61 protein-coding genes (1 of these 61 cut by a window edge) are annotated in these 56182 nt (G+C 47.2%); 22 read left to right on the top strand and 39 right to left on the bottom strand.

Going from position 1 to position 56182, the window contains the following annotated elements:
• The 10 genes from ACSHX2_RS08560 to ACSHX2_RS08515 form a co-directional block, all read right to left on the bottom strand.
• Nucleotides 1-803, bottom strand: partial view of a DegT/DnrJ/EryC1/StrS family aminotransferase gene (locus ACSHX2_RS08560; protein ID WP_435692507.1) — the 5' portion only. 379 nt of this gene lie to the left of the window's left edge; the window shows 803 of its 1182 coding nt (coding positions 1-803); its start codon is at nt 801-803; its stop codon lies off the left edge, out of view.
• 20 nt (nt 804-823) lie between these two features.
• Entirely contained in the window at nt 824-1402 is a 579-nt protein-coding gene (locus tag ACSHX2_RS08555; RefSeq protein ID WP_435692505.1) for a PEP-CTERM sorting domain-containing protein, read from the bottom strand.
• A gap of 120 nt (nt 1403-1522) precedes the next feature.
• Nucleotides 1523-2767: a sulfate adenylyltransferase subunit CysN gene (gene cysN / locus ACSHX2_RS08550; RefSeq protein WP_435692503.1), complete on the bottom strand. Its 1245-nt coding sequence runs from the start codon at nt 2765-2767 to the stop codon at nt 1523-1525.
• A 49-nt stretch (nt 2768-2816) separates the two neighbouring features.
• Nucleotides 2817-3722, bottom strand: a complete 906-nt coding sequence (cysD, locus tag ACSHX2_RS08545) for a sulfate adenylyltransferase subunit CysD (protein ID WP_435692501.1) — start codon at nt 3720-3722, stop codon at nt 2817-2819.
• A gap of 5 nt (nt 3723-3727) precedes the next feature.
• On the bottom strand, nt 3728-4324 hold the full coding sequence (cysC, locus tag ACSHX2_RS08540; protein ID WP_435692499.1) for an adenylyl-sulfate kinase: 597 nt from the start codon (nt 4322-4324) through the stop codon (nt 3728-3730).
• Nucleotides 4321-4530 (bottom strand): DUF2061 domain-containing protein, encoded by a 210-nt coding sequence (locus ACSHX2_RS08535; RefSeq protein ID WP_435692497.1) that lies wholly within the window; start codon nt 4528-4530, stop codon nt 4321-4323. Before ACSHX2_RS08535 ends, cysC begins: the two co-directional genes overlap by 4 nt.
• 304 nt (nt 4531-4834) lie before the next feature.
• The gene (gene nusG, locus ACSHX2_RS08530; RefSeq protein ID WP_435692666.1) at nt 4835-5350 is read right to left on the bottom strand and encodes a transcription termination/antitermination protein NusG; all 516 of its coding nucleotides are present in this window, start codon (nt 5348-5350) and stop codon (nt 4835-4837) included.
• Between the two features lie 14 nt (nt 5351-5364).
• Entirely contained in the window at nt 5365-5841 is a 477-nt protein-coding gene (locus tag ACSHX2_RS08525) for a GbsR/MarR family transcriptional regulator (protein ID WP_435692495.1), read from the bottom strand.
• A 58-nt stretch (nt 5842-5899) separates the two neighbouring features.
• On the bottom strand, nt 5900-6049 hold the full coding sequence (locus ACSHX2_RS08520; protein WP_435692493.1) for a hypothetical protein: 150 nt from the start codon (nt 6047-6049) through the stop codon (nt 5900-5902).
• A 107-nt stretch (nt 6050-6156) separates the two neighbouring features.
• Nucleotides 6157-6279: a hypothetical protein gene (locus ACSHX2_RS08515; protein WP_435692491.1), complete on the bottom strand. Its 123-nt coding sequence runs from the start codon at nt 6277-6279 to the stop codon at nt 6157-6159.
• 571 nt (nt 6280-6850) lie between these two features.
• Between ACSHX2_RS08515 and ACSHX2_RS08510 the strand changes: the two genes are divergently transcribed.
• The 3 genes from ACSHX2_RS08510 (at nt 6851) to ACSHX2_RS08500 (ending at nt 9342) form a co-directional block, all read left to right on the top strand.
• Complete coding sequence (locus ACSHX2_RS08510) at nt 6851-7852, top strand: aspartate-semialdehyde dehydrogenase (protein ID WP_435692489.1); 1002 nt, start codon at nt 6851-6853, stop codon at nt 7850-7852.
• 89 nt (nt 7853-7941) lie between these two features.
• Nucleotides 7942-8826 carry a polyprenyl synthetase family protein gene (locus tag ACSHX2_RS08505; RefSeq protein WP_435692487.1) on the top strand — a complete coding sequence of 295 codons (885 nt, stop codon included), beginning with the start codon at nt 7942-7944 and terminating at the stop codon, nt 8824-8826.
• A gap of 42 nt (nt 8827-8868) precedes the next feature.
• Nucleotides 8869-9342 (top strand): hypothetical protein, encoded by a 474-nt coding sequence (locus tag ACSHX2_RS08500; protein WP_435692485.1) that lies wholly within the window; start codon nt 8869-8871, stop codon nt 9340-9342.
• Here ACSHX2_RS08500 and ACSHX2_RS08495 read toward each other — a convergent pair whose 3' ends face one another.
• On the bottom strand, nt 9343-9957 hold the full coding sequence (locus ACSHX2_RS08495; protein WP_435692483.1) for a YdcF family protein: 615 nt from the start codon (nt 9955-9957) through the stop codon (nt 9343-9345).
• 48 nt (nt 9958-10005) lie between these two features.
• A complete protein-coding gene (pabB, locus tag ACSHX2_RS08490) occupies nt 10006-11244 on the bottom strand; it encodes an aminodeoxychorismate synthase component I (protein ID WP_435692481.1) in 1239 nt (412 codons plus the stop codon).
• A gap of 125 nt (nt 11245-11369) precedes the next feature.
• On the opposite strand from pabB, the gene ACSHX2_RS08485 reads away from it, so the two are divergent.
• The 4 genes from ACSHX2_RS08485 to ACSHX2_RS08470 all read left to right on the top strand — a co-directional run bounded on the left by ACSHX2_RS08485 (nt 11370) and on the right by ACSHX2_RS08470 (nt 16075).
• A complete protein-coding gene (locus ACSHX2_RS08485; protein ID WP_435692479.1) occupies nt 11370-12530 on the top strand; it encodes a hypothetical protein in 1161 nt (386 codons plus the stop codon).
• An 8-nt stretch (nt 12531-12538) separates the two neighbouring features.
• Nucleotides 12539-14065, top strand: coding sequence for an SUMF1/EgtB/PvdO family nonheme iron enzyme (locus ACSHX2_RS08480; RefSeq protein WP_435692478.1), 1527 nt, complete (start codon nt 12539-12541; stop codon nt 14063-14065).
• Between the two features lie 28 nt (nt 14066-14093).
• Nucleotides 14094-14960 carry a hypothetical protein gene (locus ACSHX2_RS08475; protein WP_435692476.1) on the top strand — a complete coding sequence of 289 codons (867 nt, stop codon included), beginning with the start codon at nt 14094-14096 and terminating at the stop codon, nt 14958-14960.
• A gap of 62 nt (nt 14961-15022) precedes the next feature.
• The gene (locus ACSHX2_RS08470) at nt 15023-16075 is read left to right on the top strand and encodes a nucleoid-associated protein (protein WP_435692474.1); all 1053 of its coding nucleotides are present in this window, start codon (nt 15023-15025) and stop codon (nt 16073-16075) included.
• A 251-nt stretch (nt 16076-16326) separates the two neighbouring features.
• Here ACSHX2_RS08470 and ACSHX2_RS08465 read toward each other — a convergent pair whose 3' ends face one another.
• From ACSHX2_RS08465 to ACSHX2_RS08410, 12 genes are all read right to left on the bottom strand, one after another.
• Nucleotides 16327-17052, bottom strand: coding sequence for a sialate O-acetylesterase (locus ACSHX2_RS08465; RefSeq protein WP_435692472.1), 726 nt, complete (start codon nt 17050-17052; stop codon nt 16327-16329).
• A 116-nt stretch (nt 17053-17168) separates the two neighbouring features.
• Nucleotides 17169-17798, bottom strand: a complete 630-nt coding sequence (locus tag ACSHX2_RS08460; RefSeq protein WP_435692470.1) for a PEP-CTERM sorting domain-containing protein — start codon at nt 17796-17798, stop codon at nt 17169-17171.
• Between the two features lie 76 nt (nt 17799-17874).
• Entirely contained in the window at nt 17875-18321 is a 447-nt protein-coding gene (locus ACSHX2_RS08455; protein WP_435692468.1) for an AAA family ATPase, read from the bottom strand.
• Between the two features lie 123 nt (nt 18322-18444).
• Nucleotides 18445-18855 carry an ATP synthase F1 subunit epsilon gene (gene atpC, locus ACSHX2_RS08450; RefSeq protein ID WP_435692467.1) on the bottom strand — a complete coding sequence of 137 codons (411 nt, stop codon included), beginning with the start codon at nt 18853-18855 and terminating at the stop codon, nt 18445-18447.
• A gap of 62 nt (nt 18856-18917) precedes the next feature.
• On the bottom strand, nt 18918-20384 hold the full coding sequence (gene atpD / locus ACSHX2_RS08445; RefSeq protein WP_435692465.1) for a F0F1 ATP synthase subunit beta: 1467 nt from the start codon (nt 20382-20384) through the stop codon (nt 18918-18920).
• Between the two features lie 65 nt (nt 20385-20449).
• Nucleotides 20450-21346: an ATP synthase F1 subunit gamma gene (gene atpG, locus ACSHX2_RS08440; RefSeq protein WP_435692463.1), complete on the bottom strand. Its 897-nt coding sequence runs from the start codon at nt 21344-21346 to the stop codon at nt 20450-20452.
• Between the two features lie 73 nt (nt 21347-21419).
• Complete coding sequence (atpA, locus tag ACSHX2_RS08435) at nt 21420-22952, bottom strand: F0F1 ATP synthase subunit alpha (protein ID WP_435692461.1); 1533 nt, start codon at nt 22950-22952, stop codon at nt 21420-21422.
• A gap of 60 nt (nt 22953-23012) precedes the next feature.
• Nucleotides 23013-23405, bottom strand: a complete 393-nt coding sequence (locus ACSHX2_RS08430; protein ID WP_435692459.1) for a F0F1 ATP synthase subunit delta — start codon at nt 23403-23405, stop codon at nt 23013-23015.
• Between the two features lie 47 nt (nt 23406-23452).
• Complete coding sequence (atpF, locus tag ACSHX2_RS08425; RefSeq protein ID WP_435692457.1) at nt 23453-23998, bottom strand: F0F1 ATP synthase subunit B; 546 nt, start codon at nt 23996-23998, stop codon at nt 23453-23455.
• A gap of 90 nt (nt 23999-24088) precedes the next feature.
• Nucleotides 24089-24283, bottom strand: a complete 195-nt coding sequence (locus ACSHX2_RS08420) for an ATPase (protein ID WP_435692455.1) — start codon at nt 24281-24283, stop codon at nt 24089-24091.
• 96 nt (nt 24284-24379) lie between these two features.
• Complete coding sequence (locus ACSHX2_RS08415; RefSeq protein ID WP_435692453.1) at nt 24380-25321, bottom strand: F0F1 ATP synthase subunit A; 942 nt, start codon at nt 25319-25321, stop codon at nt 24380-24382.
• A gap of 243 nt (nt 25322-25564) precedes the next feature.
• A complete protein-coding gene (locus ACSHX2_RS08410; protein WP_435692451.1) occupies nt 25565-26902 on the bottom strand; it encodes a YiiX/YebB-like N1pC/P60 family cysteine hydrolase in 1338 nt (445 codons plus the stop codon).
• A 235-nt stretch (nt 26903-27137) separates the two neighbouring features.
• Between ACSHX2_RS08410 and ACSHX2_RS08405 the strand changes: the two genes are divergently transcribed.
• The gene (locus ACSHX2_RS08405) at nt 27138-27413 is read left to right on the top strand and encodes an HU family DNA-binding protein (RefSeq protein WP_435692449.1); all 276 of its coding nucleotides are present in this window, start codon (nt 27138-27140) and stop codon (nt 27411-27413) included.
• Nucleotides 27414-27474: 61 nt separating this feature from the next.
• On the opposite strand, the gene ACSHX2_RS08400 is transcribed toward ACSHX2_RS08405, so the two are convergent.
• From ACSHX2_RS08400 to ACSHX2_RS08360, 9 genes are all read right to left on the bottom strand, one after another.
• Nucleotides 27475-29322 carry a tetratricopeptide repeat protein gene (locus ACSHX2_RS08400; protein WP_435692447.1) on the bottom strand — a complete coding sequence of 616 codons (1848 nt, stop codon included), beginning with the start codon at nt 29320-29322 and terminating at the stop codon, nt 27475-27477.
• 81 nt (nt 29323-29403) lie between these two features.
• Nucleotides 29404-30453, bottom strand: coding sequence for a hypothetical protein (locus ACSHX2_RS08395; RefSeq protein ID WP_435692445.1), 1050 nt, complete (start codon nt 30451-30453; stop codon nt 29404-29406).
• Between the two features lie 24 nt (nt 30454-30477).
• Nucleotides 30478-33531, bottom strand: coding sequence for a tetratricopeptide repeat protein (locus ACSHX2_RS08390; RefSeq protein WP_435692443.1), 3054 nt, complete (start codon nt 33529-33531; stop codon nt 30478-30480).
• A gap of 126 nt (nt 33532-33657) precedes the next feature.
• Complete coding sequence (locus ACSHX2_RS08385; protein WP_435692441.1) at nt 33658-34116, bottom strand: ExbD/TolR family protein; 459 nt, start codon at nt 34114-34116, stop codon at nt 33658-33660.
• An 11-nt stretch (nt 34117-34127) separates the two neighbouring features.
• Entirely contained in the window at nt 34128-34580 is a 453-nt protein-coding gene (locus ACSHX2_RS08380) for an ExbD/TolR family protein (RefSeq protein ID WP_435692439.1), read from the bottom strand.
• Nucleotides 34581-34656: 76 nt separating this feature from the next.
• Nucleotides 34657-35433: a MotA/TolQ/ExbB proton channel family protein gene (locus ACSHX2_RS08375; RefSeq protein ID WP_435692437.1), complete on the bottom strand. Its 777-nt coding sequence runs from the start codon at nt 35431-35433 to the stop codon at nt 34657-34659.
• A gap of 286 nt (nt 35434-35719) precedes the next feature.
• The gene (nth, locus tag ACSHX2_RS08370; RefSeq protein WP_435692435.1) at nt 35720-36370 is read right to left on the bottom strand and encodes an endonuclease III; all 651 of its coding nucleotides are present in this window, start codon (nt 36368-36370) and stop codon (nt 35720-35722) included.
• A gap of 92 nt (nt 36371-36462) precedes the next feature.
• Nucleotides 36463-37110, bottom strand: a complete 648-nt coding sequence (locus ACSHX2_RS08365) for a 3D domain-containing protein (RefSeq protein ID WP_435692433.1) — start codon at nt 37108-37110, stop codon at nt 36463-36465.
• 321 nt (nt 37111-37431) lie between these two features.
• Nucleotides 37432-38394, bottom strand: coding sequence for a L,D-transpeptidase family protein (locus ACSHX2_RS08360; RefSeq protein WP_435692431.1), 963 nt, complete (start codon nt 38392-38394; stop codon nt 37432-37434).
• 388 nt (nt 38395-38782) lie between these two features.
• Between ACSHX2_RS08360 and ACSHX2_RS08355 the strand changes: the two genes are divergently transcribed.
• The gene (locus ACSHX2_RS08355) at nt 38783-39277 is read left to right on the top strand and encodes a hypothetical protein (RefSeq protein ID WP_435692429.1); all 495 of its coding nucleotides are present in this window, start codon (nt 38783-38785) and stop codon (nt 39275-39277) included.
• A 241-nt stretch (nt 39278-39518) separates the two neighbouring features.
• On the opposite strand, the gene ACSHX2_RS08350 is transcribed toward ACSHX2_RS08355, so the two are convergent.
• Both ACSHX2_RS08350 and ACSHX2_RS08345 read right to left on the bottom strand, forming a co-directional pair.
• The gene (locus tag ACSHX2_RS08350) at nt 39519-40550 is read right to left on the bottom strand and encodes a DUF4105 domain-containing protein (RefSeq protein ID WP_435692428.1); all 1032 of its coding nucleotides are present in this window, start codon (nt 40548-40550) and stop codon (nt 39519-39521) included.
• Between the two features lie 2 nt (nt 40551-40552).
• Nucleotides 40553-42235, bottom strand: coding sequence for an esterase/lipase family protein (locus ACSHX2_RS08345; protein ID WP_435692426.1), 1683 nt, complete (start codon nt 42233-42235; stop codon nt 40553-40555).
• Between the two features lie 98 nt (nt 42236-42333).
• Between ACSHX2_RS08345 and ACSHX2_RS08340 the strand changes: the two genes are divergently transcribed.
• The 4 genes from ACSHX2_RS08340 (at nt 42334) to ACSHX2_RS08325 (ending at nt 43896) form a co-directional block, all read left to right on the top strand.
• Nucleotides 42334-42537 (top strand): hypothetical protein, encoded by a 204-nt coding sequence (locus ACSHX2_RS08340; RefSeq protein ID WP_435692424.1) that lies wholly within the window; start codon nt 42334-42336, stop codon nt 42535-42537.
• Nucleotides 42538-42561: 24 nt separating this feature from the next.
• A complete protein-coding gene (locus ACSHX2_RS08335; RefSeq protein ID WP_435692422.1) occupies nt 42562-42747 on the top strand; it encodes a hypothetical protein in 186 nt (61 codons plus the stop codon).
• A 6-nt stretch (nt 42748-42753) separates the two neighbouring features.
• Complete coding sequence (locus ACSHX2_RS08330; protein ID WP_435692420.1) at nt 42754-43077, top strand: hypothetical protein; 324 nt, start codon at nt 42754-42756, stop codon at nt 43075-43077.
• Nucleotides 43078-43248: 171 nt separating this feature from the next.
• Nucleotides 43249-43896 (top strand): YceI family protein, encoded by a 648-nt coding sequence (locus ACSHX2_RS08325; protein WP_435692418.1) that lies wholly within the window; start codon nt 43249-43251, stop codon nt 43894-43896.
• A gap of 173 nt (nt 43897-44069) precedes the next feature.
• Here the strand turns inward: ACSHX2_RS08325 and ACSHX2_RS08320 are convergent, their stop codons facing one another.
• The 3 genes from ACSHX2_RS08320 to ACSHX2_RS08310 form a co-directional block, all read right to left on the bottom strand.
• The gene (locus ACSHX2_RS08320; protein WP_435692416.1) at nt 44070-44318 is read right to left on the bottom strand and encodes a PLDc N-terminal domain-containing protein; all 249 of its coding nucleotides are present in this window, start codon (nt 44316-44318) and stop codon (nt 44070-44072) included.
• Between the two features lie 11 nt (nt 44319-44329).
• Nucleotides 44330-45163, bottom strand: a complete 834-nt coding sequence (locus ACSHX2_RS08315) for a CvfB family protein (protein WP_435692414.1) — start codon at nt 45161-45163, stop codon at nt 44330-44332.
• Between the two features lie 62 nt (nt 45164-45225).
• The gene (locus ACSHX2_RS08310) at nt 45226-46131 is read right to left on the bottom strand and encodes a serine/threonine protein kinase (RefSeq protein ID WP_435692412.1); all 906 of its coding nucleotides are present in this window, start codon (nt 46129-46131) and stop codon (nt 45226-45228) included.
• Nucleotides 46132-46605: 474 nt separating this feature from the next.
• On the opposite strand from ACSHX2_RS08310, the gene accB reads away from it, so the two are divergent.
• Nucleotides 46606-47061 carry an acetyl-CoA carboxylase biotin carboxyl carrier protein gene (gene accB, locus ACSHX2_RS08305; RefSeq protein WP_435692410.1) on the top strand — a complete coding sequence of 152 codons (456 nt, stop codon included), beginning with the start codon at nt 46606-46608 and terminating at the stop codon, nt 47059-47061.
• 65 nt (nt 47062-47126) lie between these two features.
• Nucleotides 47127-48491 carry an acetyl-CoA carboxylase biotin carboxylase subunit gene (accC, locus tag ACSHX2_RS08300; protein WP_435692408.1) on the top strand — a complete coding sequence of 455 codons (1365 nt, stop codon included), beginning with the start codon at nt 47127-47129 and terminating at the stop codon, nt 48489-48491.
• Between the two features lie 280 nt (nt 48492-48771).
• Here the strand turns inward: accC and tadA are convergent, their stop codons facing one another.
• Nucleotides 48772-49335 (bottom strand): tRNA adenosine(34) deaminase TadA, encoded by a 564-nt coding sequence (gene tadA / locus ACSHX2_RS08295; protein ID WP_435692406.1) that lies wholly within the window; start codon nt 49333-49335, stop codon nt 48772-48774.
• 71 nt (nt 49336-49406) lie between these two features.
• On the opposite strand from tadA, the gene rpe reads away from it, so the two are divergent.
• From rpe to ACSHX2_RS08260, 7 genes are all read left to right on the top strand, one after another.
• Nucleotides 49407-50075, top strand: a complete 669-nt coding sequence (rpe, locus tag ACSHX2_RS08290; protein WP_435692404.1) for a ribulose-phosphate 3-epimerase — start codon at nt 49407-49409, stop codon at nt 50073-50075.
• 183 nt (nt 50076-50258) lie between these two features.
• On the top strand, nt 50259-51638 hold the full coding sequence (gene lpdA / locus ACSHX2_RS08285; RefSeq protein WP_435692402.1) for a dihydrolipoyl dehydrogenase: 1380 nt from the start codon (nt 50259-50261) through the stop codon (nt 51636-51638).
• Nucleotides 51639-51820: 182 nt separating this feature from the next.
• Nucleotides 51821-52750, top strand: a complete 930-nt coding sequence (locus tag ACSHX2_RS08280; protein WP_435692400.1) for a PEP-CTERM sorting domain-containing protein — start codon at nt 51821-51823, stop codon at nt 52748-52750.
• A gap of 137 nt (nt 52751-52887) precedes the next feature.
• Nucleotides 52888-53913, top strand: coding sequence for a GYF domain-containing protein (locus ACSHX2_RS08275; protein WP_435692398.1), 1026 nt, complete (start codon nt 52888-52890; stop codon nt 53911-53913).
• A 12-nt stretch (nt 53914-53925) separates the two neighbouring features.
• Nucleotides 53926-54876 (top strand): GYF domain-containing protein, encoded by a 951-nt coding sequence (locus ACSHX2_RS08270; RefSeq protein WP_435692396.1) that lies wholly within the window; start codon nt 53926-53928, stop codon nt 54874-54876.
• A 17-nt stretch (nt 54877-54893) separates the two neighbouring features.
• Nucleotides 54894-55805 carry an oxygen-dependent coproporphyrinogen oxidase gene (gene hemF / locus ACSHX2_RS08265; RefSeq protein ID WP_435692394.1) on the top strand — a complete coding sequence of 304 codons (912 nt, stop codon included), beginning with the start codon at nt 54894-54896 and terminating at the stop codon, nt 55803-55805.
• Between the two features lie 17 nt (nt 55806-55822).
• Entirely contained in the window at nt 55823-56065 is a 243-nt protein-coding gene (locus ACSHX2_RS08260) for a lipopolysaccharide assembly protein LapA domain-containing protein (protein WP_435692392.1), read from the top strand.
• Nucleotides 56066-56182: the final 117 nt, after the last annotated feature.

Below are 56182 nucleotides of genomic sequence, written 5' to 3'. Positions count from 1 at the left end.
TCAAGCAGCGAAAGCTTCTCCACGTAATACTTCGCATTCGCTTGGCGCTTCTCTGTGTAACTATCGTATTCACGTAATTTCACGCGCAACAGAGCAGCTTGCAGTGCATCGCAGCGGAAATTACCTCCCAAGTACTTATGATAGTACTTCGGGTTCATTCCGTGATTCCGTAGCATAAGTGCCATTTCAGCGAGCGCATCATCATTAGTGACCAACATTCCCGCATCACCAAAACCTCCTAGGTTTTTTGATGGGAAGAAGGAATACGCGCCAAAGTCGCCGATAGAACCGACTCCCTTGCCTTTGTATTTTGCGCCAATTGCTTGAGCGCCATCTTCGATAACTTTCAATGCATTTCCAGAGGCAAAACTCATTACCGCATCCATGTCAGCAGCTTGTCCAAAAAGATGCACAGGCATGATAGCCTTCGTCTTCGCCGTAAGCTTTTTCGCCGCGTCAGTGAGATCGATATTGAAACATACTGGACAACTATCAACGAATACTGGAGTCGCACCCGTACGCGCAATACAGCCAGCTGTTGCAAAAAATGTAAAGGAAGGGCAAAGCACTTCATCTCCCTCACCAATACCTAAAGCCATCAAGGCTAACAGAATAGCATCTGTACCAGATGAAACCGAGATAGCATGCTTCACGCCTACCATTTCCGCCACTTCTCGCTCGAAGGCTTCCATTTCTTCACCCATGATGAAGCGACCAGATTGCAAGACGCGATCAAAGGTTGCTCTTAGCTCATCTTGAAGCGGGAGGTTCTGTGCATTTACATCGAGAAGTGGTACTGGCATGAAAATTGAATTATTGTGAACTACATCTTAGGAATACTCCTAATCCGTTGCGTTCTTTTACGACGAGATAGGAGGGCAAGTCCACCCATACCTAATAAAATCGTAGAGGTGGGCTCTGGTACTGATGTTATCGAAATGGAATCGAAGCTCATACCATTACCGGAAACATATTCCAGCTTGAATACATCAGACGAGGTGAACGCGATGCTTGGCGAAACTGTGTTTGCTGAATAATCAACAGCTCCACCTCCATTTTTAGTTAAGCGAATATAGTCTGAGCCACCAACTGAGGAAAACGTTAGCTGATCTAGCAATCCTGTAGCATTAAAGCTAAAGCTCAAACTCTCAGCGCCAGCCACACCATCGATTTCAGCGGTTAAATCACCTGAGTCAAAATGATTCACACCAAACGCGTTCGCGGTTTGGTTAAGTGAACCTTCTGTTGAGGTCATAGTTAAAATCACGCCATCCACCTCATACAAGCCAGCCTCAATACTGGTTGTTCCAGTAAGATCGCGAAGATTAAAAAGAACTATTGCAGCTTGAGCATTCGCCCACAAAACTGCACCGACAACGAACACACAATAAGTCGTTTTCATTGTAAGTTTTTCTAGCAAATATCTCCGCTTTGGCTAGAACATTCTGTTAGAAAAACTACTCTCGGATATTTGAGAGCAGAGATAAAGCCCGTTAGATATACTCTAACGGGCTTGTATAAATTACACAACCATACCAGCAGCAACGGTCTCGTTGGTGCTCGCATCGACAAGAATGAAGGAACCTGTGTGACGGTTCTTAGTATACGAATCAATATGAAGCGCTTTCGCAGTGCGAAGCTTAATACGACCGATGTCGTTCATACTGAGAGTCTGCACATCTTCCTTCTTATGGAAATTATTCACGTCCACTTGGTAGTCTAATGACTGAACTACAGCCTTTGTCTCCTGCTCCGTGTGGCGGATAATGTACTTGCCGCGTACCGCAAGTGGGCGCTCAGAGAACCAACAAACCATCGCTTCTACGTCCTGAGTCGAGGTTGGTGGATTGTTCGCCTTAACGATCATATCGCCACGGGAGATGTCAATTTCATCATCGAGAGTGATCGTAACTGACTGAGGAGCGAAAGCTTCCTCTAGCTCTCCGTCTGCTGTGTGGATAGACTTGATGGTACTCTTGAATCCAGATGGAAGCGCAAGCACTTCATCACCAGGCTTGAACACCCCACCAGCTACACGCCCCGCAAAACCACGGAAATCATGCCACTCGTTTGAGTGAGGGCGGATGACCCACTGTACAGGGAAACGCGCTTCGACGTGATTCTCACCACCACCGACGTAAACGTTTTCAAGATGGTAAAGAAGGCTTCCACCTTCATACCAAGGCATATTTTCAGATTTATCTACCACATTATCACCACGGAGTGCGGAGATAGGAATCGTAGTAATTTCAACAAGGTTACCGAGGCGGCTAGCTAGCTCACGATACTCTGCAATAATCTCTTCGTAACGCTCTTCTGAGAAGTCAACGAGGTCCATCTTATTCACCGCAACAACAATGTGCTGGATTCGAAGAAGGTTCGCTATGAATGTGTGACGCTTAGTCTGCTCGATCACACCTTTGCGGGCATCGATAAGAATAATTGCCATGTCCGCTGTAGACGCGCCAGTCACCATGTTACGGGTGTACTGAATATGACCAGGAGTATCAGCTATGATGAACTTGCGCTTAGGTGTCGCGAAGTAGCGGTAGGCTACATCGATAGTGATACCTTGCTCACGCTCGGCCTTGAGACCATCTGTCAGAAGGGCTAGATTCACTTCCTCGTCACCGCGCTTCTTTGAGCTGGTTCTGACAGCTTCAAGCTGGTCTTCGAAAATTGATTTTGAATCATAGAGCAAGCGCCCGATGAGTGTTGACTTACCGTCATCAACGGAACCTGCTGTGGTAAAACGTAAAAGATCCATGGGAAATTTGTGATTTAAGAATTAAAAAATTAAAAATTGAACTAGAGGCCTAAAAGTAGCCTTCCTTCTTACGATCTTCCATGGAGGTCTCGGAGCGCTTATCATCTGCGCGATTACCACGCTCAGTCTGACGAGCTGCTGCCACTTCCTCAATGATACCGTCGAACTCAGTAGCTACGGACTCTACCGCGCCGGTGATTGTAGCATCACCCATAGTACGGAAGCGAATGCTCTTTTTTTCGACCACTTCTCCATCACGAGGAGAAACGAACTCAGAAATGGCCAGGATTGTACCGTTACGAGTGATACACTCGCGCTCAGCGGCGAAGTAGAGGCATGGAAGGTCGATATTCTCTTCCTTGATGTATTGCCAGATATCCATTTCAGTCCAGTTTGAAAGTGGGAACACACGGAAGTGCTCACCCTGCTGCTTACGGCCATTGAAAAGATTCCAGAGCTCTGGGCGCTGATTCTTAGGATCCCATTGACCAAAGTCATCACGGTGAGAGAAAAAGCGCTCTTTCGCACGTGCTTTCTCTTCATCGCGGCGACCGCCACCAAGACACGCATCGTAGCCATGCTCTTCGATTGTATCTAGGAGAGTGATTGTTTGAAGCGCGTTACGGCTTGCATCAAGTCCAGTTTCTTCCTGCACTCGACCTTCATCGATCGACTTCTGCACAGAACCCACGATGAGACGCGCGCCGATCTTTTCAGCGTAAAAATCGCGGAACTCGATAGTTTCTGGGAAATTGTGACCCGTATCGACGTGGACCAATGGGAATGGAATACGTGCAGGGTGGAATGCTTTGTACGCAAGGTGCGCCATTACAATGGAATCCTTACCGCCCGAGAAAAGGAGGCCTGGATTTTCGAACTGTGCCGCAGTCTCACGGAGAACGTAAATCGCTTCCGCTTCAAGCTGCTTAAGATGGCTCAAATTATAATTAGACATATCTGTTAGTTTTGAGAAATTTGGGGGGTGATTGATTGTAGAAGAGTTTCGAGACTTTCTTCGACGCTTTGGTTTTCTGTTTCGATTACTAGATCAGCGTTATTGGGTTCTTCAAATGAAGAAGATTTCCCAGAGAAGTTGGCAACCTTACCGTCCTTCACTTTCGCGTAAAGCCCTTTCACATCCCGCTCTTGGCAGGCTTCGAATGACGCTTTCACGTAAACTTCTATGTACTGACCATCTCCCAGTATTTCGCGTACTTGATCGCGGAAAATATTTTGAGGCGTGATCAGAGAGACAAGAACAATAGCGCCGTTATGACGGAGGATTTTAGCTAATTCAGCAGCTCGCCGGATGTTCTCTTTACGATCTTCATCAGTAAACCCGAGACCGGCATTTAAGCCAGAACGCAAATTATCGCCGTCAAGCATAACCACATAGCGCCCTTTAACGTGTAAAGCCTGCTCTGCTGCGTTAGCGATAGTAGATTTACCCGAGCCTGATAGTCCGTACATCCACACCACCAAACCACGTTGACCTAAGAGCTCTTCTTTAGCTACTTGTGGGAGCTGTCGCTCGTATTCTGGGTAAATATTGCTCATGCTTTTATTTTGCTAAATTTCGCTTTCCAATTTGCACTTTTTTGCGGCAGCCACAGCCAAAAACGCTCGTGCATGTAATATATAAAAAACTTCAAAAAGAACTCCACCGCAGCGATCTTGCCAGCGAGCTCAGTCTCACCAGTCCACAACCAAGCTATCAAGTAGGTAGTCAGCGTTGCTAAACAACGCCAGGTGATACCTTTCATCACACTTAATCTTCTGCTGTCTCCTAGGGGCTTACTCATGACGCAGACAGCCATAAATGAGCCTTGTAACATTGGCAAGAATTATTTCATTCCTAAGTTGCCTAGTTTAGTAATGATTAAACAATGGCAACCTCAAAAAACGCTGCCGCCCTTGGTCAATCCAGCTATTTGCACTAGAAACCTTCCGAGTATTTTGCGTAATGATATTTGCGAGCTAACCACGTAAGGAATGATCAATTAGGAGAAAAACAACAGAAACTAAAAAAAGTTCAATTAAAAATGAACAATCTTAATCTTCACCTAGTTAACTCACATCATCAGGCCTCCCTGGAAGTAAAAGAGACAGTAAATCCACCTCAACCTCGCGATCACTACCTATAAAGTTTACCAGTAGTCGCACACGTTCATTCGCAGGGAGCACCTCGATCACTTCTCCCATTTGCCCGCCCAGCGGCCCATCAGCTAATTCATAGCTCTCGCCAGCCTTCACTTGGTGAGTAATCACTACCTCCTCAGCCTCACCTAACTCATCTTGCAGCTGCCCCACAAACTCTTCAGAGAGCGACGGCATGACCTCTCCAAAATGCACCACCGAGAGAACTCCCTGAGCGTATTTCACAGCTCGCCCATGCAGCGCCCTATCAAATTTCACAAAAAGGTAGCCAGGAAACATCGCCTCACTCCACCACACTTTCCCCCTACGTGTCACCTTTTGGAATCTAACCAAAGGGCAAACCACCTCCAAGCCCAGAGACTCCCTCAATGACTTTGCAGCCAATCTCTCTCGTTTCGGCTGAGAGCGAACCACATACCAGACCATCGGACTAACATCCATTAACTTGATAATATTTTCTGTAAAATTGGCAGCAAAAGGGACGCCTTGCCTCGCCATTTGTCCAAACGATTAAGGCGATCCATAAAAAATACATTCTCCACATCCACCTCTTCTCGAAGATCTGCAATCTTAACCTTGGCTGATGAAAGATGAGGACGAACTTCCTCTCGGATAAAACCACCCACAAGACTCTTCAGCTCAACATCAGCCTCGTAGTACGTCTTTCGCCCCTCATTCGCATCACATTCGCGAATTGCCCCCAAGGTCCTCAACATCTTCAGCCCCTGACTCGCTGTACCTTTACTCACTTGGAGCAGTTCCACCAAATCATCCAATGAGAGCGCCGCCTCACGGATGTAAAGTAAGCCGTAGATCTCTCCAACAGATTTAGGCAGCCCCAACACCTTCACACCATCAGCAAACAGAGCAACAACCCCTTCCTCTAACTTAGTTAAGCGGGAAGTCGCATCGTCCATGGTTTTAAATAGGGCAAAAAAAGAGCCGCCCCTCATCAGAGGAAGCGGCTCAAGAAAATTATTTACCAGAGTATACTGGAATATCCGAAAACTGTGGAAGAGGTCGGAGTGGCGGAGCTTTAGCTTCACCTGTGCAACAACCACAGGAGCTTAAGAGAACAGAACCTGCAGCAGCGGCAGCGATTGTTAGAATACGTAGTGCTTTCATAGAGTGTTATATAATTCGCAGTGCATATTGCGCTCACCAGACACCAGCGCAAGAAAAAAGCGGACTTCCCAAAGGAAAGCCCGCTTCAAATGATTTGCTAGTAGCAATTACTTAGCTGGCATCACTGGCACTGGAGTTGGCTCAGGGGATGAACCAGCTGAACCACATGAAGATGTGAGTGCGAGACCTGCTGCAGCTGCTGCGAGTGCGATTACTTTAATGAATTTCATAATACTTTTAGTTTTTATTAGTTAGCCCCTAATGGGACGTTGGTTAGATTAGCATGCCAAACATGCCGTTCCATTAGACTTACATACATCCGCAGCAAGAACTAAGGAAAGTGAGAGATGCCGCTACTGCAGCATAGAGGAAAGCTTTAACGAACTTCATGTATTTACTTAGCTGGGGCTACGTATACTGGAGTTGGTTCTGCATTACTACCACAAGAGGTAAGTGAAACGAGAGAGACAGAGGTCGCCAATACAGCGATAAGCTTAATGAACTTCATAGGTTTTTCTGGTTAATTAAATGTAAAGTTAGGTAAGTTAGTTTAACAATCTAACATGGAGCCTAAACTAGTAAACAATCCTGCTAGATGCAAGATCAATTCTAGATAATTCAATGCATTCTACTCACCTCCAACTCACACACCAACCAAACATACACATCAACTCATTCACTTGGAGCAACTTAAGCGACACTTAGCTGTACATCAAATCGATCAAAGTCCTTAAAGACAAGCATTGCCAAATCTAGAATCATAGCTATGTTCCCCGCCCACTCAACCCGAGTTCTATGACCATGAAAGAAGCTAAACACATCGCAATCGTCGGCGCCACAGGAGCCGTAGGTGAAGAAATGCTCGCTTGTCTCGACCAGCGCAACTTCCCAATCAGCGAGCTCACATTGCTCGCCTCTGCACGCTCTGCAGGCAAAATCATTCCCTTTCAAGGTAAAGACATTATTGTCAAAGAACTCACACACGATTCTTTTGAAGGCGTAGACATTGCACTCTTCGCAGCAGGTGGCGGCACCTCACTCGAGTACGCCCCTTCAGCAGCGAAAGCTGGAGCGATAGTGATCGACAACTCTTCAGCCTATCGCATGGACGACGAGGTTCCTCTCATTGTGCCAGAAATCAACCCAGAAGCAGCGAAAGAAGCGACAAAAGGCATCATAGCCAACCCAAACTGCACCACCATCATCTCCCTGATGGCACTCTACCCACTGCATAAGAAATACGGCCTAAAGGCTATCATAGCTTCTTCCTACCAAGCCGTTTCTGGCTCAGGTGCTCAAGGCATCGCCGAACTTAAGCAACAGTGCGAAGCAATCGCGAATGGCGGGGAAATAGTTTCCGAAGTCTACCCGACACAGATCGCTTTCAACGTGATCCCACAAGTCGATGTCTTCGAATCTGACCATTACACTAAGGAAGAGATAAAGATGCTCAATGAGTCACGTAAAATCCTTAAGCTTCCTGAACTGAAAGTCACCTGCACATGCGTACGCGTCCCAGTCTATCGCTCACACTCAGTCTCGATCACTGCTGTATTTGAAAATACACCAAGCGTAGAAGACGCACGCGCAGTTTACGCGGACTACCCAGGAGTCGATGCCAAAGACGATCCGTCACAAAACATCTTCCCAACTCCACTCGACACCACCCTCAAGGACAACTGTCTTGTAGGGCGTATCCGTGAAGACAAGGTTATCGATAACGCGCTCGCTCTCTGGGTCGTTGGCGATCAAGTCCGTAAAGGCGCAGCTCTCAACGCTGTCCAAATCGCAGAAATTCTCTAACCAGTTTCTTACTGGAACAGATCAAGTATTTAGTTGGTAGTTCGAAGCTACTAACTGCCAACTTTAAACTACCAACTTCCCACACCATCGTGAGCGAGCTCAAACCTTGGCTGAAAGCCCAACAAGAAATCGTAGATGCTGCGCTCGGCTCTCTCCTTCCAGCCGAAGACACACGCCCATCCACCATCCACAAAGCCATGCGTTACAGCATGTTTGCTGGAGGTAAGCGCCTGCGGCCGATTCTTTGTCTCGCTGCTGCAGAAGCATGCGCTGGTGACGAAAAGTCCGCACTCTTCCCTGCTGCCGCGGTCGAAGTCATGCACACCTATTCGCTAGTGCACGACGACCTCCCTAGCATGGACGACGATGATCTTCGCCGTGGTCGCCCTACTTCTCACGTCGTCTATGGCGAAGGCATAGCCGTACTCACTGGTGACGCCTTGCTAACTGAGGCATTTACCATCGTCGCGCAAACTCCTGCTACCGAGCGCTACAATGCGCGCGACTACGTACTCGAACTTTCCGAAACTGGCGGGAGCAGAAAACTCATCGGCGGCCAAGTCCTCGACCTCGAAGGTGAAGGCAAAGACCTCAACCAAGAGCAACTCGTTCACATTCACGAAGCGAAAACTGCAGCCCTGCTCTGCAGCTCACTCCGTCTCGGCGGCATGAGTGCCAACTGCACTGCCCAGCAGCTTCAAGCTCTCACCGACTTTGGCTACAACCTAGGTCTCGCATTCCAAGTCATCGACGACATCCTCGATGTCACGCAGACCACTGAACAACTAGGGAAAACGGCAGGCAAAGACGAGTCTGTCGCGAAATCCACTTACCCGGCCATTCTTGGCCTCGAGGAATCCAAGGTCGAAGCTGCGCGACTCACTCAACTAGCACTCGATTCCCTCAAGCCTCTTGGCGAAAAGGCTTCCCGTCTCGAGCAAATCGCGCGCTACATGCTCGAACGCGAGTATTGATTCGCCCTAGACGACAGAGCAAAATCTGAGCATACTTCCACCATGCTCAAAACTCTATTTCTCACCACCTTCCTTCTCTATCCTCTCGCCTTTGCGGATGATGTTAAAGACACGTGGCATGAACTCTCCATCGTCAGCCAAAATGCTGGCTACCGCATTCACATGCTAGGTGTCGACACTGGCGAGCCGAACCCAAAGGACTTTGCGCAACAAATCGCCGCGATTAACAAAAATCTCGATTCCTTAGTCGAAAAAGGAATTCTCGTAAAAAAACATTTTGAGCTGAAACCCGAGCTCGATATCCAAGAATCAGTTATAAAATCCGTAAAAAAACTCGTCGCTAAATATGCGCCAGAATACGGTATCTATGTCATCCAAGAAATGATGGACATCGGCACCCGCCAGCATCTTTCTACCTTCGTTGAAAATGCCCCTTTGATCCTCAACGCTCGCATGCCACAAGGCTTTCTTAATGAGCTAGAAGCCCTCCTAGAAAAAGAAGGTTACAAGAAATAATTACACATCGCTGAGCCGCCACACGTGAATGTAGTACATCTCCCGTAGCAGAAACTGCCACTGGCTCTTTTCAGAACGATACATACTGGTGCGTGTTGCTGAAGGCTTCGCAACAACATCGTGCTTCTTGGCAATCGCCAACGCACGCTTAAGGTGCCACGGATCGCTTACTAAAAGTGCATTATTGATCCCCTGATCATGCATCAACTTCTCAGCTTCGATAATATTCTCCTCAGTCGTTTGTGACTTTTTTTCTAGTAGAATATCATCCTCTGGTATGCCCTTTTTCACACAATAATCGTAGGCTACCTCACTCTCTGAAAACTCAGCATCCTTACCGTAGCCGCCGGTTAGAATAAGCGTTTTCACCCGACCTTCCTTGTAGAGCTTTATCGCGTGGTCGATGCGAGCTTGAAAGACTGGCGATGGCTTCGTGTGATAGGCGGCAGCACCTAAAACGATAGCACAGTCAGCTTTCGAGCCATCATCACCATAGCCGATGTGATTGATCGACCAAGCCTGCCAGCCCATATACGCAAACAAACACACAGAAATAAGCGCAACGATCTTAAATCGGCGCCTCCAACTTTCGGTAAATGAACTCTTCTTAGCCAATAGGTATAAGGCACTCAGCCTCTCCAGAAAAATAACACCGAAAATCTTCTAACCAAGGTTTTTATACGCCTCTATTGCAAGCCGCATACCCTTCGCCTTTTGTAACGTTTCCTCGTATTCCGCTTGTGGAACTGAATCCGCCACAATCCCAGCGCCCACGTGATAATGCAGCTCATTCCCATCACGCACCAAGGTGCGAATCACGATATTGAACTGGCTCTGACCGTTGAAGCCAAAGTAGCCCACAGCCCCAGTGTACAACTTGCGCGGCACCTCCTCTAATTCCTCGATAATCTCCATCGCTCGCTTCTTCGGAGCACCAGTGATACTTCCACCTGGGAAACACGCCGCGAGCGCCTGCACTTGACCCACGCTTTGCGCTAACTTGCCAGAGACAGTGGATACGAGGTGATACACTTGCTCGTATTTCTCAAGCTTCAGCATCGCCTCTACCTGCACAGAACCAAACTCGCACACCTGTCCAAGGTCGTTGCGCTCTAGATCCGTAATCATTACTAGCTCAGCGACTTCTTTCTCGGAGGTCCTCAGCTCGAAAGCACTCCGCTGATCCTGAGCTGGATCATCATAGCGCGGCCGCGTACCTTTGATAGGCCTAGTCTCCACCCTCTGCTTATCAAATTTTAAAAATGTCTCGGGTGAGGACGACAATACCTCGCGATTATTTAAATCTATATAGCTAGAAAGCGGGGCTGGGGTGGTCTCTCTCAATGACCGATAAAGCCCCCATGCACTCTCCCCATGCACTTCAGCATAAAACCGCTGAGTCAAGTTTACCTGATAGATGTCACCCGAGGTAATATACTCTTTGATCGCAAAAACTTTTTCCAGGTATGCGCTCTCGTCCAACTGTGCACTAAAATCACCAATCGCAAGACGCCCCGGCTCTCCACCATCTTTAAGCTCAGAAGAAAGCCCTCCCACTTCATACCACTGCTGCTCGCTGTGAACGTAAACCAGCATTTCTGAATACACACCAAAGCAGAAATCCCCCTCGTACTCGATCCAACCACAGAGACCGCCATTGGGCAGTCCTCCCTGCTCAGAACTCTTTTCCGCAAGCACACGCTCAAGTTCAGAAATATCATCTACGTTTCCCTTCAGCACGCGAGATGGTCGAGCCCCTATCACACTAAGGATTTCACCAGCACTGTCTGGAAAATTTCCCGCGCTATCAAAAAAAACTAAACCTCCGAGATGCCTCAGGCCTGCAGCCACATCTACTGGCTGCATCTCTAGCTCTAGCTTTCTCATCTTGTCTTTCATCATTCGCCTGCAGAAACCCATACGCCATCTCTTCTTTTCCTCCAATCGAATATTCACCCTAACAACAGATCATTTAGCGAAAATCGTCCTTCCCATCCCCCGCCTCTATCCTCTAGGGTGCGTTGCTCATGGGCACATCTACCCCAGAATCGGCTGCAGTTCGGCGTCCGACCTTCGCTTTCGCGTGCGGTCTGCTCGCCTGTATTGCTTTTGCCCAGTTACTTTCTGTCGGTATCGCCATCGCCCTCCGGGTCGGAGAAACCCGTGAAGTTGTCCGTTACGTCAAGGGCGACCCAATCATCGTCTCTGTCCCCACACTGCGTGACCCCATTAACGCCACAGGTAAATCGGCTGAGCCCCGCAGTGTTGAACAGATTCTCGCCGCTTATGCCAGCGATGTTAAAATTCCTAGCCCAGCACCGCAGAACTCAGCCATACCGATCCTATCTCTCTCGAACACCCTGTCACCCAGCTCGGAGTACCTAGTCAAGAATCCACAGGTCGAGCGACTAATCGACCAAGCAATCCAAGAACATGAAAAGGGCGACATTATGACTGCCTTAGTCAAACTTGAAGAAGCAGAAGCAGTCGACGCTGCAGAACCCGCCGTTTTTTATCGCAAGGCACTCCTCTTCGAAGACATGGGTCAATGGGATCGAGCAACCAACAACTATGAAAAAATCTTCACCATGGGACCTAGCATCGGCGTACTATACCACAAAGCGGCGTTCAAACTTTCCCACGGCATTAATCCAGAGTCGAACAAGCAAGATCTTCTCGTCATCGGCCACATTCTCCACCGCATCGCACCAGATAAACTCAGCGCTCGTCTCACCATCCCGATTCGCTCTGGCAGCAACAGCGACTTCGACCCCACTCACATTTCAGTAGAGGTTCACCATTACGATCTGGTAGACAACAAACGCATTGAGCCCGTCCCCCCAGCCCGAGCTGATTCCAAAAGCGAACGCTGGCTCAACGAACCCGTCGATTGGGCGAACGGTGAAGAAATCGCTGAAGCCCTCTACACGCTGCCACCTACTAATGAAGCGAACGCTCATCTATTCGGTGATAGAAAATATTTTGGGTATGTCGCTGAACTCTACTATAAGAACGAACTCATCGACCAGCAGGCCTACCCTCGTAGGCTACATGCCACCCATGCTGAAAAGCAACACCAGCCGAACTTCGCCATGCCATTTGACATGCCATTCGACTTCCCACTCGATGAGCCTCTGCCAAATATCAACCCGGACAACCCACTGCTGCCCGCCCTCCCGCGCAACTAATACAACTCATGGAGAACGCACAACATCGCCTAGAAGTGGGCATGCAGGTTGGAGATTACCTATTGCTAGAACTTCTCTATGACGGGCCGACTACCCGCACCTGGAAAGCTCAACAGGTCTCAGTCGACCGCGAGGTCATTATTGACAGTCTCAACCGCGCTGTGCACCAGCACGAAGAAACAGTCTCTACCTTTATTAGCGACATCCGAGCAAAGGCACATGTCGACCACCCACTCATTGGCTCCGTATTTGAGGCAGTGAGAGAAGGAGACCTCTGCTTCTACGCGAGGGAAAGCCTGCACGGTAAGACTCTAGATGAACTCGGAGAGGCCGGTAAAAAAATGCGACCAGAAAAAGTCGTACACGTCCTCCGCCAGATCGCCGAAGCGAACCTCTATTTAGAAGAGCACCAGATTGCAGCCCTCCCTATTGGTCCAGATCAGATATTTATCGCTGAGCATAGCCTATGTAGGCTCATTAATATGGCGGTTGGGGGAGAGAGAGACCACAATGCTTCTACTCAAGACAAGCACGTCATCGCGACAGCATTCATTCCCCTTCTTAAATCTTCCTGCCCAGGATCGACTCGCACGCTCTCACTGCTTAACTACATGGAAGATCTCGAGCGGGAAATCCCTCTCACGTGGGAACAGATCCGCGAACTATCAGAAGAAGTGGAGTTACAGCTCTCAGAGCCGAGTGTCCCCATTCCTCTTTCTGAAGAGAAAGTAACGCACACCAGATCTAGATCTCTCTTATTACTCGCAGGAGCCGGGATAGGAGCAGCCATCGTTCTCGGCCTAGGAGCTGTTCTCATGAATCAACCAGAAAAGCCACAGGAGAGAAAACTCACGGACTCAGTCCATATCCCTGCAGGAAAATACCTGACTCACGAAGGGAGGCGAAATGATATCAGCGAATTTTGGATCGATGCCCACGAAGTAACGATCGCGGAGTACGCGAAATTCCTCGATGCCATGAGCCTCTTCAGTGCCGATGAGTCAGAGATCTACCAACATAAAGATCAACCAACATCCATAACAGACCACCTTCCTCTCGACTGGGATGAGTTACTCACAGCAGCACGCAATGGTACGACTTGGAACGGTATTCAAGTTGACCTCAATTGCCCTATCATAGGAATAAATTGGTGGGACGCCTACGCGTACTGCGCGTACAATCGTCGACGCCTTCCTACTCAAGAAGAGTGGAACGCTACTCTACGTCATTCTAAAACAGATACTCTAGCACGCTCGAACTGGGGTCCAGTCGACCAACAGAGCCAAGACGTCACCAGTAATGGAATATACGGCCTCGCTGGCAATGTCTCGGAATGGACTGCTAATACGAGCAAAGACCCCACCTTCCCCACAAAACCGAAAATGCCTGTCGTCTGCGGTGGCTCATACTTGAAGAAAAGTAGTTCCGCTAACTCCCGCGAATGGCTATCTACCGAACAGACCGATGAACAAGACGCCCGCAGTATCCGCCGGAGCGACATCGGTTTCCGAACCCTTTCTAACCGCCCCGATTAATAATAACCTCTAACACATACATTCTATCATGCGTATTCTAATCCTACTCGCAGCACTACTGCTCAGTCCTAGCTTATTTGCTCAAATCACCGTACACATCAAACCGAATAATCAATCCTATCTCAGTTACGAGCCTATTCATGCTCAAGTTTCCATTACCAACCAATCTGGCAGACCACTCACCCTACGTAACACAGGCAATGATAGCTGGATCGAATTTGTCGTGAAAAACCAAAGTGGTCGAGTCGTAGGCCAAATCACACCTGCAGCATACGCGGGCACCACCATCCCTACAGGTGAAACGATTCGCTCGTCCTTCCTCCTCAACAACCACTACGACCTAGCTCTCCCCGGCAATTACAGCGTCTACGCTGTTGCTAGAACACCTGACCAAAACGGCCGTCAGGGTACACGCTCCAACCAAGGCTACTTCACAGTCAACCGTGGCGTACCATCTTGGAAGGCCAAAGTCGGTGTCCCTGGTGTTGCTGGTGATGAGCGCGAATACCGTCTCATAGACTTCAACAATGGTAATAGCCCTCAACTCTATATACAGGTGGAAGATGTGAAATTCAGCCGTATGCTCGCGTGTTACAGCATGGGTCGTAACCTTTCTTTCCGCCAGGCACTGAAATCCATCGATCGTGAAAACAATCTACACGTCCTCTTCATGACCACACCTGAACTCTACTGCTATACGGTAATAAATACTGCAGGGGAAACAGTGAAACGTCTCTACCACAAGACAGCAGGATCCACTAAACCCTACCTACACACCCACGATGATGGCTCAATCGTAGTCGCTAACTCTATCCTCTACGACCCAGAAAAAGAAGCAGAAGAACAGAAGAAGTTTCACAAGCTCTCCGAAGTTCCTGGTGGATTTGAACAATAAAATATTGCATCCCTACAGATCCTCATTGAGCGTCCACAGCCAGCAGCTAGCGAACCATACTCATGTCTAAACCGAACTTTAATAAAGCCACTCTCTCCCACGTCACTCTTGCCAAAATCGGCAATCCTCTGCGCGGAGAGTCACTCAAGACTTCCAAAGAGCTCTGTAAATTCGGCGAGGATGATAAAGACATCCTCACAGTCGCCTTCCTCAAGCCCTTCAAGAGTCTTGAGCCATACCATTTCCACCACTCTAGCTCGCTCGATCTCCATGAGATGCACTGCTATGTGAATACTATCTTTGACCAACAGGAACGCTTCCTCACGTATTCACGGAAAATCGCCCGTCATCTCTACGACAAAACAAAGCACCCTAACATTAAGTCAGGTGACCTCTGCGTAGCGTACCTCAAGGGTGTACAAATCGACGGTGAACCTTGCGATGCCATTTCCATTGTGAAATCCGAGAGCCTCACACCATTTCTTGAAATCTCTGATAACGATGGTGACCTCCAGCTCACTACTCATAACGGAATCTATCCAGACAAAATCGATAAAGGCTGCCTGATCGTCAACTCCAAGAAGGACTCTGGCTACGTCGTATTTACCTTCGACAAAGGCGGCGCTGACACGAACTTCTGGGTACGTGACTTCCTTGGCGCTCGTGCTCGCAAGGACGATAACTTCAAAACCAAGCAATACGCTGAGATGTGTGTCTCCTTCGCCGATGAAGGACTCCCAGAGGAAATGAAGCAAGAGGACAAATACCGCGTTGCAAACGATGCTATGCAGTACTTTGCCGAAAAAGAAAAATTCGATGAGAAACACTTCCAAGACGAAGTTCTCAAGGAGCCATCAATCGTAGAAAAGTTCTCTAGCTACAAAGAAAATTACAAAGACGAAGATGGCGAACCACTCGCTAACGAATTTGAAATCAGCAAGCCCGCTGCAAAAAAAGCGGGTAGTAAGATCAAATCAAATCTCCGACTCGATACCGGCGTAGTACTCAAATTCACGCCCGATTTCGCCGAACGCCAAAACGAAATCATGGAACGCGGGTACGACGAAAAAATGCAAATGAACTACGTCAAAATCTACTACAACGACGAAGTCTAATGTAGCTAGAATTCAATACTCTCACAGAGCTCGCGGCCTCAATGGCCTCGAGCTTTTTTATACCAAAAAGAGACTAATGCTGGAGTGGTTTCCTGGTCAATCAAGGCGTGACGAAGGAGCGGTGCTAGCACAGTGACTGAGGAATAACACAGATTCAACAGGATAGCGCCCAGCCTTCACTTCTTCCGCAACGCGCTATTCCCCAAGCTTCATTAAAATAACATTTGTCTCTTTTCGAACTCAGTTTGGTATTATTGGCTAGAGGAAACAAATTTCAGTGCAAGCTCGGCATACGTTTCTCCTAGAGCTTCCATTCCTTTTTTATCAAACTGCAGCTTATTCTGATTACCGTTTAAGTCATCTGTATCAACAAGCTCCCAACCTTTATTGTTCTTAACTAAAGAGTCCTGAGCTTTACGAACCTTCTCCCAATCTGGGTACTTTTTCTGCAACTTCTCGTCTAAGCCATAGTCTGAGAGCCGAGCTATCACTACATCGATTTTCCCGAGCTCAAGATCCGCCTCCAACTGCTTTACGAAGCGCTGGAAAGAAGCCGCATATTCATCTCCCCAACCCTTTTGAGCATCAGTCTCTCCCTGCATCCAAAAAAGAACCACCTTATCACACTCTTTCTTACGCGCCGCTGCTCTCGCAGTTTCCACGAGACGCTTATACTCTCTTGCCGTTTTTTTAGAGTAACCTGAGCCGTAATGTGACTTTTCCTCACCATCCGAATCTGTCCACTCGGAGTCCACATCGTTCATCCCCATCGACCGACGAGCTAGCCGTGTCCACAAGATGTCAGCCTTCTTTAGATCTTTATCTAGCTTCTCCAAAGCAGGGATAACCGTCCGCTCAGGCCTCATCGACTCCATATTATTTTCACCAGCAAAAATAAATAGGTAACGCTTAGCAGGAGCTGCATGCGATACCATAACCGAACAACATAGCAGTAGTGTGACAATAAGAGTTTTCATAATGGTGAGTAGTTACCCTAACTGATCTCACACGCACATCCAATCATTTTCGCTAGACTCACAACTATCTCTAACTGCGATTGCTGCTATCCATGATAGATAATCGACAGGAAGCTCTAGGCTCGTCTACGGCGCATGAGCAAAGAAAGAGACCCGAGCCCCAATAGCGCTGTAGAGGATGGCTCAGGGATCACATCTATTTGAATCACGTCAGTGATCTTCTTCCCAGATGTTGTCGCGATGAAAGCATTCACTGTACTCCCTACCGCAAGATTATTGGGCGTCTCTACAGTGGTACTATTGGCGAGCATGAACTGTGGAGAAACTGCCACTGTGATGCTACTGTTTAGCGTTACGGTGTAATCACTCCCATTGTTGTTAACGAACCTTAGATTAAAGTCTTCTGGGGCAATATCTAACCCACTGGCAAACCCTCGCATCGCCTGTGATGCCGAAAACAGCCAATCTTGGGCCGCATCAGACTCTCTCATGGCATTAACCGTGATGGATGGCCCTGTGGCGTCAACAAACTCATAACCGCTCAGGCCTGTGTACGCACTTTGCAAGACCAGCTTATAACCATTGAGCCCTATTTCTGTGGCAGTGTCGTCTGTCACAGTGAAATTCAGCGCCTCGGTGAATTGAACTCCTGACAAGTAGCCTCCAGAACTTTGGAAAACGACAGCTGCGTGCGCGACGCATACTAGACCAAGACACGATAGAGAGAATACAATAGGAAGTTTCATAAAAAGTAAGAATTGGCACCACACCTGTCATGGCTGCGGGTTTTTATATACAATAAATGGCCTGCCTGTAGCCAGTTTAAATTCCCTTCTGCCCCATCGCTTTCTTCACATCACGTAAAGCCCCCCGCTGCTTCATCTGAGCCAGTCTGAGCTCATCAGCTAATGTTAAATGATGGATCTGCACCTTATGAGGGTAAAACCTCTCACTTAAACTGCTCTCCCACTGCTTCTGCTGTTCGATCTCTCTAGTGAATGGTCCCGCGATCACTACATCGAGGCACACCAAATTCACTAATGCCAAAGCGAACAATGTCTCATACACAGGCTCACGATATGTCTGCTTATAGAGCGCTGAATCACGATCATGTGGATCTAGGCCTGCAGCACGGTGCGCCGCCTGTATCATCAAATCCGTAGCCGTATCACTATCTAAAAAGGCCGCACCCAGCTCCTTCGCCAATTTTAGGCCATAAGTCGTCTTCCCCACAGCTGGTAGTCCACACACCACATGTAATGTCTGCATTCACCGCTTCTACTCATTTCAAAATAAGGATGCGAGACGAGAAAACGAAAAAGCCCCGTCTGGCAGTGAGCCAAACGGGGCAGTATACTGATAATAGTTTCTTATAAAGCGATGGCGGCCAGCTTAGTTGCGGCGCTTGCGCTTGAGATTGAGCTTAGCGAGGTTCTGCGCGATAAGACCCTGTAGGTGGGTAAAATCTTCGAGATTGTCGTTATGATCAATTGTTTTAAGCTGCTCTTCAGCACGCTCGATTGCTACTTGGGTAGCTGCTTCATCAATCTCCTCTTCGCCAAGAGCCATATCGGTGAGGATGATGATCTTGTCGTCAGAAATCTCAGCGAAGCCAGAGCCGATCGCGAGTTCATGAGAGGAACCATCTTTCTGGTAGCGAAGCTCACCAGCAGTAAGAGTAGTGACGAGAGCTGCGTGCAAATCAAGCACACCGATCTCACCCTCAGCACCTGGAAGGTAAACGTCTGTTACTTTGTCTGAGAATACTTTTTTCTCAGGAGTGACTATTTCAAGATGAAGCATGTTTTTAAGTTTGGAGTGATAAATGAGGTGTGTGAGGTGACGCACCCCTCACTGGATCAAATTTAGTCGCGGGATACCTTGTCGATGGAGCCCTTCATGTAGAAGTTAGACTCAGGTACGCTGTCCCACTTACCGTCGAGGATTTGTTCGAATCCTTCGATTGTGTCTTCGAGAGCAACATAAACACCAGGAACGTTAGTGAACACCTCACCAACGAAGAATGGCTGTGTGAGGAAACGCTGGATCTTACGTGCACGGAATACAGACATCTTATCTTCGTCAGATAGTTCGTCCATACCAAGAATCGCGATGATGTCTTGAAGATCTTTGTAACGCTGAAGTACACCTTGAACACCACGAGCCACTTTGTAGTGACGCTCACCAACAGTCTCAGGAGAGAGTGCTTTAGATGAAGATGCAAGTGGATCAACCGCTGGGAAAAGAGCCTGCTCAGCAAGTGAACGCTCAAGAACAACAGTCGCATCAAGGTGAGCGAATGTGTTAGCTGGAGCTGGGTCAGTCAAATCATCCGCAGGAACGTAAACGGCCTGGAGTGATGTGATAGAACCCTTCTTAGTAGAAGTGATTCGCTCTTGGAGACCGGCCATCTCTTCTGCAAGAGTCGGCTGGTAACCCACAGCAGATGGTGTACGGCCAAGAAGCGCGGACACCTCAGAACCTGCCTGAGAGAATCGGAAAATGTTGTCAACGAAGAGAAGAACGTCTTGGCCTTCTTCATCACGGAAGTATTCAGCCATGGAGAGAGCTGAAAGAGCAACACGGAGACGTGCACCTGGAGGCTCATTCATCTGTCCGTATACGAGAGCTACCTTGGAACCTTCAGCTTTGAGCTGTGGTGTGCCGTCAGCGTTGATGATTGGGTGGCCCTTATCATCTTTTTCAACAGCGATAACACCTGACTCGATCATTTCCCAGTAGAGATCGTTACCCTCACGAGTACGCTCACCTACACCAGCGAATACGGAGTAACCACCGTGTCCGAGAGCGATGTTGTTGATTAGCTCCATGATAACAACGGTCTTACCAACACCAGCACCACCGAATGCGCCAACTTTACCACCCTTAAGGAATGGGCAAACAAGGTCGATTACTTTGATACCTGTTTCGAGGATCTCAGTGGATGACGCTTGGTCTACGAGCTTAGGAGCTGCGCGGTGAATTTTTGTGCGCTTGGATGCGTCTGGAAGTGGCACGTTCTCGTCTACAAGATCACCTGTAACGTTGAAGATACGGCCGAGAACCTGCGCCCCTACTGGCACTGTGATTGGTCCACCTGTGTCAGTGATCTGCATGCCACGCTTGAGGCCGTCAGATGTGCTCATTGCTACAGCGCGAACCCATCCGTCACCAAGGTGTGATTGCACCTCAAGTACGAGCTTAGTTTCTTTGCCTTCGAAAGTATAAGAAACTTCGAGAGCGCTATAGATGCTTGGAATGTTTTCTGCGTTCGAGAAATCAGCGTCGATAACGGCGCCAATAATTTGAACGATTGTTCCTACGTTACTCATGGTTTTGTTCTATTATCAGTTAGTAAATTTTAGTGAAAAATGATCAATGTGTACGTTGATCAGTATTATTCCATCGCTTTCATAGCGGTGGTGATTTCGAGAAGTTCTGCTGTGATCGCGCCTTGACGGAGTTTGTTGAACTGAAGTGTCAGTTCATCTTTCATGTCATTCGCGTTGTCGGTAGCTGACTTCATGGAAACCATACGAGCGGAGTGCTCAGAAGCACGGGATTCGACAAGCATCTGGTAGACCTGGAAGTTGACGTACTGAGGAAGGAGTCTGTCGAGAACCTTCTCAGGAGACGGCTCGAATGTGTATTCTTTCTCAAGTGCAGCAGCTTTGTCAGTTTCTCCGACTTGGCCTTTTCCTACGCCTTCATAATCTTGCTTTTCACCAAGCGAGCTAGACTCGATCGGAAGTAGCTGCACCACTTTTGGTAATTGAACCATAGTGGATTTGAAGTCGTTGAATGCTACTTTGATAAAGTCAAAGTCACCACTGAGGAATTGCTCGATGAGGTACTTTGAGATCGGGCGAGCTTCCGCGAATGGAACTGGGTCCACCACGACGAAGTCTGCCTTGATATCATTGCCAGCCTTCATAAGGCTGATACGAAGCTTACGTCCTACTGTTACATACTCAGTTTCACCTGTGTGTGCATTGTTAACTTCCTTGAGTAGGTTTCCATTGAAACCACCACAAAGGCCTTTGTCGGCGGAGATAACCAGCGTCAGAGTCTTCTTGCCGTCACGCTTCTCGAGAAGTGGGTGAGCGTTCTCATCCACGTTTTCCTTAAGGTTAACGAGCACTTTATTGAGCTCATCAGCGTAACCACGACCAGCGAGTGCCTGGTTCTGAGCCTTTTTCATTTTGGCTGCAGCAACAAGCTCCATCGCGCGGGTGATCTGCGCTGTGTTTTTCACCGATTTAATGCGGCGACGAATGTCTCTCAGGTTTGCCATTGTATTATAAAGTAGCGAGTAGCGAGTAGTTAGAAAGACGGACGCCGCTAAGCGACGCCCTCCTTAGTTGGAATTACTTCCAAGATCCTTTAAAGTCTTCGATAGCCTGTGTGAGGCCAGACTTAACTGCGTCAGTGATAGCTTTGTCGTCAGCGATGAGCTGAAGAACATCTGCCTTGCGTGTATTGAAGAACTCTTCAAAAGCCGCCTGGAATTCACAGACACGCTCGACTTCAACATCATCGAGGTAGCCGTTCTGCATTGCGAAGAGCACTGCTACCTGAAGCTGCATGGACATTGGTGAGTATTGGTTTTGCTTGAAAAGCTCAACAATACGAAGACCACGGTCGATCTTACCCTTCGTCACGTCATCGAGGTCAGAACCGAACTGGGCGAATGCCTGGAGTTCGCGGAACTGAGCGAGGTCGAGCTTAGTCGTACCTGCTACCTTCTTAGTCGCCTTCGTCTGTGCGGATGAACCAACACGGGAAACGGAGAGACCAACAGAGATCGCTGGGCGGATACCTTGGTTGAAAAGGTCTGTCTCGAGGAAAATCTGACCATCTGTGATCGAGATCACGTTAGTTGGGATGTATGCAGATACGTCACCAGCTTGAGTCTCAATGATTGGAAGCGCTGTAAGTGAACCACCGCCCGCATTCTCAGAGAGACGTGCAGAACGCTCAAGAAGTCTGGAGTGAAGGTAGAATACGTCACCAGGATACGCCTCACGTCCAGAAGGACGCTTAAGAATGAGCGATACCTGACGGTAAGCTACAGCGTGCTTGGAAAGGTCATCAAATACGATGATACAGTCGCGGCCTTTATCCATATGGTACTCAGCTACTGCACAACCTGTGTAAGGTGCGAGGTACTGGTTCGCAGCGGAATCAGATGCAGAGGCAGAAACGATTGTTGTGTACTGCATTGCGCCTGCTGCTTCGAGAGTCGCGATAGTACGAGCAACGTTGGACTGCTTCTGGCCGATAGCGACGTAGATACAGTACATTGGCTTGTAACCTGGAAGTTTGCCAGCTTCAGCTGCCTTGTTCTGGTCGGACTGGGAAATGATCGTATCGATCGCGATAGTAGTCTTACCAGTAGCGCGGTCACCAATGATAAGCTCACGCTGACCACGGCCGATTGGAACCATTGCGTCGATCGCCATGATACCAGTCTGAACTGGCACAGAAACTGACTTACGCTTAATGATACCAGGAGCAATTTTCTCAACTGGGTATTCAACAGTGTCAGCAACTTCGCCTTTACCGTCGATAGGGGCACCGAGAGTGTCAATCACGCGGCCAAGGAGGTTCTCACCTACTGGTACGGAAAGAAGCTCACCTGTACACTTACACTCGTCACCAGCTTTGAGGTGGAGGTATTCACCGAGAAGAACAACTCCGACTTCACCTTCTTCAAGGTTAAGTGCGAGACCTGTTACTCCACCTGGGAAGGAGATCATTTCGTTGAGTTGAACGTCGCTAAGACCTTCTACTTTTGCCACACCATCACCGATTTCACGGATGGTGCCTACGTTCGCTTTGCCGACAGAAGTCGATACGTTTGCGATCTCCTGTTCGAGTTCCTGAAGAATGCTGCTCATAGCTTACTTATTGGTTAGATTGGTTAAATTGCCCGGAAGTGGGATTCGTTTTGGGATTTGTTAAAATGCATTGGCGATGTTTTCGAGACGGGTCTTAAGAGTACCGTCCCAGACATCATCACCCTTGCGGATGCGAATTCCACCCAAAAGGGCAGAGTTGACTCTGTATTCAAATGTAATGTCGGTGCCATGCTGCTTCGTGAGCTTAGCTACGATGCTTTCCTTAGTCACGGCGTCGAGCTCTTCAGCACTATCCACGGTTACGTGCTTAGCTGCGAGGTCAATCTCAAGCAGGCGCTTAAGCGTAACAAGGATCCCATGGAAATTGCGCGGCTTGCGCTCTGCAACAGTCTTTACAACTTTGCTGAACTTCGCTTCATCGAGACTACCGTCTGCGTTACAGAGGCGGTAAAGTCGGCGTGCTGCGGAAGCTGCGTCTTTAGATACTTTCATGGTTTATTAGGTGGCGATCGACGTTTGAAAAAATTGGTAGATTGAGATTAGCCCTCGACTGTTGTGAGAGCCTCTTGGTTGATGCGCTTCTTGTCATCATCAGTAAGCACCTTGCCAGTCACTGCTGTAGTAGCAGAAACAACAAGCTGACCGAAGTCTGCCTTAAGTTCGGAAACCATCTGAGCGCGCTCTGCCTTCGCAGTAGCTTCCGCCTTAGTAAGGATTTCCTGAGCCTTGCCGATAGCTTCCTGAGTTTTTTCCTCAGTGTGAGCAATAGAGCTCTGTTTTGCTTCTTCGATAAGACGCTTTGCATCATCGTTAGCCTTCGCGAGAGCTGCTGCTGTAGACTCTTCGGATTCTGCTAACTGTGTCTCAATGCGCTTTAGCTTTTCTTCACCTTCTGCGATGCGCTTGCGGCGCTGTTCGAGCATTGCGGTGATTGGGCCAAACGCGAACTTCTTCAGAACAAGGATCACAATAACAAAGTTGATAAGCTGGAAAGTGAAAAGCTTCCAGTTTACGCCGAATGTTTCAAGAAGGCCTGTATCTGCGGCTGCGGCTGCGTCAGCGCCTGCTGCGAGTAGTGTGATCATTATCGTAAAAGTTTGGTTGATGAAAAATTGTGAAAATCCGCTACCGCTCATCGTGCGGCAGCGGATAATAAAATATGTTTCCGTTACGAATTACTTGCCAGCAACGAAGAGCGTAAGAATGAAGATACCTTCACAAAGCGCTGCAAGAATGATGGAAAGAGTAAGGATAGGACCTGCTGCGCCTGGGTTACGACCAGTTGCTTCTGTTGCCTTGAAACCGATGAGACCGATTGCGATTGCTGCGCCGAGAGCGGCGAGTGCGAGATGAAGTGGTGCTGCTACCATAATATTAGTTTTCTATTTTTTATTTTGTTGTTGTGTTCATGCCCTCCTCCACGGTCGCAATGCTATGGATCCGAGAGCTGAGAATGTTGAAATTGATTAGTGAGCGTGCTCGTCGTCGTGATCTGAGTGTTCACAGATCAGCTTAAGGAATACTGCACAAAGGAGAGTGAACACCAGAGCCTGGACACCACCTACGAGAAGCTCCATGAAGTAGAATGGAAGCGCTGTGAGCCAGCCGAAGTAGTTGCCACCGAGAGCCATCAGAATCTCAAGAGTCTGCTCACCACCGTAGATATTACCGAAGAGACGGAATGAAAGCGCTACTGGGCGGATAGCGATAGAAACGAGCTCTAGGACACCGACAACGCCGAAGATGAAGACCATCACAACTGCCATTAGTCCATTAAATGCACCCTTAGGAGCGAAAATGTGACCGAAGAAACCTTTGAGGCCGTTTTCTTGAATTGCCCAGACGAACCAGAGAATCGCAAAGGAGAAAGCCATTGCTGCAGTCATATTGACATCAGCGTTACCGCCACGCATGAGCGGTCTAATAAAGTGACCGTGGGAATCCATTCCCCAGCCAAGAGTACCAACACCTGGGAGGAGACCGAGGTAGTTAGTGAGGATAATAAGAAGGAAAGTAGAACCGAAGAACCAGAAAGTCTTTTTAACTAAGTGATCACCGAGGATACCACCGAAGAAATTATAGAGTGACTCGATCACCCATTCCGCAAAATTCTGAAAACCCTGTGGGACAACACTGATTTTACCAGCTGCTGCACGGCAGAAGAGAACGATAAGAAGGACTGAAATCCAGACACTCACCGTGGAGTTCGAAATGAAGCCAGCATCATGTAATGGTATAGCTGTCTTAGGAAGGACTGGAAGATGATGCTCATCAGCATGCTCATCGTGACCGTGCTCAACATGCTCTATGGCATCATGACCAGCGTCTACTGCTGCATGCGACAAAGAAGGAAGGCCTAGTGATAAAACTAGGACTAACAGAGTAAGGAAAGTTGTTTTCTTAGCCATGATTTTGAGTCGCTCCATTTGGGCGAGCGCAGATGCAATAACCCCCACATAACTACCGAGCAAGTCTATTTGTGAAATTTTTCACAAAGTCAAATTAAGCCGCTGAAAATTAACACCTTCCATCGGTTTTTTCTAAGTCATACGAAACACCGAATATTGTTAGGAAAACTTAAGATCTCTCGAGGGATACTGAGCAAGGAAACGACATCTATTTCACATAAGCAATGCGGGAGTACGAATAGCCTACCGCCAGCTTGCAGTATAGCTTTCAGCCAAACGCGACTTCGCATCCTCTCCTAGGGACACCTTCATTCCGCTCACTCCATAAAGCGCTACTGGCTCAAATATGTTCATTTCTACGCCTTGATTCATCAATGATTCAGCCGGCAAACACAACCTCCCCGAATGTTCCTCTAACTCAAAGTCCACTCCAGCACCAGCCTGGTAGGCTCGGTACACCAGCTCAGTACAAGCCAGACGGTCTGACTGGCGGAAATCAAAAACAAAGTCATAGCGCTTGCCCACATGACTCAGCGCACTACGCACGGCTTTCGCTATGGTTTCAGAATCTAACTGCGGCCGTAATATGACAAAAGCATCCACAGCTAGAGTCTCCGTATGAGCTCGCAGCTTCACCCCATCTTTTTTTGCCTCCACCACATTCGCGCCTTCTTCCCCCACAGGATTTATACCCATCTCCTTTCGCTGCTCGACACTTCCTACATAAAGAGCCACATGCGGCCAATAACCTGGTAGAAAAAGATTACTTAGAGCTTCGTCATGCCGAGTCACTATGACATCACCAGGCTGTAGGATCGACCACGCCTTCGCCAACACGCGTGGCGTCACCCGTTTTTGCTTTTTCAGCGCTAATTGAGGTTGCTTCGTTTCAGCAATCACATTCCCTCCTACCCTGAAGAGCTGGAACATCACCTTGCGAAATCCGGAATGCTGGCGGCGTCTAAAAGAAAACACGCGGTACTGTAACTGACGTTTTAAATACTTTTTTTTGCATTTTTGAACGAAGGGAATCTCTTGCTCTAATACTTCGATTAATTCGGCAAGCCTCCCACCTTCTCTACGCAGGTCCATAACCTCATCTGCGTGAAGTTCCCAGAACAAGACAGACTCATAGAAACGCCACATCCGTCTCGGTGAAGTTAAATTCTTATAAATAGCACTAAAACTACGACGCGAGATTCCATAGCGAGATTCGGCCTCATCTAGCTTTTTCCAAACTAAAAATCGGTCACCAGCCAAATCCACCACGAATTCAGCCGAACGCATCAGCACACATGCCGCGGTGTATGCCACCGCAAAACAGCGAATACAGCTATCCCAATCGCTCTGATCATCACACTCAGGCTCCAGTTCAGTAATCGCCCCCAACAACACTGTCCGCAGCCTTAAATAGCGCCGGTAATACTCGCGTAAGCGCTCATCTTCATTCGGCAAAAAATAACCACGTGCCTGCGCCGATTCCACATCACTGATCAACTCCACTAGCTCGCTGCGCAGCGGGATGCCTTTTGCAGCAGACACCACCTGCTCCAAGACCTCTTCATATGCTGCACCAGACATCGACATAAACTTCCAAGGGTGTAGATAATTAAAACCCGTAGAGTCAACATTTATATCTACTTACCATCAGACAATATAATCTAACAACTGTTACTTATAGATTTCAAAAAGATCCCTAGCGCGCAACTACACTGAAACAAGAACCGTTGGCAAGCCAAAACCCCTTATTCTATAAGGACTATTTATACTCTTTTATCTTTACAAACTATTAGGAGTTCGCGAAAAGTGTAGCGCTATGAATAAAGCTGAACTTGTAGAAGCAATCCAAAACAACCTCGGTAAAGATGCAACTAAGCGCGCTGCTGAAGACGCACTTTCCGCAGTACTCGAGTCTATCGCAACAGGCGTTAAGAAGGACCAAAAAGTCCAACTTATCGGCTTTGGCACATTCGAAGTTAAAACACGTGCAGCTCGTATGGGCCGCAACCCTAAGACTGGTGAATCCATGCAAATCAAGGAGTCGAAGACTGTTGGTTTCAAGGCATCCTCCACGCTCAAGGGATCCCTCTAATTAACTTAGAAAAAGCAACTTACAAACCTCGTCACTTCACAGTGGTGAGGTTTTTTTATGCCTACTTACGGATAATGACCCGCTCACCTTTTCGCATTTGCTCCAAGATTTCCTCCACACTTTCCACCTCCCCGCTCTCCTCCCATAGCGACATATTTTCGCGAATACGTAGTAAATGAATTTGCACTTCCGGCATCTGCTTTCTCCACTCTGGAGAGTCTTCTATCAGGCTTAAATACCGACTCGCGAGCTGGTAAGCTATCTGCCTATCTGAAAGCTTCCCACCCTCTGCAGCCTTATTTCTCTCCCATGTAAGCTCGGTTAATCGCTCAACAGCGGGGGCTGAAATGGGTAAATTTCCAGTCGCCGCAGTAAATATTTGGGTGTAGTTGCCGATCGCATCCTCAACTAAATCCTGTCGATCGTAGGATTTAGCCAATAAGTAATGCACCTGGTTTCGGTTTTTCTTAAGCTTTTTCCCAGCCAAATACAGTTGTGCTTTTTGTTCTAGTTCTGGCCATTTACCTAGCTGATCCAGAACAAGCATCTGATTTAACAACACTTGACTGTAAAGAGAGATATCACCCTCAGAACGCACCTCTAGATCTCTTAAAACTGAAAGTGAGTCATTCAGACCTTCCACATCTTGCTGAGCAAGCGACATAGCAACACCAAGCCTAGCCAACAGCTTACGCTCCTCCACCTTTGAAACTGAAGCTCGTTCGAAATACTCTTCAGCCTCGCTTGGCGCCCCCTTCGAGTCCAGCAGTAAACCCCCTAACTGAAGCTGTACGTAAGTAGGAAGAAGCTCGCTATCTGGCAACTCCAGTAGACCACAACGCAACCCACGTGCGAGCGCTAGAAATTTCATCTTACGACCCCAACTGAGATGTGCTTGCTCAGCTCCGATTTCATAAATATCAGCCAGTGCTGAGCGCATAATTGCTATATAGAAGCGACCTCCTGAAGCACTTTCATCGATCAATTCTTTGCGGATTTCAGAAATCTCCTCCCCTTCATTGATCCTCTCCCAAAGTATTGCTCGTGCAGTATCCTGCATTCCCGCTTCTTCCCCAGACGAGATTAATTCCTGAAGAACCAATTCTAGCTTTTCAATTACTTCTTTAGACCTTCCCGCCTCATTCAGAGCAGGCAGGGCTGCCACCAAGGTCTGTGCTCTATATTCTGTTTGAGCAAAATTTTGCTCAAACAAGTCATAGTAGGGTAAGGCCTTCGCCATCTCTGTATTGGGCTCACCCATTATTTTTTCTCTGCCGTAGAATGCTACTAAGTAGAATAAAGCTTCGGCTTGGAGCTCTGCCAACTGATTAGACTCAGCCTCACGATATGCAGAGGTATAGTACTCCTCAGCTAAGGCTCGTTCACGGGTCGTTTCTAAAACCTTACCCAGCAGCAATTGCGCTTGTACTCGTAGATTCACACTTGGCTCACTGCTTACTAACTGCTCGCCGTATGCTCTTGCAGACGCATAATTACCAGCATTCAGCTCTAATAGACCCAGCTCATAAAGTGAAAGGTTCTTGTACCTCCCTTCTGCGGATTCCACTAATTGTTTCAGCAGGAACTCAGCCCGTTCACGGTACCCCATGCGAGCAAGACTCACCCCGTAATAGTATGCAATCTCTACCTGAAATCTCCCATTCTGGTTTTCATCCAGGTATTTGCGACAAAAGCGGACTGCATTGCGATACTCTCCAATAAGACTGCTAGAAGCAGCAGCCACATAGAGGCCCGCCTCTTTATCACCATTTTCATAGGCAAGCTTCGATGCCTTAATAGCCTCCTGGTACTCGCCCTTATCAAAAAGCTCTCCCAAGGTCTTAACCTCAGTCAGGTCAGCAGCAAAACAACTACTGGTACAGAAAAGTATGAGAATAAGTGACTTCATTACCTCTATATAAAAAGCACCTACTCGTATTTATCAAGTAGGTGCTTTTGAATGATTCAATGTTGAACAAAGGGTTTCTTACTACTTAGAAGCCTTCTTCTTTGGAGCTGGCTTCTTTTTCGGAGTTGGTTTTTTCTTGGCTGCGGGCTTAGCCGCAGGCTTCTCCTTCACAGCCGGCTTAGTGTCTTCAGCTTTCTCCTTAGGCTTCGCCGCTGGATCGTCCTCCTTCTCAGCAGGGACAACGACCTCTGGAGCATACTCTAGTAAAACTTTATATTCAGCGGGAAGTGCCACCCCTGCGCCGAAACCAGCACGCTCATAAAGGGCTGCTAAAGCAGCTGCAGCCCTAAGATCTGGATCATCTTTAGATTTGCTTTCGAGAGCCTTCTTCACTGACGGAAGAGATTTATAAACCCTAAGCGAGTTTAATACCGCATTGCGCACAATCACTTCAGACTGAGTATAATCAGCAGTCATTGCTACAGCATAGGCAAAAAGCGCATCTTCAGCTCTCTCTTCATTTTCTAAAGCCAGTCCATGACAGTACGCTACTTGAGCGCGGATGGAAATAGGAAGGCGCTTTGCTTGCCAATCTTCTGCCATACGGATCACACGACCCCATGCTTTAGCATTCACAGCATTCCAAAATGGATACGTTTCAAGCTGCTGCTGCTGATTCTCTCTAAGAAGCTCTGGAGTACCAAAACTTGCCACCGCTTTAGACAGAGCTGCTAGATCCTGCTGCTTACGAAGGCATTCGAGCATATAGTAGCCCGCGAGATGGTGGAAGTTATCTGGGAGAAGCTCGAGCTTCTTGTATTTTTTCTTCACTTCCTCAAACCTCTTATAAGCCTCACTGTACTTGCGATCCTCAAAAAGCGCCATCGCTTTCGTGTAATCAGAGGGCTCCATAAGGTAGACACTCTCCACTTGGCTAAGCCTTACACTTTGTGGCTTTTCGTCAGCTTCCGACTCCAAATAGAACACACTCGTTTTTGTAGAACCGACGATGTAGCCATTGCGTACAGCTCCATCGCTCAAGGTGATGACGCCTGGAGTAGACGCTTGTTGCGCCAATGCTGGCACTGTCAAAATAACAGTCAATGCGGCAACTTTTGATAAAATTTTCATAATGATAGAATTAAAGTATTAAAATTAACCTTTCTCAGCAGCGATTTGCTCAAGAGTTTTGATCTGCCCACTGCTTTCCCATTTTTTCACACGCGCCTCGATATTAAGCCAGGCTTCACGTGCCGCTGTTGGTATTTCAGATTTATTCTTCTCAAACCAGTCACGACTGAACTTGATGTAGATTGCGGCCACTTCATAGGCTGCCTGCATACGAGATCTTCCCGCTTGCTCAACTCCGTGATCCCACATCAACTCAGTAGCACGATCTTTTGCCGGTATTGCTACTACAGCATCTTTACCATTGGAAACGATCACATAGTACTTAATCGCATTCTTGTACTCTTTTTTCGCATCGTATGACTCAGCAAGTATCAGCTGCACTTGGCTACGATAACTAGAGTCTTTCGAGTCGAGGTAGGCGAGACCTTCCTCGACCGCCATATCGTAGTTTCCTTGCTTCGCATAAATCGCGATAATCCGATTCTGCGCTCCAGTAGCGGCTGCACGCTCGCCTTTGGCTTTCGAGTCTTTATTCTCAGAATAAATTGCACGAAGATCTTTGATCGCCTTGTTCATTTCTTGCTTGGACCCTACTTGACCGAGTACATCTGCAGTACCAAAACGGGCCGCTAAATGATGCTTTTTATCACGTCGCTTAAGAAGCTCTTCATAATATGGAATAGCCCGGCGTGGAGAAGCGGTCTTCTCACGTAGGTAATCAGCGATGCTAATCAAGATCTGATCAGAAAGCTTATCCACAGGGAAATCAGCTTCCATCACTTTAAACAAAGCACTGATCTGCGCCTTATTTTTGTTCGCTAACTCGGTGTCCTTCACCTTAACTGCGGTATTGTATCCCTCTTGGTACACACCCAACACTGCAAACATGAGGAGCGCTCGGCTCCTTACATCGTTGTTAGGTACAGGGAATGAGTAGTAATGGTCTTTAAGTTCATTCGCGGCTACCACGGAATCTACACCAGCAGCTTTCTTCGCAGCTAGATAGCTTGTCGTGTAAGAATTAATTGCACGGTCAAGACCAGCTGGATTTTTCTGCTTAGCCACTCTGACAATTGCATTTTTGAGATTATCTAATCCCTCTTGAGTACGCTCCGCTTCAACCATTGCTGACATACCAGCTACTGCCACCTGAGTAGCATATGGAGATTGCGTATGCTTATCCCAGAACTCCTCGTAGTAAGGCAATGCCTCTTTCATCTTAGGATTCGCCTTATTCCCGATCTTGTCCTTACCTAATAAGGATACCAAGTGGTAAAGAGCCTCAGTTTGCCCAAAAGCATTACCAGTCTTCTTTGAAAACTCTAAAGCCTGCTTATAACTTGCCGTAGCCTTTTCATATTCACTCGTTTCCTGCTCTACTTTACCTCTAAGAATCAAAGCTGAATCTAGTACTGAGATATTGGGGAATTCCTCAAGAAGCCGCGCTACATTCGCTAGGGCAATTTCGTCTTCTTCTAGATTATAGGCAGCATCTGCTCGATCTAATAGGGCATAAGGAAGATAAGGGTTTGCCGCAGCAGTTGGATACTTCTTAATAAACGCGTCTAAGCTGGCAGCAGAGCGCGCCCAATCCTGAATTTTTCCTAGGTTCGAAGCTACGAAATACGTAGTTGCCAACTTAGATTTACTATCTGGGTACTGTTTTTGATGGTCCTCTAGGATTGGTAAGGCCTCTCTGTATTTGCCTTGATAAAACTTAGATGCTCCCTGCATGTGGAGGGCCAGATCGTTGACCTCAGACTTATCAGGGAAAGCTACGAGTGTTTCACTAGCCAGCTCCTCACATTCTGCATACTCACCTCCTTGGAAGAGACTACTCAGCATAACAGTATAAGTGAGATCCGCTTTTTCACTATCAGGGAATGCATTCTTGAAGACTCTCCCGTATTTCATCGTACGCTCAATATCACCAAGGCCATAAGCGACTCGCGCTAAGTTATAGAGATTATCTTCGCGTCGCTTGGATCCCTTAAAGTACATTTCTAACTGCTCATAGATCGCTAGTGCACCAAGGCTATTCCCAGAAGATTCATGAGTATAAGCCAATGCGGATAAAGCCACAACCTCTGGTGGGTCGCCATCGCGCTCTCTCTTACTAAGGCTCTCTAACCACTCATCTACCTTCTCCTTATAGATTGTTGCATCGCCATCCTTCAGCCCATCTCTAGGGTACGACTTCAACTTCTCTTGTAGAACCTTAAGATCATCCAGTGCCACTTTGGTTCCTGGCACTAATGCAAAAAGCGTGTAAGCGGCATCAGGCATATTTGCCTTCAAAACATCTGTCGCTAATTTCTGATAAAACGGTGTGAACTGCACCATTTGAAAAGGCTTGAGTGTCAATACAGCACGATTTTGATTAATGAAATCAACCAATTTAGGTTCATCACCCGCCGCAATCACAGCCTGGGTAAAGGCTTGGAAAGTTCCCACTACTGGGGCTTCGGCAAGATTCCAGCGCGCTTTATTTTTCAACGCAGTTTCGAAATACGGAAGACCTTCTGCTAACTTTGCTGGTTGCAGCTTAAAATGGCAAACCGCCATGTTAATGTTAAACATTCCTGGATCAAACTTGTCTCCATCCTTGCGCTCGTTGATAAATTTTTGGTAGGCCTCGATCGCACCAGCATACTCTTCCAGTTGCTGCATTGCTTGCGCTTTAAAGAGTAGAGCCTTCACCTGACTCTGGTTCTGACCACTCTTGTTACCCGTATTATAACAGCCCTCTAATGAATTCTTAGCGAGAGTATAGTACTCACTAGCCTTTCCTAGGTCTCCTGCACTCTTGGCCTCTGCCGCCAATTTCAACTCAGCATTCCCCTTCCAGTAATAGATATTACCAAATTTATCTCCAATTTGCTTAGCACTCTTGCCATGCTCTGCGACGATTGCAGCGAATATTTTCTGAGCGTCTGCCCATTTTTCTTCCTTCAGAGCAGTGAGTCCCTTGGGAACAGCTACCCCAATAGCTTCGGCACTAGCTGTGCTAGGAGTGAACCCCACCAATGAGGCACTAGCGATAGCTAAAGCGAGAGTGAGTGAATGTTGAGTTTTCATTTTAGGTGTGTTGGAAAGTGTTTGATTAAAAAAGGACGCAATCCTTAGAAAACGTCCTAAATAGAACCCTGGTCGCAATATAGCAGACATCTGGGAAAGCTATAAGGGAATTTGGGAAATGGCTGATTAGTCCTGGAAATCAGTGAAGGTGACCGTGTCGATTTCTACTCCAACTAAACAGTTGAGAACATCGACTACCGACTGCTGTGGAGCTTCTCCGCGAACAGCTACCTGTACGATAGCCTCTGAACCGCCCGCCTCGACACCTAGCTTATAAGTCTCTAAGCGCTGACGGAGAAGCGGCAAATCACGCTTCGGTCCACTCGCCCCAAGATCCATCTTCTCATCATTATCGACAATGACCGAACCATCATCCTGAACTTCGATCAGCATTGGCTCTACATCATTAGGGACAGAGTTCGAGCTTGATGATGGGAGCTCTAACCCGATATCACTCTCGCGAGGCTGGATAGTAGCAGTCACCATGAAGTAAATCAGAAGTAGGAAACATACGTCGATCAAGGAAGAGATATCCAATTCCGGTTCATCCTCATCAGTGAGTGTACTGTGTTTACGTCTAGACATATTCTAAAGTTTTAATTTTCAAAGTCGTACGCGGCAAAAATAACGTCATTCACGCCAGCCTCTGCGGCAGCACGGATCACTTTTCGCGAGTACTTAAATACTGATTCCTTATCTCCACGGAGGTGAAGCTTCACCTTATATTCGTCACCGTAATCCGCTTTTTGCTCCTTAACATATTTAACGATGTCAGACTCTTCCTCGAGTTCTCCTTCGTCAAAATCTACAGGATAGATAGAGCCGTCCTTACGCACATTGACGACGATACGCCCGCGCTTGTCATCTGGAGCCTTCGCATTATATGCAACAGAAGGCTTCACCTCAGGATCCAGCTGCACCACCATCGGTGTGGAAACCACAATAAAGAACACAAGCAAAAGGAAAACCATGTCAATCATGGGAGACATGTCCATTTTAGCTTCTTCCTCTACATGAGCGTTCTGCGCTCTCAGTTTTTTGGATGCCATAGAATTTCTTGGTGTTAGAGTTATTGGCGCAAACTCCTAAGAATTTGCGCCACCATACTACCCCGAATACAGGGAATTAAACAGCAAGACCTTCAGGAATCTTCGCAAGATGCGCGTCACCGTTCACTGTCTGAACAGAAGCGTTAAGAAGCTCCTCAGCTGTCTGCTGACACTCAGCCACGAGACTGTTGTAGCGAGACTTAAAGAAGAAATAAGCTATCACGGAAAGAATCGCAATAACTAGTCCCCACATTGTAGTAAGAAGGGCTACGGAGATATCACCAGCGAGTTGATCAGGCTTAGCTCCTGCTGTCTTCAATGTCGCGAAGGCCGCAATCATACCAAACACTGTACCGAAAAGCCCAAGCATAGGAGCGGACTGCGCAACTAGTGAAATGAGGTTGATCCATATCATCTGCTTACGGTTTTCATTGATAGAGAAGTCTGCCATCGCGTCTTCGACTCCATCACGACCAAGATTCTCTGGCTGTGTCGCGTCAATATTAGGAAGAGAATATGCAAGCATGCGCCCAAGGTAAGACGGATGAGATGCGGAAAGTTCGATCGCTGAACGCACGCGACAATTTGTCATGTGGTCTAAAAGAGCTGCCTTGAGATCATCTGGGCAGAATTTAGCCTTTCCAAGGTTAATGAAATTATAAACGGAAAGTCCGACGAGTGAGAGAAGGCCGACCGCGACAATGAAAATCGTCAATCCCCCACCTTCAAGGAGGTATTTATCGAGAGCGCTGGATTCTCCTCCGTCTTGTGCGAAAAGTGGCGAAACTGATGCTAACGCAGTCAAGAGAGAAAGGCCGGCAGTTTTGAGCGGGCGATATGCGAATGTTTTCATGTGATCTATGAATGGATGTCGGTGTGTATGTATGCCTATCTATGGCCTGATCTTACTCAACCATATAGGAGGAATGATTCTGCGAATCGATTGCCTCGAGTAAAGGATCAAATTGCAAAAACGAACACTACTTCTCACTATTTAATTCCGCAACCCCCAAAAAATATTGAAACTAGAACGGTTATACCAACTCCCACCTAACAGCATTTCACGAAAAAAAATTACGTAACCTTCTTACTCAAAGAAGATAGTACAGAAAACTTAATAAATTAAACCCAATTCCCCTCTACTTTTTGGTGACCACAGGAGATTTCCGTCGCGGAAATAACGTCCGGCAGAAATTACAAACCGTCCCATCACAGCCACGCGCGGTACACGCATCTCGTCCATAGAAAATAATCTGTAAGTGCAGCTTGTTCCACTTTTCAGCAGGAAAGAGCTTTTTCAGATCTGCTTCGGTTTTTTCGACATTTTTACCGTCAGTCAGTTTCCAACGCTGCGCGAGTCGGTGAATATGAGTATCCACTGGAAAGGCTGGCACTCCAAAAGCCTGAGCCATGACCACGGATGCAGTTTTATGCCCCACTCCAGGAAGGAACTCTAAGGCAGTGAAATCCTGCGGCACTTCTCCACCATGCTTCTCAATGAGGATCTTTGATAACTCGGAAATAGCTTTCGACTTTCTCGGAGAGAGACCACATGGCCGAATAATCTCCTGAATCTTCTCTACTGACTGCTGCGCCATATCATATGGGTTATCAGCCAGCTCAAACAATGCAGGCGTGATAAGATTCACACGCGCATCAGTACACTGAGCCGAAAGCAGGACAGCGATTAACAATGTGTATGGATCTTTGTGATCCAGAGGTATTGGAGTTTTAGGGTATAGTTCCTCTAGCCTCTCCATAACCCACTGCGCTCTTTCAGCCTTCAACATGCCAGAGATCTACCGCAGCCTATAGGTCTGTCCAATAAAAATGCCGCACACCTCTAAAGTATGCGGCATTTTGAAAATTTCTCGGAACCCAACTACATCGCTGAGTTAGATGACTGATTTAGATTTGCCAGCTGCCCTGAATCCATTTTTCTCACGATTGCTTCATACATCTTACGGCAATGCGAGTAACGTGTACGACCCTTGAGCAGCTTGCGACTATTCTCGAAACTCCCCCACTCGATCACAGTGAGCTCCACCTTACGCGTTCCCCACCTATTCATTTTAGTCAGATTTGGCTTAAACAGATCTACCGTATTAGTTCCGACGAGCGCTGAACCGTAATCGTTCACCTCATATATATAAGGCAAGCCCTTGATCTTAAATTTTGTTCCCATTGGGTATATCGACCAGTCAGCAGCCGCACTACGCACTGTGTTCGTATATTTCAGAGATGAACCCGCCGCGCTCTTCAGGCCGTGACAACCCTTTTCATATTCCAAGTTCGAATACGCGGTGGTACGCACATAACGCACATTATCTGAAACCTTATAAGTAGGCAGCCCATGCTTGTCTTTACGTTGTATTTGCTGACCCTTACGGACTAGCTTAGGATTCGCTGGGTGTGGCATTCCTTTTTCTACTTTTTGCCCATGCACATAGGTTTCGCTCTGCATCGAGCAGCTCGTAAATGCAGCACTTGCCACTAATCCCATTCCTGCCTTTAAAAGTAAACTCGCCATAATCATCACTAAAAATTCATTAAATATTCATCACGGAATGTTGAGTATCAACAAGTCCCACCCCTGAAAGGGGCGGACTTCTAAGACGGGTTGGCACCTAGGGCAAATCTTTTTTTGAAACTTACCAGCAAAAACACCCCCACTTTTTAAAACAAAACTCACCCAAAACCCCATTCCATAGGGAATGTAGAGCATTCTTAAAAAGATCAAAAAAGATGTGTTTTTTGTAAGAACGCCATCCGATTTTTAGTATCTTTCCTCGTTTTTTCAAAAAAGAGCCGCGCTCTCTTTCGAGAAACGCGGCTCAGAAAATCAGGAAACTTACTGCTTCACCTCTGGCTGAATAATACCAAAGTCACGCTTTGACATTGTATTTGCATTCGAAGCATCATTAGTCGCAAGTAAAATAGTTCCCGGCGTTAACACGCCTCGCACTTTACCGCGAAACTCAGCTGGGAAACTAATATTATTAGCAATACTTCCAGCCGGATCGCCAGTCACCTTTCCTCCGTTTAGACTAAGTACAGACCACGAGCTAGGGCCAGAACCACCCTCAAGTTTCATAAAAACACCCTCGGCAGGTGTAGCTCCAGGAGCTATCGACATCGGGCTTTGGCCAATTTTTATACCATTACGCCAAACATAAACTGTTTTGTCTGCATACGAAAGTAGTACTGAGTAGGGACCACTACGACTTTTACCCGGCTCCCACATCACACGACCCTGTGGATCTGGAATCGCCTTATTCGAAATACTCTTCGCACTAGATGCCATCAAGACACTCGCAGGTTTCTTAGAATAGGACGGCACTGTTCCTTTCTGAGTAATTGCTACAGTAGAGCCATTGCTCAACACTCCATATACTTTTTCAGAGAACTCGTAAGGCAGGCGGATACAACCACCAGACGCGGGGTAACCAGGAAGATCTCCAGCATGCATTGCTATCCCGGTCCACGTGAGACGTTGCATGTAAGGCATTTTTGCTCCTTTATAAATATTAGACTCATGATCCACTTTGCGCTGCAAAATAGTAAATACCCCAGTCGGAGTCTCTTTACCTGCACGGCCCGTACTTACAGTCGAACGAGCTATCTGCACACCATTACGGTACACATACGCCATCTGATCATCGATACTGACGACCATTAGCACAGGACCTGACGAAGAACGCTCTGGATGCCATTCATATTGACCTGGAGCTAATTTTGTTTGGGAAGTTGTTGTCGCGCAAGAACTCAAGCCCACTACAGCCGCGGCCAGAGCCGCGATAAAGAGAGGTTTCATCAATTTCATTAACAATGGACATACACCGCAAACAAGAAGGAACAAGAAGGAACAAGCGGAAACTAACAGGAAAAGAACACCTAAGACCTAACCCCATGAGCCAACCAAGCAACATCACCGGTAAATAAAAAACCTCCCAACTAATACCTGTAAACAGTTAAAAGGTAGCTCATTAAGAGAAGTGCACTATCTATTCATTATAATAAGAAAATGCTTGCCTTCTCCCATCAAGATCCTTAAAAAACCATACAACAATGTTTAAGTTATAGTGTTTTACTCACTTTAGCTCACGACAAACAACATATAACTCCATTCCTGATGAGAAAGCGCCTCCCAGTTCGCATTCAGGACAAAGAGAGTTTGCATCCCGAAACCCTCCCTACTCCATATGAAAAATACAATTGCACTACTGGCAGCACTTTTAACCGGCTCAGCAGCCTTTGCCGCTGAGAACAAAGCATGTCCAACTGTTGAAGAAACAGCAAAGACAGAAATCACCAAAGCTCCCGAGGACGTTCTCAAGCTCGTATCGAAGCTTGTTGCACAAAACGAAGCCTGTGCTGGTGAAGTAGTCAAAGCTGCTATTATTGCAACTGACGCAGATGAAGCCCTTGTTGGACAAATCGTCGAAGCTGCAGCCACAGCTGCACCAAAGATGGCTTCTGAAATAGCATCTTACGCCTTCGCTACTGCTCCCGACGCAAAGCCGGCAATTGTTGCTGCACTTAATAAAATAAGCGCGGAAAACGGCACTGCTCAAGGACAGAACAATAAGGTAAACCCAATTGATTTCCCAGGTGGCAGAATAGTACCTATCCGCATGATCCCTTCTGTAAGATCAGCACAACTCAGCCCTGAGAACGTGCCTGCTGTGACAAAGTAAGTACCTCTAAATACATTTTTTTCTAAACCCCTTGATCTAATTAGGATCAAGGGGTTTTTTGGGCACTCAAAGAGCCAGCATCCACTCTATAGGGTACCTCCGGTAACCAGCGTTATTGGTGATGTAGAGAATTTCCAGCGAAGCAAGGTGTATGAATGAGCAGGTTTATATCCGTGACATGAAGAGCAACAACGCAGTGCACAGAAAGGAAGCTAAAGTAGGCATCTAATAGATTATAGTATTATTGTCCTGGCCGACCTTCTCTAATAAGCGATGAGAAGCGTGGATCACTATGTGCATCCTCGGCTACCGTATTGATCTGACAGGCATCACGTAATTCTTCGTAACTCAGCCCATCCGTCTCTAGAACCCCCTTTTCATAAAGATATTCATCGAGCAAGCCATTGACTAGCATCCTGATATCGAACGGTGAACGCTCTGAACTAGGAAACTGATTTCTAATACTTGTCGTACAGTTTGCGTTCAGCACATTGTAGAACTGCGGGCTCTCCTTTAACTCATTTTGCACGACCACTGAACTGAGAAAAAGGTAGCGGATTTTTTCGATACTCAGAGCAGATTTATAAAGAAATACAGGTTCTTCCCGAACATTCGTCCGCACACGAATAGCATCGGTCTCAGCAGTAAAAATGTACTGCAATTCGAACATCTTATACAGTCCTCCTATAGGACTAAAGACCTCACCAACTTCTCTCCGTGTTTCAACACTTAAACACACACGCCCATCCTCACCGAAGTCGAATGACAAGATAGGATGGGCCATGAAGTTCCCTAAGAACCTATCGTGGAAAATATCCATGCCTTGAAGCTTGGAAAGATGAACGGTCTTCGTTCTCCATACCGGATCGATACCCCATTTACCATCAACTTCCATTGGGTAATCAAAATCACGGAAATTATAAAAAGTGATTATCTCTCCCTCTATTTCTACCCACCCGGTCTTTTCAAAATCAACAGTCCAAGGTTTCTCGTTAGACGGTTTAATAAAGCTCCAAGGGATAATAACCAGCAAACACCCCACTAGCGCCACTAGTAATTTCTTCCACCGAACTACCATTTTTCTCCATAAATAGAAAAAAGCAGAAACCCAAATCAGCGCCACTAGAGCATTCCAAATATTCGCTTGCCCCAATGGACCATCGTAAAAAATTGCCCCGAAAAAGTAGAGTATGAAGAAACCCACCAAAATGTTAGAAAACACACGTAGCAGCTTCTTCAACCAATTCGATTGAATACTGAGAACGGTCGACATTTTTAGGAGTTCTGTTCGAGATGCTCCAGCAAGATACGCTGCATCTCCTTGATAGCCATTGGATCACGATGCGAGGAATGTCCAGATGGAACGATGAGCTCGGATTCAGCTCCGTCGATATGCGAACTCCAATAAGGGACTACTCCATCTGAACTATCGGGAGTATCACCTTTACCATGATCACCTATCACAGAGTGATAAGTCACACGCGGCAGGATTGGCTTCTTTGCGACAAAGTCTAAAACGGGATTACCTGCTTGTAGCGTCATCATTCCATTTACTGGCCCATCTTGGTTAAATACTGTCCTACCTAAATCCGTCATCGACTGAGTCATACCGACCAAGTCGAGCTGCACGAACTGGCTCGGTATAGCGATCATCAAGGAGATAAAACCTCCATACCATGTATTTGCCATATTACTGCCTCGGTGAGGAGTTGAGAAAAAAACTGCACGCTTGATACCAGCCACTTGAGGTTCTTCAAACAAGAGCTGGTAATCATTCCTAATTTGCTCGGTAACAGATAAACCTCCGATAGGAACATTCGAGAGTTCACTCCATGTAGATCCATTAATCTCCCTCACATTAACCGAAGTAAGTAAACCTCCCATACTATGCCCAAAAACCACCATCTTATCGGCTTGCTCACCACCACCGTTGGCTTGTGCATATTCTTGCAAACGAATGAGATCCGCTTTCAATTTCCCACCAGTCATCCTAACAGGAAACCCACTTGGATAGTAATAAGTATACACTTGGTACTTTGAGCGGATGCTTGGATCAGAAAAAAGTTCGTTCATGGGATCAATCCAAGTCATTGGACTAGAAACCAAACCATGTACTAGAATTAATGGAATCTTCTCCGGGTCATAACGAGACTCTAGATAGAGACCCATTCTTCCTGAGTATCGAGCTGGGCGAAACACACCCATGATTCTTGAAAATCCTCCGATGACAGTCTTGTGATAAACAGCCATATAATAGGCTGCTGACAGATTAATATTAAGTGGTCGTTCTTCCCCCAAAAACGTAATCTGATGCTCTCTTGTCACATCATAAAATCGGAGTACAGCTTTCCCACTCGAAGAAAATTCGATGATAGCAGTCAGATTAAAATCACCACCTAGTGGACTAATAAATGGATTCTCTTTATCACCTGTTGTGCCGTGTTGAGCTACCATTGGTGCTCCAACTCCAGCTTGACTCACCTCAGACCTTAGTCCGCTGCGTTTGAGACAGTCAACCGGAACAAGATCGTCAAAGCTCCCGCTTGGATAGGTATGAGCTAGTGAACTATCAACGCTCAATTGATAATTTCTCTTCACCCCTTGAAAGGAAGCTCCCTGACTGAGCTCTAATTCATGAAATAAATCAGCTACTTGACCAACGGCATGGTTATAGAGAGGTAACACCAACGGATCTTCATACGCATAAGCTTCATGTGCTGCCTCCAGATACAGACCCATCGCCCGCTCTGGATCATTTTTTTCCAACTTCCTTGCAACCTCTATTTTTTTATACAAAGCGTTAAAAAGCACTCTCTCTGTATCGTTTACTTCTACATCATGATTCAGCGCAATTGAGCTAATAGGCTTCAGCTCCTCACGAACATGAATCTTACCGCCACACTGGCAAAGTAACATTAATGATAGACACAATAGTCCAGTTGATAGAGATTTTTTCATGACTTCATAGTGGTCTATAAACTAGACACACATCAGTCAACCATGCATCTGTGTCGAACTCCCCCCTTCCAACCCGACTGGAGAACTCAAATATTGATATGCGTAAGCAACTGATGTATCAGTCTCCCATGAAAGTCTTAGTCGCGCTTGCTCTTTTATACTCATATACCTCTAGCTTTGCTCTGGAACTTAGCAGTTCAGTCTATCGAGTCGGCGACATCGACAAGGCTAGAGCTGAAGCAGCGGAAAAAGAAAAACCGCTAGTCGTCCTCTACAGCAACAGCAAGCTCAGTCCCATCTGAAATATCTGCAGTGGAACTGTCAGTTTGACAGCTATAAAAGCAACTCGCACGTGGAGTATCGTTCTCTTTATCGATTCCTCTAATAAAGAGGAACTCAAAAACCTCCCAGCTGAACTGAAAACGAAAGTCTCGAATCTTCCGGGAACATATATCCCTAAGTTACTCATTACTAGCGCAGACATGACCCAAGAATTTGGCTCATTTAGTTAAGAGCAAATGAGACCCCAAGATTTCTCAGATCTCTTTAGAGACTCAAAAAAGCAAGTACGAGAGGCTAAAAAGGCCGACTTATTAGCCTCAACAACTACTCAAAAAAGCGAGAGTGAAGACACAGCTTCTATCATCACACTAAAAAAACCAACTCTTACAGACTGGAAATCCTCAAAAGGGAGCACTCTATCCGCCAAACTCATACGCATAGAACATGAGAAAACCTACATTTTTAAGACATCTTCAGGGAAAATTCTCAATGTGGAACGGGATCAACTCGACCCGAGCTCTATCAAAAAAGCGAATCAACTCATCGCCAAACAGAATTAGAGCTTAGTTGCTTCGCACAACCCTCGGCTTCTTACAGATCTGCATGCAAATTTTACGGAAGAAAAAAACAACATACTCCTCCTAGCTATAGAAGAGGATTAAGCTCTACTCTTTGATCATAAGTAGTTTCGTATACCCAAATAAAAATCTAACATAATTACAACCAGTACCATGAAAAATACTCTCCTCGCGCTTTCTAGCGCTACCACACTACTACTCGTTTCCTGTGAAAACCCAGCAGACAACTCTACTGCTGCCAAAGTCTCCGACGCTAAAGAAGTCCCCACCAGTGTAGTAACTGGTCAGAAATGGAATTTTACAGATAACTCTAAAATCACCTTTGTTGGCTCTAAGGTAACCGGAAGCCATGAAGGAGGATTTAAAAAGTTCTCAGGCCACTTTTATGTGGACGGAAAAACTCTCACCGCCAGTGGCCACGAAGTCCTCATCGATATGGACTCCACTTGGTCTGACTCCGAAAAACTTACTAGCCACCTTAAAAATCCGGACTTTTTCGATGTACCCCAATTCCCTAATTCTAAATTCGTAGTCACAGGCATCGAAGAAAAAACTGGGCCTACAGGAGAAACTCATCTTCTCACAGGGAACTTCACCCTCCACGGCATTACCAAGTCAATCAACATTCCCGTATCGGTAAATCAAACTCCAGACACTATTAACGTGAAAGCTGACTTCTTCATCAACCGATTTGATTTTGATGTGAAATATGCAGGTAAAAAAGATGACCTCATTCGTAAAGAAGTAGTCATTCGCTTTGACCTTCATGCCAAACCAGATGCAAGCAGCACCGACTCCTAACAAATTACATATCCCTCTGAACCACTAACTCTCAGAGGGAACTTTCATCAATCCAACAATATTGCCATCGGATGACACCCCAACTATGGCAACACATACAGCTAGCATGGTAAGCTCTGCATTACCCAGATATCGTACAACACATCTAGCGAACTGCTAGATCATTGCTAACCTCACCGGAACTGCCGGCTAGCAGGCGGTGTGTAGAAAGCTAAATAAAACATCCAACCCAAGACCGGGACAAAAAGCACCACAGCCCAGAACACTTTTTTCCACCCGCTCCCGTCTCGCGACATAAGTTGCCTCAGTAGAACGAGTGTTAGGAGAGAGTAAACAGCGACGAAGCAACCCAAGGCAATGACACTCACAGGATCACCTGCTAAGGCGTCTGAGATTAGTATCTGTACTTTCTCGGCTAACATTTCCTGAAAAATTACTTCACTAGGCGAATACCGCCCTCTTCAAAAAGAATTTTTCTCTCTTTAAATAATTGGCTAAGAGCTCTCTTGTAAGTCTTCTTACTCACATTGAAAGCGGCTAGAATCGCACTAGGATCAGCTTTATCACCTAATTCAGAAAAGCCACCACTTTGCTCAAGCCTATCAAGAATCTGCTGACTTAGGTTCATTGCTTTTTCTGGGCCAGGCTTCTGCAGCATGATGTCTAACTTACCGTCCGGACGGGTCATCAGCACGTAAGCTTTCAGCTTTTGACCAATTTCTAATGCTTGGAAAATTTGATTGTGATAGAGCAAGCCCCAGTCCTGACCTTCGACCACTACGCGGTAACCAAGATCTGTACGATCCACTATCATGATATCAACCTCTTCATTCTCTAGATAGCGACGGTCTGTTTTTCCTAAATAACGACCAAGCCTTGCTGTAGCAGCTATTCGACGCGTCTCCTCATCGACATACACACGAACTACGACATTCACTCCCTGACTCACTTTACGCTTCTGCTCACCGAACGGTAGCATCAGATCCTTCACCAAGCCCCAGTCCAGGAATGCGCCATGAGGCGTCACTTGCATCACTTCGAGAACGACAATGTCACCCACCATCGCTTTAGGTGTCCAGGTAGTGGCAATAAGACGATCAGCAGAGTCACGATAGATAAAGACCTCGAGCATATCACCCAGAAACGTATTCTCTGGAACCTCTTTGATCGGCAGCAGGATCTCTCCATCAGTTCCAGCTTCGAGGTAAATGCCACGTTCTTCTTCACGCGTCACCTCAAGGGTATTCATCTTACCAAGTTCAATCATGCTTCATCCCTACTTCTATATGACAATGATAGAAAGACAAAGTTTAGCTCGCTCGCCTAAGATTACTTTGACTCCGCTTTATAATCAGGATTCATATCCTCGGCTCCCATACGCATTGGTTGAGGTAAACTCGGAGCTGTAGTAGCCTCTTCAAAGGATGGCAATTCGTCGATTGCAGTCATCACTGATGATGGACGTTTCTCTAAATCTGACTCAATTAGCCAATAGATCCATTTGCGAAATACCTCTGGAATATCAGCACGATATGCTCGGAGGTAAGGGATCTCACCCGCTTGGTGCTTAGCGTGCGCCAGCTCCAATGAAAGCCCCGCTAGCGGATGACCACCTACGGCGACCCAATAAATAAGCTGACCTAACATGTAGAGAGTACTTTTAGCGCCACAGGGTTTGCCCTCAAAAATTTCCGGTGCCATCAACGCTGGATCTAAAGTCTTAGAGAGCGCGAGTTTGTCACCACTTGCGATTAAAGGAATGAGCTTCGAATGACCTAAATCCATCAATATATAATGGTACCCACCCGAGGCCTTAGGCGTGCCTATAATAGAAGATGGGCATAAAGCATGATGGTAATAACCGGCATTTTCAGCAGCCTGGAGAGCATCCAAACATTGCGTAGTGAGATCATAAAGACCGCGCAGACTCATCTGCTCATTTTGCTTCAAAATCTGACTTATCCGAAGCCCCTCAACATGAGCAGTCACGATAAATGGACCACTCTCATCTACTCCAGCATCAAACACTGATAGAATATTAGAATGGCTGATTCCTGATAGATCGCTCACCACCTCGTTAAAACGGCGCAGCCAATCCTCATTATTCAAATTTTCCTCCGATGTGTCGAACCGTCGAAGCGCCACTAGACGGTTAAGCTCAGTGTCATATGCTTCATACACCGCACCTGCCCTCCCTTTGCCTAGTTCTTGATCAATTCGGTAGCGTTCGTCCATCTAAAGCGACGTTAGGCAAATGCTATATTTCCGACAAGACGCATTTTCGAATGCTAGAGCATTAACAGCATACGCACACCCAAATAACCCACATATTAATATGCATTGCACACATAAGTCGCTTCATATTAGCCCTCAAAATTAATTTTGATTATGACAATATTTAGAAGATTAAAGAGCTCTAAAGAACTAGAAATGCCACTATTCTAGAAATAATCCGCTAATTTTTCTTAAATCTTCTTTCTCGCGTCCTAAAGGGGAAAAAAACACCTGGATAGCTTCACAATTCAACAAGAAACACCAATAAAATACTCCAAACACTATAACAATAAGCAATTTACGAAACAAATCTACATAACTAAACTAGCACCCATCGGAGCTTGACGCTTTCCACTCGCTACCGCTAGCCTGTAGACCTTCACACCGACTCGGGCGTCGGTGCCTGATCAACACTAACTCAGCCAAATTACTATCGTGGACCACAATGACATCCGCAAAATCGTAGAGCTCATGGATGAGCACGATCTTTCCTACTTCCATCTCGAAAAGGAAGACTTCAACCTCAAGCTGAAAAAAGGCCTCGATGCCGATTCAGTCCAAGCTGCCTTCGCTGCCATGCCAGCTCAAGTAGCTGCAGCTCCTGCTCCAGCCACTCCGGTTGCAGCTCCTGCTCCAGCAGCAGACGTAGCACCGGTTGGCGAAACTATCAACTCTCCAATGGTCGGCACATTTTATGGCAAACCAACTCCTGACTCCCCTAACTTCATAGAAGTAGGCGATACAGTCAGTGAAGGCCAGACTATCTGTATCATCGAAGCCATGAAGGTGATGAATGAAATTAAAGCAGAGACCTCTGGTGTTGTAGCCGCGATCAACGCAGAAGACGCAACACCAGTTCAATACGGTGACCCGCTCTTCACACTTAAATAAATACGGCTCCTGCCGAAACGCCACTTTCACCTGAATCCCGAGCTGTAAGAACAGTTGTCTGTACCATGTTTAAAAAAGTCTTAGTCGCCAACCGTGGCGAAATCGCTCTCCGAATCATCCGTGCCTGCCGTGAGTTAGGCGTCGCATCTGTTGCTGTATACTCAGAAGCTGATGTTGACTCCATGCACGTTCAACTCGCCGATGAAGCAGTGTGTATTGGGCCTGGCCCGTCGAAAGATTCCTACCTCATGCCTGACCGCATCATTGCGGCTGCCGAGGTCACAGAAGCAGACGCCATCCACCCAGGTTACGGATTCCTGTCAGAAAATGCACGCTTCGTGGAAATCTGCGAAAGCTGCGACATTACCTTCATCGGGCCTAAGGCTGACACTATACGCCAAATGGGCGACAAGAACACAGCCCGCGCCACAGCTCTTGAGAATGGCGTTCCAGTCACTCCCGGCTCCGATGGCATCCTCGACTCAGCCGAACATGGGCTTAAACTTGCTAAGGAAATTGGCTTCCCCGTAATGATCAAGGCCACTGCCGGTGGTGGCGGTCGCGGGATGCGCCCATCCTTCAGCGAAGAAGACTTTATCGTTCACTATAACCAGGCTTCTCAAGAAGCGATCGCCTGCTTTGGCAATGGCGAATGCTACCTTGAGAAACTCGTTCTCAATCCACACCACGTCGAGTTCCAAGTCTTTGGTGACACGCACGGCAATGCTATTCAGCTAGGTGAACGCGACTGCTCCATGCAGCGCCGAAACCAGAAGATCATTGAAGAATGCCCATCACCATTGCTCACACCTGAACTCCGCGCTCGTATGGCTAAAGCCTCAGTGGACCTCGTGAAAAATATCGGCTACATTAACGCGGGTACTATTGAATACCTCGTTAATGCAGAAGCCACCGACTTCTACTTCATGGAGATGAATACACGTATTCAGGTAGAGCACCCAGTTACAGAAGAAGTCATGGGCTGTGAGCTCATCAAAGAGCAAATCCGTGTTGCTGCTGGCGAACCACTCTCCGATCACGTCAGAAATGCGGAACCTCGTGGCTGGTCCATCGAGTGCCGCATCAACGCTGAAGACCCATATAACAACTTCGCCCCAAGCCCTGGAAAGATCGATCTCTGGTACGCTCCAGGTGGCAAAGGCGTCCGAGTAGACACACATGTCTACTCCGGTTATTCAGTACCACCGTTCTACGACTCCATGATCGCCAAACTGATCTGTACTGGAGCCACACGCGAAATCGCGATTGCTCGCATGAACCGCGCGCTCAAGGAATTCATGATTCGCGGCATTAAGACCACCATCCCTTTCCAACTTGAGATCATCAATCACCCGGACTTCAAGTCTGGTAAATACGATATCGCTTGGGTAGGTAAATTCCTCGAAGAGAAAATGGCTGAGAAAGCTTAATTACTCTTAAAACATCCATCTAATTAAAAACGAGATCCACACGGGTCTCGTTTTTTTCGTTCTAGTCAGAGACCTCTGGCTTAAACTTCGCAAGAAATAAACGCTAAAACCACTTTACTTAACGATGAACTTTTCCCTAGAAAATAATGAGGCGACGAGCCGAAGCTCGCCGCCTTATTGTGTGTGTCGTTTTGCTTTATTGCCTCAAGGTGGCAAGTTCAATTTGCGCGAAAGTACGCGATTTGTCTAGAGATTTGTGCGTTCTTATTATCAAAAAAAATCAATCAGTCATTTGACCACCAGCTAGATCACTCTCGCCATCTACTATAGATTCTTGCTTTCGCAGCTCTCTCTCTTCCTTTTTCTTAGCTCGGGCAGCGCGAAAGAAATGCTGTAGAATAGCAAGGCAATCGTCTTTAAGAACTTCAGCAACAGTTTCACACTTATGATTTAGAGGTGGATTAGAATCTAACAAATTGATCCACCCCCCTGCCGCGCCACCTTTAGGATCAGGAATACCAAACACTACTTTATCTGGGCGGCAGTGCACCAAAGCCCCTGCACACATAGGACACGGCTCCTTCGTCACATAAACAGTGCAACCCTCCAGCCGCCAGTCACCCACCACGCTCTGAGCAGAAGTCAGCGCCAGCATTTCTGCATGCGCTGTAGCATCCTTAAGCGTTTCCACCTGATTCCATGAACGTGCAATGATACGATCATCTTTAACTATCACAGCCCCTATCGGAACCTCGCCAGCTTTATAAGCCTTCTCAGCCTCGCGAAGCGCCTGCCGCATGTAATACTCATCCCCCTTGCCCTCGATTACGAAATCCTCGCTCATGGAATAGGTTTAATACCGCAATCTGACACTGCCAACTTGAAACTAATAAGTTTGTCTTTAGTATCATGCTCATGAAGAACTGGCACCACACAGATCGTATCATGGCCCCTTCCCTTCTCGCAGCAGACTGGGGACGCGTCACCGAAGAAGTCACCCGCGCTATCAACTCTGGCGCTGACTGGCTCCACCTGGATGTAATGGACGGCCATTTCGTAGACAACATCTCCTTCGGCCCGCAAATGATTCAGGCTATCCACGAGAGCAACGACATCTTCCTAGATGTTCACCTTATGATTTCTCGTCCGGATCACTACCTCCCAAGATTTTTAGCATGCGGCGCGGACATGATCACCGTCCATGTAGAGGCGGAACACGATGTCGCCCAGACCCTAGCGGAAATCCGCAAAGCCGGAGTCCTCGCCGGCCTAGCCCTCAACCCAGCTACCCCCTTTGAAGAGGTCATCCCCCACCTTCCGCACATTGACCTACTTCTACCGATGACCGTCATCCCTGGATTCGGAGGCCAAGCTTTCATGGAAGACATGATGAACAAAGTTAGAGCTGCAGCCGCTTTCCGGACGGAGCACGACCTTAATTTTCACATCGAAGTCGACGGAGGCATCAACACCCAAACAGCAGCAATAGCTGGCAAAGCCGGGGCAAACATCCTCGTCGCAGGCTCGTCTTCCTTTGGAGCAAAAGACATGAAAGCCGCTATCACTGCCATGCGTGACGCTTAGGTAACTAGGCCATCATGGATTGCATTCATCGGCCACATGAGCGCACCCTATAAAGATTCCACTTATTTAGAAATGGCGTCCGCCTTTAGGGTTGAAAAGTAGTCATTTCCGCTTACTTTGACCACTTTCAAAGCACGTTGTTCGTCAGCGTGCAAAAATTTTCACAACACAAATAGATAAATTATGTCATACGACCTTATTGTTATCGGCGGCGGCCCTGCTGGATATGTTGGCGCAATTCGCGCAGCTCAGCTCGGCAAAAAAGTAGTTTGCGTAGAAATGGATCGCGCAGGCGGCACATGCCTCAACTGGGGTTGTATCCCAACAAAGGCTCTTCTCAAAAATGCAGAGCTCTACCAGACACTCACTAAAAAGGCTAAAGAGTTTGGCCTTTCCTTCGACAATCTCTCGTACGATTGGTCCACAGTAGTCGGTCGTTCCCGCAAGGTTTCCTCACGTCTCGCTGGCGGTATCGAATTCCTCTTTAAGAAGAACAAAGTCGACTACATCAAAGGCTTTGGCTCCGTAACTGGTGAAAACACTGTCGAAATCACTGCTGCTGATGGCTCCAAGCAGACTCTCGAAGGTTCTAACATTCTTGTTACCACTGGTTGTAAGTCACGTGAACTTCCACCACTTCCATTCAATGGTAAGTCTGTCATTTCTTCTAAAGAAGCGATGATCCTCGAAGAGCAACCTAAATCACTCGCCATCATCGGCGCAGGCGCGATCGGTGTAGAGTTCGCATACATCTACAATGCATTCGGCACTAAAGTAACTCTTATTGAAATGCTCCCTAACATCCTCCCTGTCGAAGATGACGAGGTGGGTGCAGAAATCGGTAAATCTTTCAAGAAGCAAGGCATCAACGTTCTCACTGAAACCAAAGTAACTGGTACTCAGGACAACGGTGATTCTGTAACCCTTACCGTGGAAAACGCAAAGGGAACTCAGGAAATCACAGCTGACGTCTGCCTCGTGGCTATCGGTGTAGCTCCAGTTCTTCCTGGTGGACTCGAACCAGAACTCGATCGCGGATTTATCAAGGTTGGTGATCGTTACGAAACATCCATCCCTAACGTATTCGCATGCGGCGACATCTCCGGCCCACCATGGCTCGCTCATACTGCTTCTTTCGAAGCCGTTCAAGCCGTAGAAGGAATGTTCGTAGAAGGAAAAGTTCCACGTAAAGTCGGCAACTTCCCAGGCTGCACTTACGCCCACCCACAAGTAGCATCCGTCGGTAAGACAGAGCGCGCACTTAAAGAAGAAGGCGTCGAATACAAGGTCGGTAAATTCCCATTCGCAGCCATCGGTAAAGCGCAAGCTGCCGCTGACACTGAAGGTTTCGTTAAACTCCTCTACGGTAAGGAACACGGCGAACTCCTCGGCGCGCACATCATTGGCGACAACGCTACTGAGCTTATCGCTGAAATGGGTCTCGCACTCGAAATGGAATGTACTGCTGAAGAAATTCACAGCACCATCCACGCCCACCCAACACTTGCAGAAGCGATCCACGAGGCAACGCTCGACGCAGACGATCACGCGATCCACTTCTAAGAAACGTTAGATCAACACCTCTTTTAAAAGCAGCCCACACCGGGCTGCTTTTTTTGCTTATGTGACAAAAGCTATTCTAACATAGATAAGCGTTGACCTCGACTCAGCATCGACTTATGGCACGCCAATTGCTGCTTCATTGAAGCAGAGATAAAAGGAAACTTTTACCCCCCAACACACATATGAAACTTATTCCCCTCACGCTATTATTAGCGTCCCCCATAGCGTCAGCTATCACCGTATTCGATGTCACCTCAATCACAGTGAACGACTCTGGCAGCGCTGCCGGAAATGTCTCTGTAGCCGCTGGAGCGAGTTCAACGATCACTCCCGTTAATAATCTCAACCTTGTTGACTTCACAGTTTCCTCATCGACTGTATATCTTGCAAACGACTTTATTTCAGGAATCGGCACAAAAAGCATTATCTCCTCAGAAGAGGTTGCAGGAGTTATTCAACCCTCCACTGCAACAAGTGACGGTACACTAGCCTACGGTACCCAAGCGAATGTATCTAGCTACCTCACACAGGGCGCACGCGGCCTCTCATTCTCAACGGCCCTCAACTATAATACCCTAGACGATCCTGGGACGATTACTTTTGATCTAAGCTTCAAGAGCGATCCAACAGCAGGCGGTAGCCGCCCAACCTTCATCGTAGGTGATGGAGCTGATAACCAGTCAATTGATCTATGGAGCTTCCTTGATGCAGGTGGAGCAACACTCTTCTCTATTTTAGTTGGACCTACTGATTTTTCCGAATTTGGTAAGCAGGTTATTGACCGTGTATCTAGTGATGATTCTGGCTACAATCCCATAGATCCAGACAACGCCAACAACACAGCGCGGGGAATCGGGCTCTCTGCATTTAGCTTAACAAATGCCGACCTCAATGGCGCATCTTGGGAAGATGTGACTCAACTCTCTATCCTCGTACCAGCCACCGGCTCTGAGCCAAAAACAGACTACGCCTTCTTCGGTGTGGACACAGGTTTAATCGACTCACCTTATTTAGTTGTTAAAGCAGTTCCTGAACCAAGCTCTACAAGCCTTCTTGCGCTCGGTGCAACTAGCTTGCTCTTACGCCGTAAGCGCAAAACAGCTTCAGTTTAATTCCCCCTACATTATATTCTTCTTTAAAAAAGGCGGCTCGGTAACGAGTCGCCTTTTTCCTTTCCAACAACTCGGTCTAACCGCAAGCTGCAACAGAATATTTTACTCAGCATCTAACCTTTTCACTCAAAATCCCCATGTGGTATTACACGCTCAATGGCAAACAAGCCGGCCCCATCTCCCAAGACGAACTCACTCATAAACTCACTGGTCAACTCCCTGCCGACACTCTCGTCTGGAAAGAAGGGATGAGCGAGTGGCTGACAGCGAGCTCCATACCCGATTTTTCTCAAACACAACCTCCTTCCCCTGCACATTCAAACAGTGCACCTCAAGAACCTAAAGCGAGCAGTGACACAAACCCCTACGCGAGCCCCACTTCAAACGTCCTCGACCAGACTATTGTAAATGAAGTAACCGAGCTCCCAGCTGAACCAGTACAATTAGATGTAGGATTCTGCATCAAACAGGGCTGGAAGCACACTATGCGTAACTTCGGCTTGGTTTTTCTAACTGGCTTCGTGTACCTCATCGTAATCGTCGTAATCTCTGGACTTTTCTCAGCTATTGGCTCTGCTATCGATGGACCTCAGACTGCTCCTGAAATTAATTACGAAAGTATGGAAGCATCAGATGCCTTCTTCGCTTCGATTGAAGCAGAAAACCAAACAGGGCCTGTAGGTAGCTTATTAGAAATCGTATCGAATATTTTCCAAGCATTCCTCGCTATGGGCCTCACTGCTTTTGCTCTTACTCACGTAAGAGGCGGTGAAGCCAGCGTTGGCCAACTCTTCACCCAAAGCGGCAGCAAACTCCTTAAAGTCATCGGTGCTACCATCCTTTACTATTTAGCCATATTTGTTGGAACTATTTTCCTCATCATCCCAGGGATCTACATCGCCATTCGCTACATGTATTACCAAATCGCCATCGTCGACAAAGACCTAGGCGTGATGGAATCGTTCAAATATAGCTCCGAACTCACTCGACAAAACAAATGGCGAATCATCGGCCTGGGACTCATTAACTTCCTCATCATCATGGCGGGCATGATGGCTTTATTCATTGGCCTCATCTGGGCTATCCCAGTAGTGATACTCGCTCACACCATCTCCTATTGCTACCTCCACAGCGGAAAACGCTCAATCGCAGTCCAAAGCTAAAACTCACTTTTTATGTGGTACTTCACACTCGACGGCCAACAAGCGGGCCCCATTTCCCAACAAGAACTCAGCAAAAAATTCAACGGCGAGCTCCCGACTGACACTCTCGTTTGGAAACAAGGCATGAGCAGCTGGAAATCAGCTTCTGAAGTCACAGAATTTAAGAATATTGAGAGAGACGTAAATACGCCGCCTCCATTGCCACAAGCTCACGCCTACACATCACCTGTGAGTAATCCTGTCTATAGTGTAAACTCCACCACATATTCCCTACCGAAAGTAAAAAAAACCAACTACCCTCTGCTGCTGGTATTCGGTTCAGTGGGCATCCTTTGCATCGTCATTGGTTATATTTTCTTATTCTCCACGATTCTATCTAACACCATGGCAGCAGCTCAAAATGAAATAGGCCGGATGGAACAAAAGGCACAACATGCTGCCGAGAGCCAAAGTGAAGCCGGCTTTCCTACTGGCAATGAGCTTACCCCTCAAGCTGCTGAATTTACAGAACTAGAAAGCCAAATGACATCTGCCATGATGGAAGGAATGGGGACTTTTACGGTCCTACTAAGCATTGGCTGGATTTTCTCAGTTATTGCCTACATTTTTGGGCTAATATACCTGCACCGAGCTTGGACATTACTACAGCCTTCAGGAACCGCTGTGAGTCCAGCCAAAGCTGTCGGCTTCCTTTTCATTCCCTTCTTTAATCTCTATTGGATCTTCGTAGCCTATCGCCAGTGGGCAGAAGAATGGAACAAAGTCCAAAGCCGCCACACCACCCTCACCGCAGCTCCCAAAGCGAGCGAAGGCGCCTTCCTCGCCATGGGTATCGCGCATTGCTCCATCATCATCACCAGTGTTCTCGGCTTATTTGCTAGCTCTGTGCTTTACTTTGTCGGCATGAAATCTATGTGCGATGTCATCAATTACGCTGCTGAGCACGGCACTGATGAAGCCTAATACCACTTCCAACAATAATGAGCACTAACATCGACCTCGACGCGATCAAATCCTATCTGCTAAAACTGCAAGATTCTATCTGTCAACAGCTCGAAGCTGTAGACGATGAAGCCACCTTTAAAGAAGACTCCTGGGAACGCGAAGAAGGCGGCGGCGGACGCTCGCGCGTCATGACAAATGGAGCTGTTTTTGAAAAAGGCGGCGTGAACTTTTCTCACGTCCATGGCGCTTCCATGCCAGCATCTGCTACAGCGCACCGTCCAGAGCTCGCTGGGCGTTCGTTCGAAGCAATGGGAGTCTCCCTCGTCATGCACCCGCATAATCCATTTGTACCGACAAGCCATGCCAACGTGCGCTTCTTTTGCGCACAAAAAGAAGGAGCTGAACCCATCTGGTGGTTCGGCGGAGGTTACGACCTTACCCCTTATTACGGCAACGATGAAGACTGTAAGCTTTGGCATCAGACAGCAAAAGATGCCTGCGATCCATTCGGCGCTGACATCTATGATCGCTTTAAGAAATGGTGTGATGATTACTTCTACCTCAAGCACCGCGATGAACCTCGTGGAGTAGGTGGGCTCTTTTTTGATGATTTTAACGAACTAGGCTTCGACGACTCTTTCGCTTTCATGCGCTCGATAGGTGACAGCTACTGTGATGCCTACGTACCCATCGTAGAAAAGCGCAAGGACATCACCTATGGCGAACGCGAGCGAGAATTCCAGCTCTACAGACGCGGACGCTACGTCGAGTTCAACCTCGTCTTTGACCGCGGCACCCTTTTCGGACTTCAGTCCGGTGGCCGTACAGAATCCATCCTCATGTCGCTTCCTCCGCTAGTTCGCTGGGAATACGATTACCATCCAGAGCCCGGAACTCCAGAAGCTAAGCTCTACGATCATTATTTAAAGCCGCAAGACTGGATCTAACAAACACTTCCACACCCATGACTACTGGTAAAAAAATACGCCTCGGCATCATCATTGCTATTACATTAGTAGCAGCGATTGTAATTCTCCAAAATAGAGAACAAGTCACCACAAATATCCTCTTTACTAGCATCGAAATGCCTCAGGCATTCCTACTCTTTCTCACCTTTTTGGTGGGAGCTCTAGCAGGATTCGTACTCGCCTACATGCGCCTAAGCTCACGCCTCAGCTCAGTTCAGAAATCAATTGAGAAAAGATAACGACGGAGCGATTTAAAATCCAGTTATACCACTCTGCGAATGGTTCTGTCGGGCTTCAGTCTGCTGAAAGCTAATTTTTGTTTTCATAGGGCTTTGAGAATGACTTTTCACTCACCT

Origin of the sequence: Rubritalea sp. (assembly GCF_051252225.1) — a bacterium.
Taxonomy (GTDB): Bacteria; Verrucomicrobiota; Verrucomicrobiia; order Verrucomicrobiales; family Akkermansiaceae; genus Rubritalea.
The sequence above is the reverse complement of the archived record's forward strand: the minus strand, read 5'-3'. Positions and strand labels throughout refer to the sequence as shown.

Bases quoted from the DNA above. Each gene is read 5' to 3' on its own strand.
- ACSHX2_RS08555 (WP_435692505.1), bottom strand. From the start codon at position 1,402: ATGAAAACGACTTATTGTGTGTTCGTTGTCGGTGCAGTTTTGTGGGCG.
- cysN (WP_435692503.1), bottom strand. From the start codon at position 2,767: ATGGATCTTTTACGTTTTACCACAGCAGGTTCCGTTGATGACGGTAAG.
- cysD (WP_435692501.1), bottom strand. From the start codon at position 3,722: ATGTCTAATTATAATTTGAGCCATCTTAAGCAGCTTGAAGCGGAAGCG.
- cysC (WP_435692499.1), bottom strand. From the start codon at position 4,324: ATGAGCAATATTTACCCAGAATACGAGCGACAGCTCCCACAAGTAGCT.
- ACSHX2_RS08535 (WP_435692497.1), bottom strand. From the start codon at position 4,530: ATGAAAGGTATCACCTGGCGTTGTTTAGCAACGCTGACTACCTACTTG.
- nusG (WP_435692666.1), bottom strand. From the start codon at position 5,350: ATGGTCTGGTATGTGGTTCGCTCTCAGCCGAAACGAGAGAGATTGGCT.
- ACSHX2_RS08525 (WP_435692495.1), bottom strand. From the start codon at position 5,841: ATGGACGATGCGACTTCCCGCTTAACTAAGTTAGAGGAAGGGGTTGTT.
- ACSHX2_RS08520 (WP_435692493.1), bottom strand. From the start codon at position 6,049: ATGAAAGCACTACGTATTCTAACAATCGCTGCCGCTGCTGCAGGTTCT.
- ACSHX2_RS08515 (WP_435692491.1), bottom strand. From the start codon at position 6,279: ATGAAATTCATTAAAGTAATCGCACTCGCAGCAGCTGCAGCAGGTCTC.
- ACSHX2_RS08510 (WP_435692489.1), top strand. From the start codon at position 6,851: ATGAAAGAAGCTAAACACATCGCAATCGTCGGCGCCACAGGAGCCGTA.
- ACSHX2_RS08500 (WP_435692485.1), top strand. From the start codon at position 8,869: ATGCTCAAAACTCTATTTCTCACCACCTTCCTTCTCTATCCTCTCGCC.
- pabB (WP_435692481.1), bottom strand. From the start codon at position 11,244: ATGATGAAAGACAAGATGAGAAAGCTAGAGCTAGAGATGCAGCCAGTA.
- ACSHX2_RS08485 (WP_435692479.1), top strand. From the start codon at position 11,370: ATGGGCACATCTACCCCAGAATCGGCTGCAGTTCGGCGTCCGACCTTC.
- ACSHX2_RS08480 (WP_435692478.1), top strand. From the start codon at position 12,539: ATGGAGAACGCACAACATCGCCTAGAAGTGGGCATGCAGGTTGGAGAT.
- ACSHX2_RS08475 (WP_435692476.1), top strand. From the start codon at position 14,094: ATGCGTATTCTAATCCTACTCGCAGCACTACTGCTCAGTCCTAGCTTA.
- ACSHX2_RS08470 (WP_435692474.1), top strand. From the start codon at position 15,023: ATGTCTAAACCGAACTTTAATAAAGCCACTCTCTCCCACGTCACTCTT.
- ACSHX2_RS08465 (WP_435692472.1), bottom strand. From the start codon at position 17,052: ATGAAAACTCTTATTGTCACACTACTGCTATGTTGTTCGGTTATGGTA.
- ACSHX2_RS08460 (WP_435692470.1), bottom strand. From the start codon at position 17,798: ATGAAACTTCCTATTGTATTCTCTCTATCGTGTCTTGGTCTAGTATGC.
- ACSHX2_RS08455 (WP_435692468.1), bottom strand. From the start codon at position 18,321: ATGCAGACATTACATGTGGTGTGTGGACTACCAGCTGTGGGGAAGACG.
- atpC (WP_435692467.1), bottom strand. From the start codon at position 18,855: ATGCTTCATCTTGAAATAGTCACTCCTGAGAAAAAAGTATTCTCAGAC.
- atpD (WP_435692465.1), bottom strand. From the start codon at position 20,384: ATGAGTAACGTAGGAACAATCGTTCAAATTATTGGCGCCGTTATCGAC.
- atpG (WP_435692463.1), bottom strand. From the start codon at position 21,346: ATGGCAAACCTGAGAGACATTCGTCGCCGCATTAAATCGGTGAAAAAC.
- atpA (WP_435692461.1), bottom strand. From the start codon at position 22,952: ATGAGCAGCATTCTTCAGGAACTCGAACAGGAGATCGCAAACGTATCG.
- ACSHX2_RS08430 (WP_435692459.1), bottom strand. From the start codon at position 23,405: ATGAAAGTATCTAAAGACGCAGCTTCCGCAGCACGCCGACTTTACCGC.
- atpF (WP_435692457.1), bottom strand. From the start codon at position 23,998: ATGATCACACTACTCGCAGCAGGCGCTGACGCAGCCGCAGCCGCAGAT.
- ACSHX2_RS08420 (WP_435692455.1), bottom strand. From the start codon at position 24,283: ATGGTAGCAGCACCACTTCATCTCGCACTCGCCGCTCTCGGCGCAGCA.
- ACSHX2_RS08415 (WP_435692453.1), bottom strand. From the start codon at position 25,321: ATGGCTAAGAAAACAACTTTCCTTACTCTGTTAGTCCTAGTTTTATCA.
- ACSHX2_RS08410 (WP_435692451.1), bottom strand. From the start codon at position 26,902: ATGTCTGGTGCAGCATATGAAGAGGTCTTGGAGCAGGTGGTGTCTGCT.
- ACSHX2_RS08405 (WP_435692449.1), top strand. From the start codon at position 27,138: ATGAATAAAGCTGAACTTGTAGAAGCAATCCAAAACAACCTCGGTAAA.
- ACSHX2_RS08400 (WP_435692447.1), bottom strand. From the start codon at position 29,322: ATGAAGTCACTTATTCTCATACTTTTCTGTACCAGTAGTTGTTTTGCT.
- ACSHX2_RS08395 (WP_435692445.1), bottom strand. From the start codon at position 30,453: ATGAAAATTTTATCAAAAGTTGCCGCATTGACTGTTATTTTGACAGTG.
- ACSHX2_RS08390 (WP_435692443.1), bottom strand. From the start codon at position 33,531: ATGAAAACTCAACATTCACTCACTCTCGCTTTAGCTATCGCTAGTGCC.
- ACSHX2_RS08385 (WP_435692441.1), bottom strand. From the start codon at position 34,116: ATGTCTAGACGTAAACACAGTACACTCACTGATGAGGATGAACCGGAA.
- ACSHX2_RS08380 (WP_435692439.1), bottom strand. From the start codon at position 34,580: ATGGCATCCAAAAAACTGAGAGCGCAGAACGCTCATGTAGAGGAAGAA.
- ACSHX2_RS08375 (WP_435692437.1), bottom strand. From the start codon at position 35,433: ATGAAAACATTCGCATATCGCCCGCTCAAAACTGCCGGCCTTTCTCTC.
- nth (WP_435692435.1), bottom strand. From the start codon at position 36,370: ATGTTGAAGGCTGAAAGAGCGCAGTGGGTTATGGAGAGGCTAGAGGAA.
- ACSHX2_RS08365 (WP_435692433.1), bottom strand. From the start codon at position 37,110: ATGGCGAGTTTACTTTTAAAGGCAGGAATGGGATTAGTGGCAAGTGCT.
- ACSHX2_RS08360 (WP_435692431.1), bottom strand. From the start codon at position 38,394: ATGAAACCTCTCTTTATCGCGGCTCTGGCCGCGGCTGTAGTGGGCTTG.
- ACSHX2_RS08355 (WP_435692429.1), top strand. From the start codon at position 38,783: ATGAAAAATACAATTGCACTACTGGCAGCACTTTTAACCGGCTCAGCA.
- ACSHX2_RS08350 (WP_435692428.1), bottom strand. From the start codon at position 40,550: ATGTCGACCGTTCTCAGTATTCAATCGAATTGGTTGAAGAAGCTGCTA.
- ACSHX2_RS08345 (WP_435692426.1), bottom strand. From the start codon at position 42,235: ATGAAAAAATCTCTATCAACTGGACTATTGTGTCTATCATTAATGTTA.
- ACSHX2_RS08340 (WP_435692424.1), top strand. From the start codon at position 42,334: ATGCGTAAGCAACTGATGTATCAGTCTCCCATGAAAGTCTTAGTCGCG.
- ACSHX2_RS08330 (WP_435692420.1), top strand. From the start codon at position 42,754: ATGAGACCCCAAGATTTCTCAGATCTCTTTAGAGACTCAAAAAAGCAA.
- ACSHX2_RS08325 (WP_435692418.1), top strand. From the start codon at position 43,249: ATGAAAAATACTCTCCTCGCGCTTTCTAGCGCTACCACACTACTACTC.
- ACSHX2_RS08320 (WP_435692416.1), bottom strand. From the start codon at position 44,318: ATGTTAGCCGAGAAAGTACAGATACTAATCTCAGACGCCTTAGCAGGT.
- ACSHX2_RS08315 (WP_435692414.1), bottom strand. From the start codon at position 45,163: ATGATTGAACTTGGTAAGATGAATACCCTTGAGGTGACGCGTGAAGAA.
- ACSHX2_RS08310 (WP_435692412.1), bottom strand. From the start codon at position 46,131: ATGGACGAACGCTACCGAATTGATCAAGAACTAGGCAAAGGGAGGGCA.
- accC (WP_435692408.1), top strand. From the start codon at position 47,127: ATGTTTAAAAAAGTCTTAGTCGCCAACCGTGGCGAAATCGCTCTCCGA.
- tadA (WP_435692406.1), bottom strand. From the start codon at position 49,335: ATGAGCGAGGATTTCGTAATCGAGGGCAAGGGGGATGAGTATTACATG.
- rpe (WP_435692404.1), top strand. From the start codon at position 49,407: ATGAAGAACTGGCACCACACAGATCGTATCATGGCCCCTTCCCTTCTC.
- lpdA (WP_435692402.1), top strand. From the start codon at position 50,259: ATGTCATACGACCTTATTGTTATCGGCGGCGGCCCTGCTGGATATGTT.
- ACSHX2_RS08280 (WP_435692400.1), top strand. From the start codon at position 51,821: ATGAAACTTATTCCCCTCACGCTATTATTAGCGTCCCCCATAGCGTCA.
- ACSHX2_RS08275 (WP_435692398.1), top strand. From the start codon at position 52,888: ATGTGGTATTACACGCTCAATGGCAAACAAGCCGGCCCCATCTCCCAA.
- ACSHX2_RS08270 (WP_435692396.1), top strand. From the start codon at position 53,926: ATGTGGTACTTCACACTCGACGGCCAACAAGCGGGCCCCATTTCCCAA.
- hemF (WP_435692394.1), top strand. From the start codon at position 54,894: ATGAGCACTAACATCGACCTCGACGCGATCAAATCCTATCTGCTAAAA.
- ACSHX2_RS08260 (WP_435692392.1), top strand. From the start codon at position 55,823: ATGACTACTGGTAAAAAAATACGCCTCGGCATCATCATTGCTATTACA.